A 57,671-nucleotide genomic window follows, 5' to 3' on the forward strand; every position below is an offset into this window, starting at 1 on the left:
ACACAGCTAGAAAGGGGAAAATAAATGAAAAAGGTAATATCTCGTTCTTCTGTTCTATTGTTCTCCACTATTTTTATTTTATCCACATTCTTTACCGGTCAACAGGCTGCTGCTGCTCCATCTAACAAAAAGATGGAACTAGAAAAAGCAGAAATCTTCGGTGAAATCAATGTCAACTCGAAAAAACAAACCACTGTCATTGTTGAATTAAAGGAAAAATCCTTAGTTGAAGCCAAGCAAGAAGGCGAATCACAAACAAAGGCCTCCCTCAAAAAATCTCGAACAAAAGTAAAGAACGCAGCACTCAAAGAGGTAGATAAAGCGAGTGTTCGTCAAGAATATGAAAAAGTTTTCTCTGGTTTCTCTATGAAACTTCCTGCAAACGAAATCCCGAAGCTGCTCGCAGTGGATGGAGTAAAAGCCGTTTATCCGGATGTTACATATAAAACCGATGAAGTGAAAAAAGAAAGCATCCAGCTTCCAAACGAAGATGTCTCCCCGCTTATGGATAAAAGCGCTCCATTTATCGGTGCACCAAAAGCATGGGATGCCGGCTATTCTGGAAAAGGGGTCAAAGTCGCAGTCATTGATACTGGAGTAGACTATACCCACCCTGATTTAAAAGGAAACTTCGGTTTATACAAAGGCTATGATTTTGTTGATAATGATTATTCTCCGCAAGAGACACCTAAAGGAGATCCTAGAGGCGAATCCACAGATCACGGCACACACGTTGCAGGAACGATTGCAGCAAATGGACAAATTAAAGGGGTCGCAAAGGATGCCACGCTTCTTGCATACCGTGTACTTGGACCAGGTGGATCTGGAACAACTGAGAACGTTCTTGCAGGCATCGACCGGGCTGTTACTGACGGAGCAGATGTCATGAACCTCTCTCTTGGAAACAGTGTCAATAACCCTGATTATGCAACGAGCATTGCACTTGATTGGGCCATGTCTGAAGGCGTTGTCGCTGTGACTTCGAATGGAAACAGCGGTCCGAACAGCTGGACAGTCGGTTCTCCCGGCACGTCAAGAGAGGCCATTTCTGTCGGAGCAACTCAGCTTCCGTACAGCCTTTACAATGTGAAATTCCCAAATTATTCTACTGCAAAAGTCATGGGATACTACCAAGAGAGTGATTTAAAAGCGCTTGACCAAAAACAAGTCACACTCGTCCAAGCAGGAATCGGTGACGAAAAGGCGTTTGAAGACATCGATGTGAAAGGAAAGGTGGCCGTGATTGAACGGGGTGCCATTGCTTTTGTGGATAAAGTCGACAATGCAAAAGCCGCTGGTGCAATCGGCGTTGTGATGTATAACAATACCGATGGAGAAATCCCAGTCGACGTACCAGGACTCGCACTTCCTACGATTAAGCTGTCAAAAGCTGAAGGAACAGCGCTTATTAAAGCCATTGAGGCTGGAAACGATACAACGGCTTTCTCCATTCAATTTGTCAAGGAACTTAGTGAGCAAGTCGCTGACTTCTCATCCCGCGGACCGGTTGTGGATACGTGGATGATTAAGCCTGATCTGTCAGCACCTGGCGTCAGCATTGTGAGTACGATCCCAACGCATGATCCTTCTCAGCCTTACGGATATGGATCTAAGCAAGGAACAAGTATGGCATCTCCGCATGTGGCAGGAGTTGCAGCGATCATTAAACAAGCAAAACCATCGTACTCAACTGAACAAATCAAAGCATTGCTGATGAATACAGCAGAAAAACTGTTTGACGCAAATGGCAGCCCATTCCCTCATAACACACAAGGAACAGGCAGCGTTCGAATCATGGAATCACTTCAGGCGTCTTCTATCGTTTCTGATGCGAGCTATTCTTACGGCACTTTCTTAAAGGAAAAAGGCGTTCAAATCAAAACGAAGAAATTTAAGGTAGAAAACCTTTCAAAAGCACCGAAAACGTATACCATTGATTACAAATTCAATGGCAGCGGCATTAGTACAAACGGAACGAAAAAAATCACCGTCAAAGGGAATTCCACTGGATCCTTTACTTCTGCAGTACAGGTGAATTACGGAAAAACCAAAAAAGGGACGTACCAAGGCAGCATAACCCTTCGCGAAAATGGCAGAAAGATCACAGAAATCCCTACTTTATTGATTGTGAAAGAGCCTGATTATCCGCGCGTCACTTCTGTTTCCGTAGAGCCGGACAATCGTGCTGGAAGCTATGTCATTAGCAGCTACCTGCCTGGCGGTGCTGAGAACCTTGCATTCCTTGTCTACTCGACCGATGGAGAGTATTTAGGTGAAGCTGGTGTTTATCAACATGTTGATAAAGGAGAACACCGCGTAAAATGGAATGGCACAATCAATCAAGGCCAGAAGCTTGAAGCTGGTGAGTATATAATGCTTGCGTATGCAAGCTTGAAAGGAAAATCAGATACCGTACAAACGAAGGAAGCTTTCGAAATTTACCCTGAATAAATGTGAATCACAAGAAAAGCCTTGTATGAGTGGATAAGCTCATCAAGGCTTTTCGATCATATATGGAGGAAAGAGAAACTCATGTTGATATTGCTATGGATCGTTTCTTTTTTTACTGCTTTTTTTCTGACGATCACCTTGGTTTATTTTCTAACCTTTTTACATACGAAGCAGCCTCGTCCTTTTCATCAAGCATGCGAGCTGTCTGTTTATACTTCCTGTATCTACCCGCTCAGCCTGCTCGTGTCAGCCGCCTTCTTCCTCACCATGATGGTCCTTTTCCCCTTGTACTGGCTCCGCAGGCGATAAATATACATACGTTATGCATCAAAGGCTTCTTTTAATAAACGATACGATGTGAGCCGGTCTTGCATGTGATGTGTGATGGTCACAGCGATCAATTCATCTGTTCGATAAGCCTTCGCGAGTGCGGTTAGCTGCTCTTTCACAGATGCTGGCGTTCCAACGACCATCCTTTGACGATTAGCAGCCACTCGTTTTTGTTCATATGGACTGTAGGAATACGACTGTGCCTCTTCATATGAAGGAAAGCCTTCAAGATTCAGCCCTTGTTCATTGGCAAGTAAAGATAAATCTAAGCTGACAGCCAGTTTTTCTGCCTGCTCCTCTGTTTCGGCACATAAAACAAAGACTGCCAGACTGAGACGCGGCTTTTCACCGAATACTGAAGGTTCAAATCGGTTGATATATTGCTCCACAGAGTCTTCTCCGCCTTCACCATTAATAAAAAGAGCAAACGTGTAGCCTGCACCTGCTTTCGCCGCAAGCCTTGCACTCCCGCCAGAGGAACCGAGCATCCATACTTCTGGCGCGGTCTCTACCTTCGGAGAAGCAGTCAAATGAGGCAGCGGGTAAAATTCATCCGCTAGATCATGTAAATAGACCTTCAATTCCTCTACCTGCTCAGGATACTGGTCGCCTAGACGCTTTCGCTCACCATGATGAAGGGCAATGGAGGAAATAGGCATACCACCAGGGGCACGTCCAATCCCAAGATCGATTCTGCCAGGAGCCAGCGCTTCGAGAACCCTGAAGTTCTCTGCTACTTTATAGGCACTGTAGTGCGGGAGCATAACGCCGCCTGAGCCAATGCGGATGTGCGATGTAACGGCTGATAAATGGCCGAGAAGCACCTCTGGACTCGATCCTGCAAGCCGGTTTGAAAAATGATGCTCTGATACCCAAAAACGGTGATAGCCCCACTTTTCCGCCTGCTTCGCCAGTTCAACCGTCTGCTTCAGTGCTTCAGTAGGTGTTGCGTCTCCAATCAAAGGAGATTGATCCAGTATACTTAATTTCATTATGCTGCACCTCTTACAGAAATCCCCCTCTCTTAAATGGAAAGGGGGATGTCTTATTTATTTTCGATTAAAGCCCTTCTCTTTCACAAATTCTCCAAGGAAGGCACGCTTTGGCTGACTAAAGCCCCGCAGCATCTGCTCAGACCAAGTATCTTTTCTCTCACCGTTTGTTCGTTCTTCATAATATGCCGAAATACGATCATCGTATTCTTTTAAATAACGATCCACATGCGCTTCATCTTGCTGATATGAATTTTCATGATAGATGAGTTCAACTGGCAGCCGTTCCTTTTGTGACGACTGATTAGCTGGATGGCCAACAGCCAGACCGAATAACGGCAGCACATAAGATGGCGTTTCAAGCACTTCAGAGACTTCTCTCAGCTGATTACGCAGTCCGCCAATATAGCAGATCCCAAGTCCCATTGATTCTGCAGCAACACTGACATTTTGTGCAGCCAATGCCGCATCGATGACGCTAATGAGAAAGGCTTCCGTATTCTCAAGCGCCTCCTGATGATTCTTCCCTGCTCTTTTTGCAATATGATCATGGCGTTTCAAGTCTGCACAGAAGACAAAGAAATGCCCATTCTTCTCAACGTAAGGCTGATTCCCAGCCAGTTCAGCAAGCTTGGCCTTCTTCTCCTGATCTGTCACCCCAATAATACTATACGCCTGTACATAGCTTGATGTCGAAGCAGCCTGTGCACTTTTAATCAGTGTCAGCACCTCTTCTTCTGTCAAACGCTCGTCTGTAAACGAACGGATGGATCGATGATTTAATATGGCTTCTATCGTTTTGTTCAATTCGAAGACCTCCTTCACTTCTTCTATCATAAGGCAAAGACATAGGGCTTTTCAAAAATGAAAACTCGCATAAAAAAAGACAGCCTATACTTAGACTGCCCTTACCCGTTTTATTTAAATAAATAACTTTGATATTTCGTTAATTGAACGCTTGCGTTATAGGCGATCCCGAATCCAATGAGAACGGACAAGACAGAGCTTCCTCCAAAGCTGATAAATAAGAGTGGAATCCCTGTTACAGGCATCACGCCTATGTTCATGCCAATGTTCTGGAACGTATGAATTACAATCAATGCTGTATATCCTACGCAGAAGAATGACGCAAATCGGCTATAAGGATGGATACGGTCAATCAGTACGACAAGCCGGTAAATCAAGAAGAAGAACATGATCACAACAAAGGCACAGCCGATAAAGCCAAAGGCTTCACCTATAATGGAGAAAATCATATCCGTTTGTGCTTCAGGAACGTAGACCTTTAAGTTTTTAATGCCATTCCCAAAAATCTGCCCTGCACCAATGGCCATAATCGCCTGCTCTACTTGATATTTATCAGATCCAGATGCATCCTGCGTCTGTGCTTGGTTGGCTGTTGAAGAACTATCAGGCAGCCAAGCGGTAATCCGGTTGATCTGGTACTGCTGGATGCCTATTGTTTTCGCAAAATCAGGGAATAAGATAATCACAGCTAAAACAGAAGCAACTAAAAGCACAACCACTGAACCGATGAGAGAGATCAGTTTCCAATTGATCCCTGATAAAAACACCATCACCACAACAATAAACATACAAACAGCCGCAGTCCCTGCATCCTGCAAGAAGATCAGTCCAACTGGTACAGCTGCCACCCCGGCAATTTTTAATAGAAGGAAAATATCATCCTCTAATGTCCGCTTTCCTCTAGGTGTAGACTTTCCAATGACAGATGCAAGCATCATAATCAAACCAATTTTCATGAACTCTGAAGGCTGAAGTGTTCCAACCCCTGGTATCACAAACCAGCTTTTTGCACCATTTTTAATTGGAGCAAAATCATGACTTCCAATTTTTGCAGGAGCAACTTTCAAAAAAAGTAACAGCAGTATGCCGCCTATAAAAATATAGAGACTTAGCTTCTCTAATTGCTCCAAATCAAAGTAATTTATGGCTACAATACATATAACTCCGACCATGTAGTAAATAATCTGTCTGGTCCATGCATTAGTTCCATACTGCCCAAATTGACCCGCAGCATAAATCGAAATGACACTGATGGCAAAGAAGGCTAAAAATATAAAAATCAAATCTCCTTGATAGTAAGGAGATGTATTCTGCTTGTTCATGAACTAACCACCCTTATTACAAAACATAAAAGCCCTTATTTATATTAGATTGAAATTTTCACAAAATCAACTCACCTTAAATATGACGGAAGATACATCCGAAAGGTTCCATTCATTTTTCAAAAAATGAAATACTTTTCATCCTAACAATAGGAAAAAATTCCTTCACACTCTTTTCATTCAGATCTCAAGTCCTTTAAAAAGATTATTTTACAGATTTTAAGGGGAAAATTCAATGACCTATGTGGCAAGAAGACAAGTAAACATCAGATTAGCATAAGCTGCAATGAGGATTGAGGAATGAAACCATTTTGTATGGAATAAGGCCCATTTTCCAATTATTACGTTTACTTCAAAGTCAATTGTGGTATAATACTTGTAACAAAATGTTCACAATATCTCCTAAAAACAGACACAATTGCATCCTGACCTCTCATTTGATTTGAACATCAACTTACAAAGGAGTTGGATACGATGGATATGTTCTTTGCGTACCTATGTATAGCAACGGCTACACCCCTGTTTTTATGGCTGGAAAACAGAAAGATTGCATTAGCATCTATTCCACCCATTATGATTATGTGGATTTTCTTCGGTCTTTACATGACAAGCAGTTTATCTCCAGCAGGACATACCTTCATGATCGCATTCTTTGCCATTAACGTGATTTTGGCTCACATTGCAGCGTTCCTCATCTACGGACTTCCATTCATTCGCAAAAGATTCAGCAGCAGATAGATATCGCCCAACTATTGGAAGCGTTATCACCATCATGATAAAAACCACTCACCTTCAAGAGATGAGTGGTTTTTTTATTATTTCTCTGAATGCTCAGACTGCTTTGGCGCAGACGGTGAATAACCGTCTTTACTGTTCTCTCCGTGGCTGTAGTGAGCCGCAAAGATCCAAACAGATCCGATGACGAAGATAATCGCACAGAACAGACCAAACAAAGTATTTCCGACTTGAACAGTTCCGTTCTCGCTCTCTGTCATGTGCATAAACATGAACAGCTGCAAGAATGCTTGAATGAACGCAAAACCAAAGATAATCCATAGTTTTGCGGAACTGCCAATTTCAGCTCCAATCGCAATCCAGAATGCTAAGATTGTCAGCACAATGGACAGGATGAAGCCAACTACGTGTTTCCAAGGGAAGTGTTCGTGCTCTGCTGAGGAATGTGTTTTTCCAGCCATATCACAAAAGCCCCCCTAATCCGATCAAGTAAACAGCTGTGAAGATGAAAATCCATACAACATCAAGGAAATGCCAGTATAGACTTGAGATGAAAATCTTCGCTGCTGTTTGTGGAGTTAATCCACGTTTTTTAATTTGGAACAAGATCCCGGTAATCCAGAAGATACCGATCGATACGTGCAGTCCGTGAGTTCCTAAAAGTACAAAGAATGCAGACCAATACGCACTTGTATGGATGCTCGCACCCTCATGTACATAATGGAAGAACTCAAAAATCTCAAATCCAACGAAGCCTGCACCTAGAAGCAGTGTGAGAATCGTCCAAATGACAACCCCTTTTGTACTTCCACGGCGCATTTCATGAACAGCAATCCCACATGTAAATGAACTAACCAATAGCAGGAATGTCATGATCAATACAAGCTTCATATCAAACAGCTCAGCTGGTAAAACGCCGCCAGCTGTTCTGCCATGTAGAACAAAGTAGGTCGCAAAAAGTGTTGAGAATAACACGATTTCCGCGCCAAGGAATATCCAGAAACCAAGGATGTTTAAACGTCCGGTTTCAGAGCGATATTCAAGCGGTGCATTTGCATAGCTGCTATCATTATGTCCCATTACTTCTGCGCCTCCTTATTCTTTTTCTCTGTTTCAATGACTTCTTCAACAGGAATATAGTAGCCATCGTCATATTCGAATGAACGTAAAATCATCGTTGCGAATACACCGATTAAGCCAATAACGCCAATCCAGTACCATTCAAATACAAGACCGAATGCACCAAGTCCAAAGAATGCAGACATGATCAGCGGTCTGCCTGAATTGTGCGGCATGTGAATTTTCTTGAATTCTTTTTCAGGATGAACGTCCACATTGTTTTGCTTCCAATGATGGAATGCATCTGGTGTTGTCACTTCTGGAAGTGCTGCAAAGTTATAATGCGGCGGAATTGCAGAAGATGTCGCCCAGTCAAGTGTACGTCCTTCTCCCCAGCTGTCTCCAGACACTTCACGTTTTGAATGTCTCCAGCTGTAGTAAATGTTGTAGCAAAGGATGATGAATCCGATACCCATCATAAATGCACCAATTGTTGAAATAAAGTTTAGTGCAGTCCAGCCATCTTCTGGTCCATACGTATAGATACGTCTTGGCATTCCTTGCAGTCCTAGGAAGTACTGCGGGAAGAAACAGATGTTAAATCCGATCATGAATACCCAGAAGAACCATTTGCCGATTCTTTCGTTTAACTTGTAACCAAACATTTTTGGATACCAGAAAACAAGACCAGCAAAACAAGCAAATACAGTACCTGCGATTAATACATAGTGGAAGTGGGATACAAGGAAGTACGTGTTATGGTACTGGTAATCCGCAGCTGCCATCGCAAGCATAACCCCAGTTACACCACCGATTACGAAGTTTGGGATGAAACCAAGTGCCCAAAGCATTGGTGATGTAAAGCTGATACGGCCTCGATACATCGTAAAGAGCCAGTTAAAGATTTTCACACCTGTTGGTACAGAAATCGCCATTGTTGTAATCGAGAAGAATGAGTTAACCGCTGCACTGTTCCCCATTGTAAAGAAGTGGTGAACCCACACAAGGAAACTAAGAACAGAGATTGCCACAATTGATACAACCATCGCTTTGTAACCAAACAACTGCTTTCTTGAGAACGTCGCAAAAATTTCTGAGAAAATACCGAAAGCCGGCAGGATAACAATATATACCTCAGGATGTCCCCAAATCCAGAAAAGGTTCGCCCAAAGCATCGGCATACCGCCTGCTTCGAGTGTAAAGAATGCAGAACCGAATAAACGATCAAATGTCATAAGTGCTAAAGCAACTGTTAGTACAGGGAATGCAAAAACGATGATGACAGACGTAATCAATGTTGTCCATGTAAACATTGGCATACGCATAAGTGTCATACCTTTTGTACGCATTTTTAAGATGGTCACCATGAAGTTAATACCTGTCATAAGTGTACCAATACCTGCAATTTGGAGCCCGAGCAAGTAGTAGTTCTGTCCAGGTCCTGGTGAGAAATCATTTCCGGCGAGCGGCATGTAACTCGTCCAGCCTGCACTTGGTGATCCTCCAATAACGAAGGAAATGTTGAACAGCATTGCTCCGACCATGAATGTCCAGAAGCTAAGGTTGTTCAGATAAGGGAATGCAACGTCACGTGCACCAATTTGAAGAGGAACAACGACGTTGATTAAACCAATTAAAAATGGCATCGCCATGAATAGAATCATGATCGTACCATGCGTTGTAAAGATTTCATTATAGTGGTTTGAATCTAAAAACGTATTATTAGGAAGCGCCAGCTGCGCGCGCATCATCAGTCCGTCTACCCCACCGCGGAAGAACATAATCACAGCAGCAAGGATATACATGATTCCAAGCTTTTTATGATCAACTGATGTCAGCCATTCTTTCCAGAGCCATTTCCACTTTTTAAAGTAGGTTAAAACAAACACGATGGCAATGGAGGTAAGAGCGATAGAAATTTGCGCACCAAGAATTAATGGGTCTCCAGTTACAAAAAACTCATCCCATTTTAAATGCATAACGGCCTCCTCCTTTCCTTAGTCAGTTTATTCATTATCTAGTTTTCTTTTATAGTTCTTCACATTCTCGAAAGGATCTGTTTTGGAATGCGGAGAAACTGATTGGTAACCTAAACGTTTGCGTGCTTGGAGTGCGTATTCAGAATCCTCTCCATGCTTCGCAAAGGATAAATGTGTTGATGAGAATGTCTGCACATCTGCAGCATCAGGAAGCATCAAGTAGTCATACGTTTTCTTCGTTAACTTTGGTGCTTCTTTCTTCGTTTTGTTTACCCATTTATCATAGTCAGACTGCGTCATCGCATTGACTTTGAATTTTTGCTGAGCAAAGCCCTCGCCTGTGAAGTTGGCGTTTCTTCCTTGGTATGTGCCTACTTCATCAGCTTGAAGATATTGTTCCATTTCCATTCCAGCCATCGCATACTTCTCCCCGCCTAGCTGAGGAATCCATAGTGATGCCATTGTATCAGCGGAAGTGATTTTGAATAAAATCGGCTGATCTTTTGGAATGTTTAAGTAGTTCACTGTCTCAATATTTTCCTCTGGATAGCTGAAAATCCATTTCCAATCAACAGCTGTCGCATAAACGACAAGTGGATCTTTATGGCTTGTTGCTTGAGGTGCCTCTTCCAAAGAGTAAATTGTTTTTACAGTTGGAATCGAAAGAGCAGCAACGATTAATATTGGGATCACTGTCCAGACAACTTCTAGAAGCGTATTCCCGTGTATTTCTGGGTTATAAGAGGCGTTTCCAACGTCCTTACGCTCACGGTATTTAACCAAAATGATGGTAAACAGTACAAATACCGCACCAACGATAAAGAGCATGAATCCGATAGATAAAAGGATTAAGTCTTTTTGTTGTGCTGCGACTGGTCCTTTAGGATCTAAAACAGCGATATTGCTGCAACCTCCTAATACAAAAACACTCACGAGCATCGCTAATAAAAGCATAGGTTTAATGGCTCTGAACAAGAAGATCACCATCCTTCCTTAAATAATGTATAAATTGCTGAATAATTGTGAAAAGCCATCTGCCTTCGAAAACTTTTCTTCCCTTTGTAATGCTATCAAAATCTGTTAGAGTTAGCTTCCCTTTTTTCAAAAGTTCATTTATTTTTCAACAGATTTCTTTTAAAATGTCATAAATTCGACATAAATTTATATTATTGCACACACAATAAATTTCTAGGATTTTGAAAAGTTGAGAGTTGAAGGCAAAGGACAAACAATCAAGAACTTTGTCAAATTTAGGTTTACCACAATAAAAAAGTTTGGTCAAATTTCAATTTAACTTAATGAAATTTTATCTAGGTAAACAATTTCAAAATAGGTATCCCCACATTTAACAAAAACCTTACTTATTTTAACGCAAGTTAACAAGAAAAGAAAGTATCGATCCTCTGACTATGCGCGTTAAGAATTGGCAATTATGATGAATATGTGGAATCCCGCTAAATGACTTCCAGCAAAAAACCGGCTCAGCGCCGGCATTCTGCAATTATTCATCTCTTACTAAAATGTCAGGGCGCCTATAGATGTCTTCTTCATGTTCAACATCAATGTATGTCCACTTGCCTGTATAGGTTAAAAAGCGGTTCCCCTCTTTCTCTACGACCATCGTATCCTCTGATTTCAATCCAGGCAATGAAGGATTCCAAGTAAAGACTTGATGCAGCTGAATTTCTTCCTTCGATGAGGGAACTGCAATGATTTCTCTAGATACAAAGCCCGTTTTTCCCCCTTGATGAAGCTTTTTCCAGCTATCAGGGAAGCCCTCTTTTTCATACTGAGCAATACCTGCTTTCAATACATCTCCCAATGTCTTACCAGGGCGCGTGGCAGCATTCATGACCGTGTCAATTCTTGCAAGCCGCTCTTTGTTCTCTTCAAGCTCCTTTGGAAGCTGACCGAAGTAAACAGACCTTGTGACATTCGCCACGAGTCCATGCCGTTCAGCGCAAAGAACAACAAGCGCATGCTTTTGAAGTTTTTTGTCTGTCGGAATTGGATGACGGTATTGATGAATCCGGTCATCTGTTGCTACAAGCAGCACTTCAATCGTCATTCCCTGCGCGATCGCTTTTTGAGCCGCAAGCGAAGCGATTTCGTACTCCGTCTGTCCTGGAACGATTTCTTTACAAACACTCTCTACAATGACCGCTGTTTCATGACAAAGCGTTTCATATTGGCGGAGCTGTGATGCGGAAAGAATGGATCGAACTTGCGACAAATCCGGCTCGATCCATTCGAATCCATCCATTTGAATGTCTGACCCGATCCGTTTGTCTTTTGTGAGTGTTTGAATGTGTGCCGTATCATCCTCAAACCAATCCATCGTCACCACTTGAAAGGGGTGATCGATATACGCCATCTCTTCTTCAATGATCCGCTTTTCTTCCATTTGATTCACTATGAGGACGATGTCGTCTTTTAACACAAGCAGCTTGCACACGCCCTCTGGTGTATTTAACACGATGTGATTTCTTCTCCCTCCTGTCAGCCAGGAGAAGTTATTACGCTTTTGAATCAAGACACCGTCGAGCTGTTTTTCTTCCATTAATGTTCTTACTTGTTCAATCATCTAATCACCTGCCTATATGAGTGTATGAATGAAACGTTTAAAAGCTGTTTTCCCTTGCTCGGTTCTTTTAAACACACCCGCCTGTGAGAGAATACGAGAAAAAATCATACCGATTTCTTTTTGTAAAATAGCTTCTGTATTGTCCTCTGTAAAGGTATTCTCTTCAAGCAGACGCTTTGCCCATGTTTCGTGTTTCTTGATAGCAGGGCGGGCTTTGATTTCTTCAAGGGGGTTTTTGGATAACAGCGCTTCTTTTAATTGACTTAATTCCTCTGCTAATCTACCAGGAAGAACTGCAAGACCCATCACTTCAATTAATCCGATATTCTCTTTTTTAATATGATGGACTTCTTCGTGCGGGTGGAAAATTCCATCCGGGTGCCGCTTGTTTGTACGATTATTGCGCAGCACTAGATCTAATTCATAGTCATCTCCATGGCGGCGTGCAATTGGTGTAATGGTATTATGCGGCGTCTCTCCTGTATGAGCTAGCAGCTCCACTTCTTCATCTGAATACATTTTCCACTCGTTTAAGATAAAGTCTGCTGCGTCTGCAAGCTTCTGCCGGTCGCTGCTTCGAAGGCGGATGACAGACATCGGCCATTTCACAATCCCGGCCCTCACATTCGGAAAGGCATTCAGAGAAAAGACCTCTTCCACCTCCGCTTTCGCCATCGGAAATTCATGCGCACCGCCCTGAAAATGGTCATGACTTAATATACTGCCCCCGACAATCGGAAGGTCGGCGTTCGATCCGATGAAATAGTGCGGGTATATATATATGAAAGAAAGCAATCGTTCAAAGGTCTTTTTGGTGATGCTCATCGGCTCATGTTCGCCTTTGAACACAATGCAGTGCTCGTTGTAATACACATAAGGTGAAAATTGTAGAAACCAAGATTCATCTGTGAGTGTCACAGGAATGATCCGGTGATTCTGTCTCGCTGGATGGTTGATGCGCCCCCCAAACCCAACGTTTTCTTTACAAAGGAGACAAAGAGGATATTGTTTTTGACTAAGCTTTTTGGCTTCAGCGATTGCTTTTGGGTCCTTTTCCGGCTTTGATAGATTGATTGTGATCTCCAGCACGCCATCATCTGTTGGTGTAAACCACTGCACATTTTTGGCGATTCTGCCTGTATGAATATAGTGTGCGTGCTGCTGCATTTCATAGAACCAGCTTGTAGCAGCCTCTGGCCCTTCATGCTGGCGCTTCTCTTCAAACTTTGCGTAGATGACACTTGGAGGCGCCACCAAGCATCCCATGATTTTCGCATCTAGTAAATCGCGATACGTATCCGTCCCCTCAGGGATAAGGCCAGTCTCAACTGCCCAATCCAGCATCGGCATTAAGATGTCTTCAAGCTCCGCCTCCCCTGAGACTGTTCTTGGCTCAGCTTCATCCAGCCCAAGCACCTCAAGCAGCCGATTTCTCGTATACTCGATATCTAGTCGTGTGATCAGCTCTTGATTGATCCCGTATTGAATCAGCTGTTCCAGTTTTTCAAAAATATCAACCGCCATTCTCTCTGTCCCCTCTCTTGCCTGCCTGTTATGCGTTATTTACTTTGGTAGCCGTCTGGATGCTTCTGAAACCAATCCCACGCACTTTGAATGATGGTGTGAAGGTCAGCATATTGAGGTGTCCACCCTAATTCTTGCAGCGCTTTTTCAGAAGAAGCAATCAGCTTTGCTGGATCTCCCGCGCGTCTGTCAGCGACCTGTGCTGGGATCGCATGCCCCGTAACGTTTCTAACAGCATCTACTACCTGCTTCACGGAGAAACCAGTGCCATTCCCTAAGTTGTATGTTGCACTTCCTTTTCCAGCGCGCAGACGATCAACAGCTAAAATGTGCGCGTCTACTAAATCCATGACATGAATGTAATCCCTAATACACGTGCCATCCTCTGTCTCATAATCATCACCGTAAATCATGATCTGATCTCGTTTTCCTAAAGCCACTTGCAGAATGATCGGAATGAGATGTGTTTCAGGCTGATGATCCTCTCCGACAAGTCCTTCTGTATGAGCGCCAGCTACATTAAAGTAGCGAAGCACGACGTATTTCATTCCATATGCCTGCTCAGACCACTTCAGCATTTTTTCAATGGCTAGTTTCGTTTCTCCATAAGGATTGGTTGGATTCGTCTCATCCGTTTCAACGATCGGCACTCGCTTTGGTTCACCATATGTGGCAGCGGTTGAAGAGAAAACGATGTGTTTCACATCAAATTCATTCATCACCTGAAGTAAGGCTGTTGCTCCTCCAACGTTGTTGTCATAGTACTTTAGCGGGTCTGTTACACTCTCGCCGACAAGTGAATCTGCGGCAAAGTGCATCACCGCTTCTATTTGATGCGTTTTGAAAACCTGTCTTAAAAAATCTTGATCTCGTAAATCTCCCTCTTCTAAAACAGCTCCCTCCAAAACGGCTTCTTTGTGGCCGGTCTGCAAATTATCCACTACTACCACTTGTTCACCTTTCGCTAAAAGAGCCGCTACCGCATGGCTGCCAATGTACCCTGCTCCCCCGCACACTAAAATTGTCATTACACTTCCTCCTTCGTGAGTTCTCTTGCGCCGCCTCCAATTCCAGCTGTGTAAAAAGAGGCTTGAATGCCCGTCTTCTCTTGATAAATCGCACCCGTTTCTTTTATAAATGATGCCAGCTGCTTTTCTTTCACAATACTGATCGTACAGCCGCCGAAACCCGCGCCCGTCATACGAGAGCCTATCGTTCCAGGATGGAGCCAAGCGGCTTCTGCCAGTGTATCTAGTTCAAATCCAGTCACTTCATAATCATTCTTTAAAGAGAGATGAGAAGCCTTCATAAGCGCACCTATTTCTTCCATTTTATCATCTTTCAGAAATTTGACTGCTTTTATGGTCCGCTCGTTTTCTGTCACCACGTGTCTTGCACGTTTGCGGCATGTTTCATCCTGAATCAAATGGGCATGTTCGGCAAATTCATCTGCCGTGAGCTCACATAAGTGGGCAAGGTCGATTTCTTCTCGTAAATCGTTTAAAGCTGATTGACACTCTGACCGGCGTTCATTGTATTTGGAGTCTGCCAGTGTCCGCTTTTTGTTTGTATTGGCAATGACAAGCGCCAGTCCCTCTTGCCGAAACGGACTGTATTGAAAATCAAGGGTATCGCAATTAAGCAAAATGGCGTGATCTTCTTTTCCAAGAGCAATTGAAAACTGATCCATGATGCCGCAATTGACGCCAATAAATTCATTTTCTGCACGCTGCGAAAGGAGGGCAAGACGGGCATTTGAAACGCCGAATGAATGCCATTCATTGATGCAGACGGCGGTAACAAGCTCGATGGAGGCAGAGGAAGACAGGCCTGCGCCATTGGGAATATTGCCGCCGTATACAATGTCAAAGCCTTCTTCTATCTTCATCCCTGCTTCAATAAACTGATGGAACACGCCCTTCGGATAATTCGCCCAGCCATCCGACTCTAAGTAAGCGATTTCAAAAAGGTCGAATTCTTTCACACCATCGCCATCAAAGTTCAAGGAATACATTCTCACGCGGCCATCTGACCGCTTTGCACATGCTGCATATGTACCGAGAGTGAGCGCACAAGGGAATACATGACCTCCATTGTAATCTGTATGTTCACCAATCAAGTTCACTCTTCCCGGGGCAAAAAAATAGCGAAGTTCTTCTTCTTTATCCCCAAATTGCTGGTGAAATGCCGTGCGTAACATATCGATCATATCCATTCCCCTCTTCTCATCTGATACTCTTATTTTAGTTGCCTGAACTGCGTAAGTTCAATGGTAAAAAAATCGTTAAAAAATACCCTTTTTTTGCTGTGAATGGTACGATGTGATATGAGGTGTAACATGATTCAAAATAGAAAAAGGTTGTTTTTTGCTGTGAAGGAGGTTTTCCAATTTGAAGAAGGAAGCATTTGCATTTCGTTTTCACCATTCTGATGTTACATTGCCGGCACAAATATGGTCTGTTGGCTGGGAGGTTCAATCATCTTCGTTATACAGCTGGAATGGCGTGGAGCGGAAGGATCAGGGCAAGTGCATCTTTCAGCTCACACTGTCTGGACACGGCATGATTGAAATCGGACAGAAGCGGTTCAAAGTCTTGCCGGGGCAGGCCTTTCTTGTGAAAAGTCCAAGTGCCTATCAATATTATTTTCCAGAGGACAGTGAGCATTGGGAATTTCTCTATTTGACGCTTTATGGGGAAGCCTGTGATCTTTGCTTTGACCAATTTATAGATCAAGGAAAGCAGGTCATGCGTTTTCATCCTCATTCCAAGCCGATCCGCCTGCTGAAGAAAATTTATGATGAAGCCAGTGAAAGACGGATTACCAATCCATTTGAGGGGTCTAGCCTTGCTTATCAATTTGTCATGGAACTGTATTCATATTTGCCAAAGCTTGAGGGACAAATGGAAAAATGGCCTGAGCCCATCGTCCAAGCGGCCTTATTTGCCAGCCATCATTTTCACGAGGAAATTGGCCCAGACGATATGGCAGCTGCGGCACGTTTATCCAAAAGTCATTTTACGAGGGAATTCAAAAAGGCTACTGGCTTCACACCTATTCACTACTTAACCAATATCCGGTTAGAGAAGGCGGAAACATTATTAAAAACAACGAAATACTCAATTGAAGAAATCGCCATACAGTGCGGCTACCGAAATGCGAATTACTTGAATAAAGTCTTTCGAAAGAAAATCGGCATGTCTCCAAAGCAACTGCGGGAAACAAGCGATGCATAATAAAAAGCAGCCGCTTCATCATTGGCTGCTTCTTTTACGATTTTGACAGATCAACATGAATTCTTCCTTGTTTTAAAACAATCGTCATTTGCGTATCAGGGGTCATTAAGTTTTCTAAAATGTCCGTTGCCGTTTGAAGCGCAATGTCCATTCGGTTGATCTTTTCCTTTTCTTGTTCCGAAAACGCTTCTGGATGTGCGGTCATTTCTTTGACTAGCCTCAGCACTTGTTCATGCTGCTTTTCTGTTTGTTGATATATGGCATCATATAAGTCGTCTGGCCTGCTGCTCATTTCACATCACCTATCTTTTTTATGTGTTAAATCGCATCTTCTTTTGTTTTCTTGAAGACGAACCACTTACTGGCGACATAATTGACCACCACAATCACAAAGTTGACGAGAATTTTTGCGACGGTTTCATTGAGCGCCATTTGGCTCACAAATAAAATCATCAGCCCCAGATCTACACCTAGAGACATGAGACGGACACTAAAAAATGAAGAAAGCTCACGCATGAGGCTTTTTGTGTCACGAGCCTTTTGCTTGAAGACATACTTCTTATTGGTGATATAAGCAAAGAGAACAGCAAATACCCATGAAACAACCGTAGCTGTTTTGTAATCCATGGAAAACATCTCAACGAATAAATAGAAGCTGACGATATTGACAATGGTTGTACACACACCCATCACAAGATACATGACAACTTCTTGATACTTTTGAAAAAGGCTATACATGTCTTTCTTCATTCCTTCTTGGTGGTTTCTGTTTCTTTTAGAATACCATCTTGAGAAGAACTTCCCAAACGAACAATATGTATGTCCTGCAAAGATGAAATTTGTTCTACTCGATGGCAAATGTCAACGCAATTGGTTTATATGAGTCAAATGTTTTAGGTCTTTATCATTATTTTAATTTATAATCTTTCAACTGACTTTACAATTGTTTATTATTAGAAGTAAGATTTCAATATTTATGGGTTTTTTAGTCATTTTTTTAGGGACGTGGTAGGTGATAGATTTTACAAAATAGGTTAAATGTCATCATTTTTCGACAAAATTTATTTTGCGCTGTTTTCAACCACACGTACAGTTACTAGACGGTTTGTTCAAGTCATTGGTTGCAGTGAATATGTCTTATTGAACTGGAGGATATTATGGATACGCAAGTGAAAAGAAGAGTTGACGAAGAGTGGGTTTATTTGATTCAGGAAGCGAAAAAAATTGGACTAGGCATCGAAGAAATACAAGCTTTTTTAACATCCAACGGTGATCAGAAGATGATAAACAAACCGTAAATCAACGCCGTTATCCTTTGTCTTTCAGACTGCTTTGGCTATAAGTTCTGACCTGTCAATTGACCTTTTGAAAATCCTTTCATGACGATACGCTACAATAATTGAACACCTCTCCATACCAATCCCTTCCACTCAATGGGGTTCTGTCTTTCTATATTAGGAGGACAGTCCGTTTCCTGTTCTTTATATGATTCCTTTTTAGCCGCCATTCATGAAAATTGTCCTTCTCTCGTTATAAAACCAAGCTGCCCACCCATATATTAAGCATGAAAACAATGAGAAAGCAGAAAGGTGGGTAGAGCGTGAGTTCAGGTTCCCTTTCGTATTATCACCAAAAAAAGGATCAGTATTATCATGGGGTAAACCCGGTCATCGTCAGCCGTATCCGCGCGGAATGGACGTCTTTGTTGGATATCGGATGCGGCACAGGCAAGCTTGGAAAAGTCCTGAAACAAAAGGGCCGGACCATTTATGGCATTGAGTCATTTGAAGATGCAGCAAAAGAGGCGGAACAAGAGCTGGATCATGTTCTCTGCGGAAATATTGAACAACTGGCTCTCCCTTATCAACACGAACAATTTGACTGCATGATTTTCGGAGACGTCCTCGAGCATTTATTGGACCCTTGGGCCGTTTTAAAAAAGGTGAAACCCTTCCTTAAAAAAGAGGGTGCCATCCTGTCATCTATTCCAAATATCGGCCACATTTCAACGGTTTTAGAATTACTAGCCGGCAGATTTACTTATACAGATGCAGGGTTAATGGATCAAACACATTTACGTTTCTTCACCCTTCACGAAATACATGCACTCTTTCATTCAGCGGGTTTTCGCATTCGCGAATTCGAGGCCATTCGCGTACAGCATCCTTCCTATGCAAGCGTGTTGAATGATCTACATGAATTACTCATGAAACACGGCATTCGTTCTGATTTCCACGAGTCTGCTACAGCCTATCAATATGTGGTCGAGGCGGTTCCATTTCATGAGTAATCCGACGATTCTGTTTGTTTTATGTGTGAATGATGAATCGATGTTTCAAGCTTGCTTCCGGCAGCTCGCTTCACTTCCGGCTCCTCATGGATACCATGTGGAGGTCTTACCCATCAGACATGCATCAAGTATGACCTCTGCATACAATGAAGCCATCACTCATCCAGCTCAGTTTAAAATTTATCTTCATCAGGATACCCTGATTGTCAAACAGCATATGCTGCTTGAACTCATCCCGCTTTTTTTACAAAACCCATCACTTGGCATGGTTGGAGTGATTGGAGCAGAAAGCGTGCCTGACAATGGAATTTGGTGGGAGAGTTCTGATTGCAGGGGAAAAGTCATTGAATATCGTCACGACACCTATCAGCTGCTTTCGTTTGAAAGAGGCCGTCAGCAGCCCGAAGCGCAAGATTATATCCAAGCTGCAGCCATTGATGGTCTTTTCATGGCGACGCAGTATGATGTGAAGTGGCGTGAGGATCTCTTTGATGGCTTTCATTTTTATGATGTTTCGCAGTCCTTTGAATTCACTCAGAAGGGCTATGAAGTTGGGATTGCAAGACAAGAAGAGCCTTGGTGTATTCATAAATGCGGAGATCATTTTGATGCGGAAACATATGAAAAAGCGAGACAAACATTTCTTGCAAATTATCGATAGAAAGCACCCTTTTCGGGTGCCCAGAATGTAGAGAAACTCATGTTTTTCTACATTCTTTTTTATTTTCCACGTCATGATGTTAGGTGAGAATGGGTCTTTTGGTGCTTTTAAGATCTTGTGCAGCTTTCAAGAAAAGGACACGGAGCACATGCTTTCGGATCTGATTTGTAGAACCGATAACCTTTCCGGGAAAATAAAGCTGTCGAGATTTTCTCGACAGCCTGACAGACCCTAAAGGTCTGTTTGATTCATCAAGTAGATAATCTAGAATCACGTGTTCCAAAACGAATATCCGGATTTACACTAGAACGGGTTCCATTCCTCACAGCAAAATCGTTATCATGTTGAGATAAAGTTATAAGAGGGAAATCTTGAGTAGTAACGCTACTGCCTGTAGCATTTCTTACTGTCAGATCAGTTGATTCTGGAGAAGTAGCATTTCTTGAATTCACATCAAAATCGACAGATGATAATGAGATCACACCTAGCAATGCTGAAGCACTCAAAAAACCAGTAAGAACCGTTTTAAAATTCATATGAACAGTCGCCCCTTTGGATTTGTTTTCGGGCGTACATCACTTTTTCGTACATTTTTACAGATTCATCCATACGCCCATTCTCATTATAGTACCGAGCCGCTTCGAGCGCTAGGTCTTCTATGTATGGATAACCCCTCTCGTTCTCTAATTTTTCCAACGAGCTCAAGACCTCACTTAGGTTTGCTGTTTTTAAAAATAAATTTTCCAATACCATCAGCAACGATAAAAACAGATCATTTTTACTATTCTTCGCTTCTTCCAAGCCTCTTTTGAAAAATCTTTCTCCCTCAATAAATTCCTTTTGACTCAAATGAAATAAAGATAATTCATAATAAACCAAAAGCAACTCTGTAGCATGAATAGGCTCTCCTTCAAGAATAACCTGATTAAAATAAGCTAGTGCCCTATTAAAATCACCTAATCCTTTATAACAACAACCAATATTAAATAATGACTTCACAATCATTGGCTTATTAGAAATTGCCTTAGATCTTTCTAAAGCTGACAATAAATGAGGAAGCGCCTTTTCTCTGCATTCAAAATCAATGAAATTACCTGCCATAACAGTTAGACAATTAATTTCTCGAATCATATAAAGTGAATTGCTCTTATGTGCCTTATAGGTATCATAAGAAAGACCAACGTAATACATAGACACGTGTGTCTGTTTCATGTGATAAAACACTTCTGATAATTTGTAGTAAAATTCCGCTCTTTCTAACTCATCCCCTACTTGCTCCAGGCGCTTTTCCGCGCGCTTATAGAACACAATAGCTCTAATAAACTTACCATTTTTGAATTCATACATTCCTTGAAAAAAATTAAAATAGTATTCAAGAATGGCTGACATCTTCTTTCCTTGTCCTTCTACAGCTTTCAAGTAATCAGATTTTTCAAGTGGTTCTTTAGAAGGCTGCACATAGTCTGTCATCAATTGGTGACGGAACTCCATCAGCTGAAAATAAAGAACCGCCTGTTCATCTTCTTCCATGACATCTATATCTTTTCTAATCTCTTCCCTTAGCATCTGGGCCTCTTTAACATTGAATCTTTTTATATGCTTATACCATTCATTTATCTTGATCGCTACAACTGGAGACGGTATAGACGCCATCTACAATCCCCCCTAGAAAACCAATTTTTAATAAATGTTAGCACAATAATTCCTAATAAAATCCTATTTTTACATTAATATGTAAAATTTTCGGCATGACGCAAACACTTTGTAAGCAAGTAGGACACAAGACATATCAATCTTTAGATGCTATCGCAGCAGTTAACGCATTTAAATCCCATATAAGCGTTCTTGAAGCATCACACTATGGAAATACCCGAGCATAAATAAAGGTGCTTAGAAACGAATATGAACGCTCTTGGTGGTTTGAAATAGGCGCTATGTTTTTTAAGAAACAAAAAAACAGGCTCTTTAGCCTGTTCTTTATTATCCAGTGATGACCATATTGATGAATGGGACACTCAGTAAAAAGAAAACAACGGCAAAAACAACTTTTTAACCCATCTCTTTTTCTTTATTATTCTTACGTTTTATCATATAAACAGCGAAATAAGAGGCACCAATTAACATCATCAATACTGGTATTACAGTCATCATAAATTCTCCTCCCAAATAAAAGAACCTATATTGCGGTCACCGCAACCCAAAAAGAAACTTTCCATCAAATTACCAATTATCAAGAAATAAATGGTAGCATGAAAATATATCAAAGAAAGTGAGTGATTCTTATAAGTCCATGACTCCTATGCCTCATTATGCAACCATTTTTTTGACTCTCTTATGATTCCCCAAAATAGGAATCTGTATAGAATTACAATCAAGAAAAAAGTATAAACAAACTCAAAGGGAGAGAATGGTTCATAATCAATTATGTATGCATTAATAAACACTATTATCAAAGAAAACAATTCCATCAAAGAATCTATAAATCTGTTTTCTTTGAACACGTCCCTTGTCTTTTTGAAATTAAAGATGTCTTTAATTTCCCCGCTGGAAAGTCCTTTGATCAAACCTAGACCTATAAAATACACCCCAAAAGAAAACTCATAGGACAAATTAAAAATGTGTGTGATTACACAATAAATCAAAGTGAATAAGAATAAATACATTTTATTACTCTCCTTAACCTCTAAGTATTCCACCCCAATAGAAGGAAATATCATGTATGCGTTACCCCAAAAAACAAATAGGAGTGGTACGTATGTTTAAAAAATTTCTAGTAATGTTATGTGTGCTTACTATTACATTTGGTTTCTCTTCTCCAATGATTAGTCATGCCAGTCAAGGTAATAATGAGACCCCTCCAGTCAGTGTAGATAAAAAACAATTGGAATTAGCAGAGAAACTATCTAATTACTTCGAATTAGATAAGGATGGAAATACTCATTTTACAGCTGATAAAGAAACCCTTATGGAAATGGGAATTTCAGAACACGACAGTCAACTAATGACTTCTATGAAATCAGAAGAATTTAGCTTTGAAGAGAATGAGAAAAAAGGTGACATGCAGGCTTATGGTTTTGTAGGTCTACACCTCAAATTAGGACCGAAAGTTAGAAGCATGAACGCCATAGTAGCAGGTGGATTTGCAGCCGGATATATCGGTTGGTACACAAGCAAAATTGCTGCTGCTGGACCATGGGGTGCCGGAGCCGCCGCGGCTATTACTGCTGGAACTTCTGGTGCGGTTGCATGGGCAGTTAAAAACAAATATAAGAAAGTTGATGTAGGCGTAAATATTATGTTTGTCGACTTAGCATATACTGTAAAAATACCTTAAAAATTACTGTTAAGCAACAATAAATAAAAAAAGCAGGCTCCAGTAAGAGCCTGCTTACTTTTAATATAAGACTTCAACACAAAATTTTTGAAATTCCTGAAAATATTTTGGTTCTGCATTAATAGTGGTAAGCGTATAGAAAGTGTTGCAGCGTGCAGACGATCGGTGAGCCCTCTCATTCTTCTCCTCGTAAAACAACCCTTTTTATAAAGCTATTTCAATTGTTCAACAAGTATTGTGCCAACGTCTTTCGAGACATATACCTCTAAATTTTCTCCAGGTGTCAGGTCGTTCATTTTTAATTGTTTCACACTGATCTAAAACAGTATCATATATTTTTTCTACTCGATCTTTGCTTCAAGTCTTCAACTCACGCATAATAAATTCAAACTCAATTTCTCAATTTCAGTTATAGAAAAATCCTCATAGCAGCAGTTATAACACCCCTTTTGACATGGAGGAATATTACCTGTTGATTTTTGATAATCTTCTATTTTTCGTTCGTACTTTCTGTATGTCTGGATAAGCCGAGCAGCTCTTGATTCAGGATGAATGTCACTATGACACTTTTTATATTTCTTCCCGCTACCACAGAAACACGGGTCATTTCTTGAGATTGTCTTAACCATTGCCTTCCCCCTACAACAACAGGATCAACCCATTAATTACCTAAACAATTTTATTATATATTACCAAAAAATGCCGTCTTGCATCTACAAGACGGTCAGTCACCTTTCTAGATTTCACTCTTCCAAAGATGCTATTTCGTCTAATAGAATTTTTGCCCCTTCTCGACTTAACACAATACCTCAAGATAAAGTCATGTTTTGATCAGGCTCAGCACCCTTTTCGGGTGCCTTTTTTATGATATACTGTCATAAACAGCCAGATCGTCTCATATGCATTGGAGTACCTTGTCCCTAATTCGTACAAAGGAGGAAACAATGGCAGACAAAAAAGTTCATTATAAGAAGGTTGCCGCTTCAGAGGATTTCCGAAAACTTCTTGAGGAAAAACGCAGATTTATCGTACCGATGACGATTTTCTTTTTTCTCTTTTACTTTTCACTTCCGGTTGCTACATCCTACTTCACCTTTTTGAACACGCCGGCAATTGGCGCGATCTCATGGGCTTGGTTATTCGCCCTCACACAATTTGTCATGACCTGGGTTTTATGTGGACTTTATGCGAAAAAAGCAGCTAAGTTCGACAATATTGTAAGCGCTTTAAAAACTGAATCAAGAGGTGATGACGAATGAGCATGACCGCTTTTATTTTGTTCGTTGCGATCGTAGGGCTCACATTGGTCATCACATATTTTGCTGCGAAAAAAACTAGCAATGCGAGTGATTTTTACACAGCAGGCGGAGGTCTGACTGGGTTTCAAAACGGCCTTGCCATTGCTGGAGACTATATGTCTGCTGCATCATTTTTAGGGATTGCCGGAATGATCGCGTTAAACGGATTTGACGGCTTTTTCTATAGCATTGGTTTTCTAGTAGCGTACCTTGTCGTTCTTTACGTTGTGGCTGAACCGCTTAGAAATCTGGGGAAATATACGATGGCCGATATGATCGCTGCACGGTTTAAGCGCCCTGCCATTCGAGGGGTTGCCGCCTTTAATACCATTACAGTCTCTACTTTTTATATGATTGCACAGCTTGTTGGGGCAGGTGCATTAATCAAACTGCTTCTTGGCATTGATTACTGGATTGCGGTACTGATCGTGGGTGTCCTGATGACCATTTATGTCGTGTTTGGCGGCATGATTGCGACCAGCTGGGTACAGATCACAAAGGCTGTGCTTCTCATGCTTGGGACGCTCATTATTTCTCTGCTTGTGTTTGCAAAGTTTGATTTTAGTCTGCTGAAGATGTTTGAACAGATGAAAACAGCGACCCCGCTCGGTGGGGCATTTCTTCACCCGGGAAATAAATATGATGTGCCTTTAGAGACACTATCTTTGAACCTTGCCTTAGTGCTTGGGACAGCAGGTTTGCCGCACATTTTGATCCGGTTTTATACGGTCAAAGATGCCATTTCTGCGCGTAAATCTGTTCTATCCGCTACGTGGATCATCGGGATCTTTTATTTAATGACGGTTTTCCTTGGCTTCGGTGCGGCTGCCTTTGTGGGAACAGAAGCGATCACGGCTGCAGATGCAGCAGGAAATATGGCCGCTCCACTGCTCGCCCAAGCTCTTGGAGGAGATTTGTTATTTGCCTTTGTTTCCGCTATTGCCTTTGCGACTATTTTGGCGGTGGTAACGGGTCTCGTCCTATCCGCCGCGTCTGCCTTTGCGCATGATTTTTATAGTCAAATTATCCGCAAAGGAAAAGCGAGTGAGCGGGAGCAGGTGAAGGCGGCACGCTTTGCTTCCATCGGCGTGGCGATCCTCTCTATCGTTCTTGCATTATTTGCCCAGTCCTTAAACGTCGCTTTTCTTGTGTCTCTTGCCTTCGCAGTGGCGGCAAGTGCGAATTTGCCTTTGATTATCTTCACTGTTTTTTGGAAACGATTTAACTCTACAGGTGCCATCGCAGGAAGCTTAACAGGCCTTCTGAGCGCACTGGTCATCGTCTCGCTCAGCCCAAGCGTCTGGGACCCGTCAGGAGCAGCCATCTTCACAGGAGAGCCGCTCATCCCGCTGTCGAACCCTGGGATTATCTCGATTCCACTCGGATTCCTTGCCGCATACTTAGGCACGATATTCTCTTCTGAAAAAGCAGATGAAGACACCTTTACGGAAATTCAAGTAAAGGCACATACAGGCATGCATATGGATACTGATTCATAAGGAAAAGCCGGCTGCTCAGCCGGCTTTTCTTGTGTTCTTCTATTCAATCTCAGTAAGGTATAAATTGGCTTTTTAACTTATTTTTATACTTCTCTAATCTGGCAACCCTTCTAAACGTGATTAGAGAGCAGCATGTAATGAGGATTAACAGAATTTCATGAACTTCCCCTCTGTTATCAACCACACTCTTCATTCCTATTCCTCCCCGTAATGAATCTATTTATAGTGATGTATTCTCTGCAAGATGTCATTCCTATGTTATCATGTTATACACATACTGGAAATTATTTAAAACGACACGAAAGAAGTGGGATGACATATGCAAAGGATTTATTCTGCAAAATTATTATTCGAATCTATCTCATCACCAAGCAGTATACCTGATAAAATCTTTGAAGAACGAATTGTCTTAGTAAAAGCTAAAAACCAACGTCAAGTGAAGGAAATAATCAAACAAGGCTTCCCAGAAGAAACCTATGATAATGCAGAAGGTGGACAAACTAACATAAGTTTAGCAGCCATCCTAGATATCTTTGAGCTTGTAGATCACTTAGAGCAAGAATCACTGCACTTGAGTGAAGTGTACAGCCGCCACCTTATTTTTGATAAAGAAACATCTGTTCAAGAAGCCATTGTGGCATATTCTCTAGATAAATAAAAAGCCGGCTGCTCAGCCGGCTTTTTAGTAGCGCTGGAATAACTCTGGGTTTTTCGGAACGTTTTCTAAATAAACGATCTTCCCTTGGTCGTCCAGCTCTGCGATATCAATTCCTTCTGCTGTATAGACACGGCCATCCGAAAGCTTTCCGCAAACGGCCCAGTTTGTTTCATACTTTCCATCTTCTCTTTTATTCCACCCATCCCACATATGCTTAATGTCATCATGTACGTGGAAAAATGTATTCAAAAATTGTGTGAACGCTTGGATCCCAGGCTTTTTGGCGCCATTTAAGACAATCATGACATCGTCAGAAAACAATGCCAGCAATTCATCCATCTGCTCCTGCCCTTTTCCTGCTTCATCGTATCGACGAAAATACGTATCGAGCACTTCCATGTTCATTCTCCTTTATTTACCTGTCATTTCGAAAATAATCGAACTATATGATTGTACACAATTGTATAGCTCCTGTCTAATTTACCCGGCATAAGAAAAGACATGAATTGATTTAATCCATGTCTCCTTCAGATTAAAGAGATGCTTTTTTTGCTGCAACAAGTGATTTCAGCTCTTCTGCTGCTTTTTTAGGATCGGCGCTCTGGCTAATAGCACTAATGATGCTTATACCGTCTGCCCCAGCTTGTATCACTGGTGCTGCGTTGTCGTATGTGATCCCTCCGATACCTACAATCGGAATTTGAAGGCCATGACGGCGGACTTCAGTGATCAAAGACACACCCTGGACACTGCGTGTATCCTTTTTCGTTTCCGTTGGATAGACTGGGCCCATCCCGACATAATCTGCTCCGTCCTTCATGGCTTGTTTTACTTCATCTAGGTTATGCGTCGATACGCCTAATATTTTATTCCCGATCCTTTCTCTGACGCCTTTTGCATTTGTGTCTTCCTGTCCAACATGAACGCCATCTGCATCTAGATCAATCGCTAGCTGTACATCATCATTCACAATAAAAGGAACATTTGCTTCTTGGCAAAGCGCTTGAATTTGACGAGCCAATTGTTTCTTCTCTTCACCCTGCAAGGCTTTTTCACCCTTTTCACGAAATTGAAACATGGTGATTCCGCCTTGAATGGCCTCTTTCACAACATCAAGCGGCTGCCTCGTTGTATTCGCTGTGCCCAAAATAAAATAAACCGATAATTGCTGTTTGATTTGCTGTTGATCAGCCTTTGTCATGTGAAACTCCCCCTATTTTCCCTAGTGTCAGCACATCATCGCCGGTTGTGTGTGATAGTGCGTTTAAGAATTCCATTTGAAAAGTTCCCGGTCCTTTATCCATTGCGTGCAGAGCTGCCCTTTCAGCGGCGACACCATAAAACATCAATGCAGCTGCCGACGCATGAAGCGGCTGTTCACCCGCTGCACAAAATGCTCCGATGACAGACGTCAGCAAACAGCCAGTTCCCGTCACCTTCGTGAGCCATTCATGTCCATTATGAATAGACAGCACCTCATCTCCATCTGACACCACATCGACTTTTCCTGTGATTACCACTATTGTCTGAAGTGCAATAGACGCTTGTTTGGCTAATGCCGATACATCTCCATTCGCCGCTTTCGCATCAACGCCTTTTGACTCCCAGCCATCCACTCCAAGTAAATGAGCCACTTCAGCAGCATTTCCTCTGACAACGGTGATTTTCACTTTCTCTAACAGCTGTTGAGCAGCATTCGTTCGAAGCGTTGTCGCACCGACGCCGACAGGATCTAACAAAACAGGTACACCTTTTTCATTGGCGGCTTGTCCAGCGAGTATCATCGCTTCCACCGTTTCCTTAGTCAATGTGCCAATATTCAGCACTAGTGCATCCGCTAATTGCGCCATTTCAGCCACTTCTTCTTTGGCGTTTGCCATGACTGGCGAAGCACCTAAAGCAAGCAGTCCATTCGCTGTAAAATTCGTCACAACTTGATTGGTGATATTATGAACGAGTGGATTTTTTTCTCGAACCTTCTCCAATAAATGAGACGCGCAGCTTATTTTCATCCGTATCGTCCTCCCTTTTACTCTGCATCCCACACGTAGGATTTCGTATGCTTTAACCATTCTCTTGCCGCAAACGACAAATAGCGGTCCTTTCGCCAAATGACACCTAAATGCCACGGGATCGACGGGTTTAGGGAAATGACCTTTACCTTTTCGGGATCAAGATCACGGCAGATTCGTTCTGGCAGGAGTCCAATCCCTAAGTTTTCAGCTACCATTTCACTAATGAAATCCCACTGAGACGTTTCATAAATGACATTTGGCCGGAATCCCGCATTCATACATTCATTCAAAATCCGGCTGTGCAGAACAAAATCTTCTCTAAAGAAAATAAAAGACTCTTCCCTTAAATCAGCTAAATGTACCTCCTCACGACCAGCCATCGGATGGGATGGATGCGTCACGAGCTTCATGTTCTCTTTAATTATGGTGTACGTATGAAAAATTTTATCATTTGCAGGCAGAACAATGACACCAATATCAAGCGACCCATCCTCGACCCCTTCCTCTACTTTAATGGAGCCGTGCTCAACCAATTGAAATGTGACATCTGGATATTGCTGGCGGAATTCCCCCATGACATTCGGGAAGAAACTTGACCCAATCATCGGCGGCAGTCCGATTCGAATATGCCCTTTTTTCACATTCATTAAATCATTTAATTCGTTCGTTAAATTCTGAAATGACTGTGCGATTTCACTCGCTTGTGTATACATGGTTTGGCCAGCATCTGTCATTTCAACCTGCCGGCCATTGCGGTAAAATAACTGCACCCCCAGCTCATCCTCCAGGTTTTTGACCATCTTGGAAATGGTCGGCTGCGATACGTAAAGGGACTGCGATGCTTTCGTGAAGCTCTTTAACCTTGCCACTTCTAAGAAATATGTTAAATGTCTGATGTCCACCTGATTCATCCTTCCTATAGACAAAAGGAATAATTACTATTCGATATATGTATTTTACCTATAACTGAACGTGCTGTACACTTTAAAGTAAGCTCATCACTTGGAACGTTGTCATGTTTTTGTGAAATAGTGAACAATTTATATAGAAAAAGGAGTGAACAGAAAATGAAATTGCTCAAAAAGCCGCTGATTGCTGCCCTTCAGATTATGGCCTTGTTTATTTTTGCGAAATTCATGAATGTGCTGGCGGCCTTTTTGCATTTAAGAATCCCAGGCACGATCATAGGCATTCTTGTCATTTTCTTATTACTTCATTTTAAAATCATTCAATTAAAATGGATAGAACTTGGCGCCGTATGGCTGCTCGGAGAACTGCTGCTTTTCTTTATTCCATCAGCAGTTGGTGTCATTGATTATGGAAAACTGCTTTCTCAATCTGGCACAAGTATTGTCCTTGTCGTCTTAATTAGTACGTTTGTGGTCATGCTCTCAACTGGTATCATGACGCAAATGATTGCGAAACGAAAGGAGCGGAAAAAACTATGTTAGTTGGCGGACTATTTCTGATTTTAACAGTTCTTTTATATCTCGGATCAAAAGCGGTGTACAAACGGCATCCGAAGGTCTATGTCTCCCCATTACTTGTGACTCCGCTTGTCCTTGTCGTCTTGCTGTTAATCGTCAACATTCCTTACGATGCTTATAATCAAGGCGGGAAATGGCTCACAAATATGCTGCAGCCTGCGACTGTTGCTTTTGCCATTCCTTTATATAAGTATTTTCATATCCTGAAGAAGCATGCAGTAGAAATTATTTTGAATGTGGCTTGCGGCTCTGTTATTGCGATCTTATCAACGGCATTTATCGCCAAGTTGTTTCATCTGGACACAGGCCTTATTGAGAGCCTTGTCCCAAGATCGGTTACAACACCTGTAGCAATGAGTGTGTCAGAGATGATCGGCGGCATGCCGTCCGTTACGGCCGTGTTTGTCATTTTAACCGCACTGTTTGGATCGATTATCGGTCCAATGGTGATCCGTTACTTCCGCATCGATAATGACATTGCCATGGGCGTCCTGCTTGGAACGGGTGCACACGGGGCAGGAACATCGAAGGCTTTTGAAATGAGCTCCGTCTCAGGAACGATCTCAAGTGTATCGATGATTATTTCAGCCATTATTACATTATGTGCAGCGCCTATCCTTATGTCGTTTGCCTTATAAAAAAAGCCATTTCCCTTATTGGAAAATGGCTTTTTCTTATGCTTGTATGAAGACAACCTTTAAATAGTTCCCTTCAGGATAATTCTTCGTTGTACGGAAATCCTCAGGAAGGGTATATTCTTCAAGTATCCGATAGGTTTGCCCTGCTTCTTTAAAAGCCTGCGCAATAAACCCTTTAAATTTCTTCATGCCAAATGCACTGCTATTCGTTGATGCCACAATGACGCCGTTCTCAGCTGTAATTTGGATGGCTTCTTTTAATAGCTTCTTATAATCCTTCGCCGCACTGAATGTGTGCTTTTTCGTTCGTGCAAAGGAAGGCGGGTCTAAGATGACGAGATCATAGGTCCAGCCTTTTTTCGCTGCAAACGGAAAATATTTAAAGACATCCATGACTTTGATATCCTGCCCGTCCACATCAATACCATTGACTTCAAACTGCTCAGATGTTTTTTTCAAGCTGCGGTTTGCAACATCTACACTTGTCGTACGGCTCGCTCCGCCAAGCGCAGCTGCCACTGAGAAAGCACCTGTGTAAGAAAATGTATTGAGCACAGTCTTTCCTTTTGCATAACGATCTCGGATCGCTTTTCTCACATGACGCTGATCAAGGAAGATACCCGTCATCGCGCCATCATTTAAGTAAACCGCCACGTTCATGCCGTTTTCTTTCACGATGAGAGGAAATTCACCTTTCTCTCCCTTCACAAAATCATCATCTTCTATATACTGTCCAGATGTATCAAATCGTTTCTTTTCATAAATGCCTTTATAGTCTGGATATACGTGCTCAAGTGCAGCCAATACATATTCCTTTAATGTATAGACTCCTTCGCTATACCATTGGATGAGGTAGAATCCGTCATAATGGTCAATCGTGACACCGCCAATTCCATCACCCTCTCCGTTGAACACACGGAAAGCAGTCGTCTGTGCATCACGAAATAAATGCGCTCTGCTTTTCGCTGCCTGCTCAAGCCTAGAGACAAAAAAAGCTTGATCTATTTTTTCGTTCGCATCAAAGGTTAGGACCCAGCCGATACCTTTATTTTGTACACCATAATACCCTTTTCCTAAAAAAGTGCCCCGCTCATCCACCCATTCAATGAGCTCGCCTTCCCGTACACCGTTCACATGCGATACTGCATCTTTGGAAATGAGCGGATATCCCTTTTTCACTTGTTCCGCAAATGTTTGTTTTAATGAGATTTTTTTCATTTGTGTCATCCTTATCCTAAATTGACTCTCTCTATCCTACCATATGAATGTATACGTTACTTCTATTATGATAAGATGAGGAGAAAATTATCAACATGACATAGAGGAGGCACTTCGTTTGACGACATTACGCTTAGATCATACAGGTATTATGGTTTCGAACATTGATCAGTCGATTGATTTTTATGAAAAAGTGGTGGGCATGAAATTAAAGGACCGCATCACTCATACAAATGGAGTGATTGAGCTTGCCTTTCTCGGTTTTAAAGATGAAACCGAAACGGAAATTGAGCTCATCCAAGGCTACAGCAGTGACCTGCCATCTGAAGGGAAGGTCCATCATCTCGCTTTCACAACAGACAATATTCATGCTGAATTCAATCGTATTCAAAAGCTGCAAATTGAATTAATTGATGAAGAAATTACGACATTACCAAATGGATATTGCTACTTCTTTTTCAGAGGACCAGACCAAGAATGGATCGAATTCTTCCAGCGCTAATATTTCCTAGGAAATGGGGCCGCTAAATCTCTCCCATTTATTCATAAAGAAAAGAGTAAGAGCATATACATGCCCTTACTCTTTTTTATAACACCTTACTAAGAAATGATTTTGTACGCTCATGCTGCGGGTTCCCAAAGAGAGCTTCCGGTTTGTCTTCCTCGACAATATATCCGCCATCCATAAAGATGACACGGTCTCCTACCTCTCTTGCAAAGCCCATTTCATGTGTGACCACAATCATTGTCATACCTTCGACAGCTAATTGTTTCATTACAGCTAATACATCCCCTACGACCTCAGGATCAAGAGCTGATGTCGGCTCATCGAATAATAGTACTTTCGGATCCATTGCCAACGCTCTTGCAATGGCTACACGCTGTTTTTGTCCACCAGATAATTGGTTAGGATAGCTTTGAGCTTTGTCTTTTAAGCCGACTTTTTCAAGCAAGTCTAACGCTTTTTCGACTGCTGCCTTCTTCTCGATGCCTTTTACTTTTATCGGTGCAATCGTAATATTTTCTAAAACGGTTTTATGAGGGAATAAATTAAAGTGCTGAAACACCATGCCTACTTCTTGTCGTACTTTATTGATATTCACCTTTGGGTCTGTAATCGTGTGCCCGTGGACAACGACTTCTCCAGCCGTGATATCTTCTAATTTATTGAGGCATCTTAGAAACGTGCTTTTCCCTGATCCAGAAGGACCTATGACACACACGACTTCCTTTTCCTCGATGACTGCATTAATATCCTTTAACACTTCGTGATCGCCAAAGGATTTCTTTAAGTTTTTCACCGTAATCATACTCATTTGATATCAAATCTCCTTTCTGCGTAGCTAGCCAGTAGAGAAAGTAAATAAATGATCACGAAATAAATGACACCGACAATCAGCCAGACATTCAAAGGATCAAATGTAGCCGATGCTTGAACTTGCCCTCGCTGCATAATATCGGCAATTCCGATAATAGATAAGAGAGATGTATCCTTCAAGCTGATGATGGCCTGGTTTGTAATCGCTGGGAGCATGCGGCGGAATGCCTGCGGTAGGACGATAAAGCGCATGTTTTGCCCCCCTGTAAAGCCTAAAGAGCGCGCAGCTTCTGTTTGTCCTTTATCAATAGACTGAATCCCTGCACGAATAATTTCTGAGAAATAAGCCCCTGCATTAATCGCTACTGTAATAATCCCTGCGGGCACTCGATCAAGCGAAATGAATTCAAGTGTATTCAAACCAAAATAAATGAAGAATAGCTGTACGATAAATGGTGTGCCTCGAATGGCATTCACAAAGACGAGTGCGATGAAATTTAAGATTTTAAATGGTGACAGACGGAATAATGCCACAATTAAACCGATGATAAACCCTAAAATGATGGCAACAACAAAGATATATAAAGTGGTTTGCAAACCATCCATTAAATACGGAAATGCATTAATAATAGTATCCATGTTTCTCCCTCCCTAATTCACATACGGCTGACACATAAAGAAAGCGCGCTCGGAGCGCGCCTCGCTTGTGTTATGACTTCAAATATTTATCAATAATTTTGTCATATTCACCGTTTTTCTTTAGGTTCTCAAGGCCTTTATTGATCTTCTTCAATAGGTCTTGGTTTTTCCCCTTCATGACAGAGATACCATACTGGTCTCCATTCAAGCGGTCTCCAACTGTTTTCAATTTTAAATCTTGTTGTGCGATCGCATACGTAATGACAGGATAATCCTCAATTAAGGCATCTGCATTTCCGTTTGATACTTCCTGGAACATAGATGGGCTGTCATTAAATTGAACGACTTCATACCCATATTTATCTGCGTTATCAGCTGCGAACTTTGCACCAGTCGTCCCGTTTTTAACAGCTAGCTTTTTCCCCTTTAAATCATTAATAGATTTGATGCTACTGTCCTTTTTCACAACAACTGTCAGTCCAGCGTCGAAGTAAGGATCTGAGAAATCTACTTTCTTCTTACGCTCATCTGTAATACTCATCCCGCCCATTCCAACATCAAGCTGTCCTGCCTGCATCGCTGGAATGATACCTGAGAAGTCCATGGCTTCAAGCTTCACTTTGAAACCTTGGTCTTTCGCGATTGCATTAATTAAATCAACGTCTATCCCTTCATATTTACCGCCCTTTTCAAATTCAAATGGCGGATAAGTTGTATCTATCCCGATTTTATATGTGCCTTTGCCTTCTCCCGAACCACTGTCCGATTTTGATCCACAGGCTGCCATGACAAGCACAACAATTAGTCCCATGATCAATAACATCGATTTCTTCATAAAACACGACCCCCATTGTCAGTTTTGTCTAAATATTCGCAATAACAATAATACTATACCACGCTAAAGCTATAGTGTGTGATATTTTTTATCAATACCAAAGATCCATACAATTCTAGATCAATAGTCTCTTTAAATTTTACTTTTTTGCGAATAACTCATTTTATTCTAAAAGAAGAGTCATTCACAATTATGATGTGAGATAATCTCACAAAAAACGAGGCAGCGCCTTGATAAATGATGTTTCTCCCTTGCATACGAAAGCAAACTCAACAACTTGCTTCCTCTCTATATTGATATTGTAATATATTTTTCCCAAAACCCTCTTTTTACCCGAAAAAATGTAAGCGTATACACAAGAGCGGTGTCTCCCTATTTCTTTCACTACTGGTTGAATTTACATCAAAAAACATGTTTTACAAACTGCACGAGAGAGCTTAAAATATAAGAAGATACTGGAATATGGGAAGTTGATTCAGAAGAACGGATATTGATAGATGAAGAAAGGAGGATAAGAATTGGCAGAAGCAGGTGTTTTGTCGTCCGTTGATGTAGCGAATATGCTCAATGATTGGTATGTCATGATGAAAAAAAGAGAGATACAAGGTGCCATCCAGTTAAAAGAAGACATTCTTCAAGCGTTTGATCGAATGGAAGAAAATCAAGACGTCTTACTTTACTATCAACTGCTAGAGTACCGTTTTAAAGATCTAATAGAAGATACAGCTTCATTAGATCATAGTCTTTTTGTTGATGAAAATGCCATCCGTACGGATGATATGCTCAGCTATTATTTCTATTTCTTTAAAGGGATGTATGAAATGCGCAGAGGCAATCAGGATACGGCATTTCACCATTTAAAATTGGCCGAGGATAAATTAGATCTCGTGCACGATGACATTGAAAAAGCCGAATTTCATTATAAAACTGGGTGTCTTTACTATAATATTAGGTCCACGCTTCTCTCCATCCACCACTTAAAGATGGCTTCATCTATTTACGACGCAGATCCATGTTATGTGAAAAAATCAATCAGCTGTCAAATGATGCTTGCTTTGAATTATGCGGATCAGTCGAAATATGATGAGGCAGAATCGCTGTTCGAAGAAGTGATTCATTCACTAGAACAGATGGAAGATCCAGATTTACTTGGACATGCCTATTGCAATGCAGCCTTTATTAAAAGTCTAAGAAATGAATACAGTGAAGCTGTGCCGCTCCTAGAAAAGGCTTTAATGATAGAATCATTCGAAACTTCTTCTCCAGGCGGCTATTTACTTGCCATGTACGCCTACACAAAAGCACTATTTAAGCTGAAAAAGCCAGGTTTGTTCCACTATTATGTACAGCTTTCACTTCAAAAAGCAGAAAATTTAAAACAACGAAACATTTCACTTAAATTATCCATTTTAGAAACACTTATGATTCAGCCAGACAACATGATTGAGCAAATCAAGGCTTATTGCGATCAATTAGAAACAATGAATTTCCTTGTTGACCTTGAAGCTATTTGTCAGGATGCAGCAGCTTACTTAACGGATCTTGGGCTTCATGAAGAATCCTCTTATTTTAGAAACAAGGCGTTGTCCTTGAAAACTTGTTAAGAAAATGGAGTGATGTATGATGAAGAAATGGCTCATCACAAGTGCGATTTTAACCCTCTTGATAACAGGTGTTTCTGTTGGTACTTCCATTCAAAAAGACAGCCAATCTGCACAATCTCAAGATATTATTCAAAAGAGAGACCGTGGAACCAATCCTTAATATGAAAAAAAGCAGCTGTGATCAAAACAGCTGCTTTTTGATGTGCTAATCAATTTCTCGTTTAATATTCTGCATTTTTTCATCTAAGTAATGGGCAATATCTGCGGCTTCCTTCAGTTCATCAGTCAGCTGATGAGGAACATCGTTTTGCAGTTTATAATAGATTTTATGCTCTAGACTCGCCCAAAAATCCATCGCAATGGTCCGCACCTGAATCTCAACTTTCACATGCTCCACACGATTTGTTAAGTAGACAGGTATCTCAACAATTAAATGAAGGCTTCTGTAGCCATTTGGTTTTGGATGTTGAATGTAGTCCTTCACTTCAAGGATCTTTAAATCCTCTCTTTGCCTCAATACATCCATAATGTTATAGATATCTTGAATAAAAGAACAGATGATGCGGACACCTGCGATATCATGGATATGCTCCTTGGCACATTGTGTCGTGATGTCGCATCCTTTTCTTGCTAGTTTATTCACGATGCTTTCAAAGGATTTAATTCGTGATTTTGTATGCTCTATTGGGTTGTGTCCATGGATTAAATTATACTCCTGGCTGATAATTGAAAACTTTGTATCCATTTCATCTAACGCAAATTTATATACTAATAGTTCATTTTTCCAATCTTCCATGACATTTTTCAAATCTTCTACATGAGTTGCTGACATATTCATTTTCTTTTTGTCATCTCCTTTTGGGAAACGGCAGTTGCACCGCTTTCCGTTTATTAGACGGAGAGAGGACTCGAATGGTTTTAAAAAATACGCAGTTAGCCTCGTTGTTTGTAATATGTCAGCGCCAGTGCAAGGGCCAGCACAGAGCCTTTCACAATATCCATTGCATAATAAGGGACAGACATCATCACAAGCCCATTTTGTAAAATACCAATGAGTACAGCCCCGATAAAAGTGCCAAATGCGTTTGGCTTACCTGCTCCCATAACGGAAAAGCCGATAAAAGCAGCCGCTACTCCATCCATTAAATATGGTGCACCAGCATTAATTTCTGCTGTCATCACCCTTGATGCAAGTACGATACCGCCGATCGCTGCAAATAACGCAGAAAGCAGATAGGCCGAAATTTTGTATTTGTTCACATGTATGCCAGACAAACGAGCCGCTTCCTTATTCCCACCGATGATGTACATGAATCGGCCGTGCTTTGTGTAGGTCATGAAAACATGCGCAAATAGTACAATGGCAGCCATAATGAGAATGATATATGGCACCTGTCCAATTTTGCTGAAAAAGGCAGGAATCGTTCCCGTTGAGAACGTGCCATCGGGAAGCACCATATTTTCAGAAATGGTCGCCCCTTTCGTATACGTTTGAGCCAGTCCTTGAATGATAAACATCATGGCTAATGTCATGAGCATATCTGGAATTTTCATTTTGACGATCATCCATGCATTTATCAATCCAACAATGATAGAAGCCGCTAGTGCAGAGAGGATTGCAATCAGTGGGTTTTGCGAGAACCATACGAACATAGAAATGACAATCGCATTTGATAGCGTAGCGACTGATCCAACTGATAAATCAAAGCCGTTTACTGCCAATGAGATGGTTAAGCCCACCGCAATGATGGTCACAATTGAGATAGACCGTAGAATATTGATGATATTTCCTGATTGCAAAAACGCTGGATTCGCTGCCGCAAATATTACAATCAACACAACAATGGTTAAGATTGTGCCATATCGATAAAAGAAATCAAACAGATGAAAGGATGGCCGCTGTTTTTTGATTTGCTGCACAGGGGCTGGAATTTGTTGTTCGCTCATGATTGTCCTCCTGTTGAATGATATAAAAGCTCCTCTTCAGTCGTCGGTGCGGTCATTTCCCGGGTAATGCTGCCATCATATAACACGTATACTCGGTCAGCGATACCTGCAATCTCTGACAGCTCACTCGACGCATAAATCACAGATTTTCCGCGGGCAGCAAGCTCTGCAATCAAAGTGAAAATATCTTTTTTCGCTCCAACGTCTACACCTTTGGTTGGTTCATCAAAGAGATACACATCTGCCTCAGCCAGCAGCCATTTTCCGATAGCAACCTTCTGCTGATTTCCACCCGATAGGTGCTTCACCTTTGCTTCAAGCGACGGCGTTTTGACACCAAGTCGTTTGACGATTTCGTCTGCTTCCCGCTTTTCCTTCGAACGATGTAAGAAGCTGAATATCCTTGAAAATGAATGAAGACTTGCAGCCGTTAAGTTCCACCCCACGCTCTCTTCGGTCAGGATCCCTTCTTTTCTCCGCTCTTCAGGCACAAGGGCCATTCCAGCTCTCACAGCTTGATGAGGCGAAGTGATGCGAATGGTTTGACCATGGAGCTGGACGGTCCCCGTCTTTTTTTCTGAGGCACCGAAAAGGGCTTTGCACAATTCTGTTTTACCAGCACCGACAAGTCCTGCGATCCCAAGAATTTCTCCTTTTTTGACATAAAAGTGAATGTTGTTTAATTTATGTTGATCGTTTAGCTCTTTCACTTCAAGCACAATAGGTGCATCTTTCAGTGGCCTGCGAGACGGGAATTGCTCCTCTAATGGTGCGCCTAGCATTTCTTCAATGACCTGCTGCAGATTTGTGTCTTTGACAAGGTGAGCTGCGACATCCGTTCCATTTCGCATCACAGTCAATTCATCACAGATGGTGAAAATTTCAGGCATGCGGTGAGAAATAAACACGATCCCCGTCCCATTCTGTTTCAACCGATCAATCATTGAGAATAATTTGCTTGTTTCTGCATGACTAAGCGGAGCCGTTGGTTCATCTAAGATTAAAATGCTGCATTTAATGGAAACGGCCTTGGCAATGAGCACCATCTGTTTTTCGGCAAGGGTCAGATCGCTGACAAGTCGTTTTGTGGAGATGTCGATGTCCATTTCTTTTAATAGCTGAGCCGCCTTGCGATGCAGCTCTTTCCAGCTGACAAATGTTTTTTTCTCAATTTCATGCATCATCATATTCTCACCAACACTTAAGTAGGGAACAAGAGCCGTATCCACTTCTTGATGGACCGTCTGCACACCATATGAGGATGCATCCTTTGGGGTTTGAATGGATGCCGCCTGGCCATTGATGTAGATGGTCCCGTCGAAGTGGGAATGAGCGCCAGAAAGAACCTTCATTAACGTTGACTTCCCAGCACCATTTGCTCCAATCAGTGCATGGACCGTCCCTTTTTTTAATGTGAAATTCACTTGATCTAACGCTTTGACCCCTGGGAATTCAATTGAAATATTCTTCATACGAACAAGCGGCGCTGTCATAGGTGTCCTCCTTCTCTTGATATCATCTGAAAAACGAAACACCCTCTATGGAAAGAGAGTGCACGTCGCTTATTTTGTATAATGCTTCTTCAAGGTCTTCATCCAATCTTCCTCAAAAGCAGTCGATGAACCAAATCCCTTCACTTCGTCTGCAAGATTGACCATGTTAATGGCTTTTCCTGCTTGTTGAAGCTGCTTTTGCGAGATGAGAGAGGCCTCAAGGTCATAGGAAGACGGTGTTTTCTCACCAGCTATTTTCTTCGCAAGAATCCTCACGTCGACTGCGCCGATGAGCTTCGGATCAACCGCTGCTGTGTACTTCCACGGACTGTCCTTCGCTGTCATTTCTTGAAGATCCGCATTTGATACATCAATCCCATAAATCTTCACTTCTGTTCTTCCTACTTCCTTTAACGCTCTTGCTGCCCCAATGGCAAAGGCATCCCATGTGGCAAAAATAGCGTCCAGCTTGCCCTTTGGATACTTATTCAGCATGGCTGCTACTGCATTTTGCGTTTGAACAGACGTATCAGAGGAGGCAATACCAAAGCGGTCAAGCTCTTTGATCCCTGAATGTTGTTTAAGCGTTTCTTGATAGACCTTATTTCGTCTCACCATTGGCGGGAATCCATCTACCCACAGGTACGCAATATTTGCTTTTCCTTTAAAATCAGACACGAGCGCATCTAATGATTTTTTCGCTAATTGTTCGTCATCTTGAGACGTCACTGTGACCCCTTTGATGTCCTTCAGCTTAGGATTCGAATCAAACGCTACAACTGGAATGCCTTTCGCTGTGATCTTTTTCACATCAGCGACTGTCGCCTCGTCATCCCCGTGAGAGATGATAAAACCGTCATAATTTTCTTCAAGCGCCTGAGAGATGGCATCATGGAACTTCACTGTATCTCCATTTGCGGTGTAGACATCTACCGTAAAGCCGAGTGCTTCACCTTCTGCCTTGGTTCCAGCTAAAAATTGAGCTGTATGATCGTCTCCTCCAATTTTGCGGATGACTTTAATTTTTGCTCCCTGTCCCTTTGCAAATCGCTTCGGTACATTGTCAAAAGAGACTTTTTCGTTCGTATTTGCCTTTGAGCCTGCACTTGATCCAGTGCCGCAGCCTGTTAATAGGATGGTTAATGCCGTTAATAAGACAAGACATGATGTAAAATGCTTACGCTTCATTGCTGTTCCTCCTCAAGTTGTTTTGATTTTTCACATCGGAAAACTAGGTAAAAAAGTGGAAATACGCCTGTAAAACAGGCATTTGATTTGAAAAAAGAGACGAAAAAAAGCCTCTCTTGGAAAGAGAGGCTTGATCACCGTTGCATGAAACATGTATCGGGAAGTCTTCCTCTCTTATCTGTCAAAGCTGTAACAGCTTTGCAGGAATTAGCACCAATTTCTAAAATAGAAACGGTTGCCGGGCGTCATAGGGCCAGTCCCTCTGCCTCTCTTGATAAGAGATCCGTTATGAAATTTGTTTTCGTTGAAATGTCTTCTTTACTTTAATGTGATGTCACATCAATGTCAATGACTTTTTTGAAAATTTCTAAAATATCATCAGCTTCCGATGATTTTCTTCGCAGGTGATGATTTCTTCAGACGGAAATCATATTTTTTCTCATTCACAAATTGCGGGTTCAGATGTGCTGATCCTTTATCTTGACCGCTTTTAGAGAGATACGTTTTGTAGCCTTCCAGCCATTTCCCGTGCCATACCCACTGTGATGCTTTTGCACCTTTGCGGTCATCATAAACGTTCTTCTGGAAGGTATTCTTTTGGTTCACTTGATAAAGATTCACGACTAAGTAATGCGAGGCACTAGCGGTCATGATATTATTCGTGATTCGATTGTTCACTGCTTGATACTGCATCAGCAATTGACCGCCTTCTAAGCCGGCTGTGTCATTTTTGTACAAAGTATTATGTGAGATCGTCGTATTGGTTGTACCGCCACGCTTCTTATCATAGCCGCCAATAGAAATGCCTGTATAGCGGTTCAAATACACTTGATTGTGTTCGATGCGGATGCGGTCCGCCATTTTTCCTTTATGTTCGCTTGTTACTTCAATCCCTAAGTCATTGTGATGTGAGATGTTATGATCGATCACAATGTCTTTTCCGCCATCGACATAAATTCCGCCAGCAGAAATGTCGCTGCCATAGGCCGGGTTCCCTGCACTCGTAATCTCATATACTTTGTTTCTTGAGACGACACCGTTTCTGACTTGATCATACTTTTTAGAGGGTGCCACGTTCTCAAATCCAATTAAATCAATGCCAATATTATCAGTGTGCCGGACCGTATTATGTGTCACACGGAACTTTTTCACGTTCCCATTTAGCACAAGCGCTTCACTGAAGCCCAGCTTTAATTTTTCAACGGTATTTCCTTTGATTTCAATGTCTTCAATCGCTGCTGGAGCTTTTGTCCCATAGACAGCAATTCCATGTGCATTTCCATTTTCATGTTTCGTCTGAATATCATACACTCGGTTATTAAGCAGTTTGACGCCTTTGCCGCTTCCTTTGATGAAAATACCAACTGGTGTCAAATCTTCTTTATTCGTCTTAAGGTGTCCTACAGTCAGGCCTTTGAGGGTGATGTAGCTCTTTTGATCGATCGTGACAAGACCTCCATCGGCTTGATTTCCTTTAAGGGAAGCCCCGCTAATCACAGGTTTTTCTTTTCCATAAGCTTGAAAGACAACGGGTGCTTTCTTTGTTCCTGAATGGCGGACAATCAATTTTTCTTTGTATGTGCCGCCTCTCATGTAAATGGTTGCCCCAGCCTTCGCCATACTTGCCGCTTTTTTCAGCGTACGGAAAGGTTTTTGCTTAGTTCCCGGGTTTTTGTCGCTTCCGTTTACCGCTACGTAATAGGCTGTGCTTTGCTTAGCGCCAGCCTCATCTGTCATCGCTTGACAGCCAAAGCTGATGACGGTCATGAATAAAATGAGTAAAATGCCTGGTATCGCTCGTTTCATCTTGTTGTTTGCTCCTTTCCCTTCTCTCCTTCCTTTATCGGTTAAAAAAAAGAGGATTAAAATATGACGATGTCCCTTGCAATGTACTAGTCAAAAGGTGTATGGTTGAAAGAATATCTTACAGGAAAACCATTCGTTTTTAAATTGTCAGATTAATCAGTTAATAATGCATTTGGATTTTATTTCTTTTTTTAAAAGGGGTGACATGAGCCAAACTGACAGCAGAGAGAAGGAAAGCGCTTTAACAGATTTTTCTTGTCTGAATTACAGAAAACCTATTGCTAATATTTTGTGAAGGTATAGAATAGAATCATAATTATTTCATATTATTAGAATTTTCAAATAATCAAACAGCAAGGAGATTTACAATGCCAAAACAACCCATCCGCGTTGAACTTAGTTCAACAAAAAAACCAAAACCTCAATCTGATCAACTTGAATTCGGAAAAATCTTCACAGATCACATGTTTGTGATGGATTATTCAGTTGATAAAGGCTGGTACGATCCAAGAATTATCCCTTATCAAGCCATTCCAATGGACCCAGCGTCGATGGTCTACCATTATGGTCAATCTGTTTTTGAAGGCTTGAAAGCTTATGTTTCTGAGGATCAAAAAATTCTCTTATTCCGTCCGGAAAAAAACATGGAACGCTTAAACAGATCCAATGACCGCCTGTGTATTCCGCAAATTGATACAGAAACAGTATTAGAGGGCTTAAATGAACTCATTCGTATTGATAAGGATTGGGTACCTGATGCAGAGGGAACTTCCTTGTATATTCGTCCATTCATTATTTCCACTGAGCCGTATTTAGGCGTTGCACCGTCTAGCACGTATAAGCTGCTCATTATCTTATCTCCTGTGGGATCATACTATAAAGAAGGCATTCATCCGGTCAAAATTGCAGTTGAAAATGAGTTTGTCCGTGCCGTTAAGGGTGGAACAGGAAATGCCAAAACAGCTGGAAACTATGCCTCAAGCCTTAAAGCACAGCAAGTTGCTGAAACGAAAGGGTTTTCACAGGTTCTTTGGCTTGATGGGGTCGAGAAAAAATACATTGAAGAAGTCGGCAGCATGAATATCTTCTTTAAAATCAATGGCGAAATCGTGACGCCTGAATTGAACGGCAGCATTTTAGAAGGCATCACACGCAACTCTGTACTTGAACTGTTAAAGCATTGGGGAATTCCAGTAACAGAGCGCAAAATTTCAATTGATGAGTTAATTGAAGCACATCAATCTGGCGAGCTTGAAGAAATTTTCGGAACTGGAACGGCAGCCGTGATCTCTCCTGTCGGGGAATTAATTTATCATGATCAGCCATATGTGATCCAAAATGGTCAAACAGGCGAAGTATCGAAGAAATTGTACGAAGCCATTACTGGCATCCAAAAAGGGACCCAGCCAGACATCTTCGGCTGGACAGTTGAAGTTGACTCAGTCGTCAAGCAAGCATAAGCATATAAAAAGAACCTTTCAATCATGAAGGGTTCTTTTTTGTTTATTTACCTCTCTTTTATCCCTTATAATGGGAAATACACATGAATAAGGGGAGTGATGGTATGTTTTTTACTTATCTACTAGCATTCTTTGGAATCTGCATCGGATCGATGATCGTCGCCACTGGTTTCGACGATTCACCTTTCCTCACCCGGTTTTTATTTAAGGCTCTTGGAATCTCTATCCTTGCCCTTTCCATCTCTTTTGTAAAGGTCCGACGAAAGAAGTTACAGAAACAAAAGCGAAATAGACTTAGTTGACCCGTCTCTTCCCATCAAATCGTGCACCAAAACAAGACCGATACCCCAACAATCGCCCCTGCGTATATCCACTGTTTCCTTTTGATGCTCCGCTTTTTTTCGATCAGTAAAAAGATCTCTGGCAAAAAGATGATCATGATTTCTAGGATAAAGACAAGATAATAAACAAGCGGCATTGGCTGGAAATCAAATTTTCTTGCATCTCCTCCAATCGTTGCAAAATACATCAACAGATTGGTCACGGGAATGGTAAAACAAACGAGCAGGCGGAGAACATAGATCCACACATATTCCTTATGCCGAATGAGGCCAACAAATGAAGCAATAAGGCCATACAAAAACAAGATCACTGTACCATAACTCATGACAGGCTGTACGACAAACCCGTAAAACATTAAACCAATTGCAACCATATTCCAACAGTCCTTTCTTTGAAGCCATACATGCTGTTTTTTCTAATCATACACTTCTTTCTCCAGTTTCCATATGGGGCAATCAAAAAATGACCCCATTTAAGGGGCCATTATGTGTTAGTGTTAAGCATTGACTGATTTGAAGAATTGCGGTAAATGCTCACGATGCGCTTCGAGCATTTCGTCTAAAATTTGCTTTGCAATGTCGTCAGATGGGACGAGCGGGTTGATGGTCATCGCCACAAGAGCCGTCTCGTAATCTCCAGTCACAGCCGCTTCTGCTGCCACACGCTCGAATGATTTGATTTGTTGAACGAGTCCTCTTACAGCTACAGGCAGATCACCTATCGCGATTGGTTTCGGTCCGTCCTTTGTAATGATACAGTTTACTTCAACCGCTGATTCAGCCGGAATGCTGGCAATCGCCCCTCTGTTCACTGTATTGACTGGTTGAATGTCGTGCTTATCATTATAGATAGAGCTGATTAAGTTACAGGCCGCATCGCTGTAATAGGCCCCGCCTCTTTTTTCGAGCTGCGGTGGTTTAATCGACAAATCAGGATCTTTATAAAGCTCAAATAATTCCTGCTCGACCTGCTGCACAACCTCTGCTCGTGTTCCTTTCTCTTGAGCCGCCTTTTGCTCTTCTTCCAGCATATCTTTCGTTTTATAGTAATAGCGGTGATACGGACATGGGATGACCCCTAATCCTTTCACAAAAGAAGGCTCCCAGTTTTTCGCTTCAATGTTTTTCATGGACCACTGGCTGTTTGGATTTCCTAGTTCATCAAGCACTTGATCCATAATGCTGACCCCGTCTAAATATACGTCTAATCCATAGACCATGTGATTGAGACCGGCAAACTGTACCTCGATGCGTTCAACGTCCACATCAAGCGCTTTGGCAATCCCCATTTTGATCCCAATCGGCACATTGCATAGACCGACCACTTTTTTTAGATTCGTGTAGCGTAAAACAGCTTCTGTGACCATGCCCGCTGGATTTGTAAAGTTCACAAGCCATGCGTCTGGGCAAAGCTCTTCCATATCCTTCACAATGTCTAGAATGACTGGGATGGTCCGAAGGCCTTTAAATAAACCGCCTGGTCCGTTCGTTTCCTGACCGATGACGCCGTATTTAAGCGGTATTCTCTCATCCTTTGCCCGTGCTTCCAGCAGTCCTACACGAAATTGTGTCGTCACAAAATCTGCGTCCTTCAAGGCCTCCCGGCGATCAAGAGTCAGGTGTACCTCAATCGGCAGACCTGCTTTTTCAACCATACGTTTCGCCAGAGCGCCTACGATGTTTAATTTTTCCTGACCCGCTTCAATATCCACAAGCCATAATTCTTTTACAGGCAATTCTTGATATCGTTTAATAAACCCTTCGACGAGCTCAGGCGTATAGCTCGATCCACCGCCTATTGTGACAATTTTGATTCCTTCTTTCATGAATTGACACCTCCGAGTTGCTTCATTTTTTCATGGAGCTCGATGATTTCTGCTGCGAGCTCCTTGACGGTCATTGCGTTCATGAGATGATCCTGCGCATGAATCATTAAGAGACTAATTTCCGTCTTTTCGCCCCTGATTTCTCCTTGGATCAGCTCTGTCTGTGCGTGATGCGCCTCATTTAACGCGTCTTGTGCGTCCTGCAATTTTTGCTTCGCCTCATCAAAGTTTCCTTGTTTTGCACATGTAATGGCCTCCATCGCGGAGCTTCTGCCATTTCCGCCGTGCAGGATGAGTTGAAACACAATTTGTTCCATTTCCATCGGCCGCATCCCCCTTGTTCCCTCTATTACATGCTGACGACATTTTCATCAGTTGATGCTTTTGTTTCTAATTCACTTTCTTCTTTCAATTTCTGCTTATCCCACATTCTAAAGAATGGGTAGTATAGAGCAAATGACAGCGCAAGGTTAATCAGCTGCATGACAGCACCAGAGATTTTGCCTCCTGTGGCGAGATAGCCTGAAATGATTGGCGGCATGGTCCATGGGACAGCGATCCCGGCTGGTTTTGCCACAAGCCCTGTGCTCATTCCGATATATGTGGTGATGATCATCATGATTGGCGTAAGGATAAACGGAATGAGGAGCATTGGGTTCATGACAATCGGCATTCCAAAAATGATTGGTTCGTTGATGTTAAAGATGGCTGGCCCAATGGCAAGGCGGCCAAGCTGTTTCATTTGTTTACTTCTGGCACGTAAGATCATGGTCAGCACCAAAGCAAGCGTTGCTCCGCTTCCGCCGACGTTGATGAAGATTTCAAAGAACTGCGCTGTGAAAATATTCGGCAGTACTTCTCCTGCTTGGAATGCAAGACGGTTCTCATCCATTGCACCGAGCCAAATTGGCCCCATGACGCCGCCGACAATGGTTGCTCCGTGAATACCACATGCCCAGAGGAGCATTTGCACACCCATCGCAACAATACTGCCGCCTAAGCTGCCACCAAGAATCGATAGCGGTGTGCCAATTAAGACCGTGATGATATTATGAATACTCTCAAAAGGTGTCATCTCAATCACAAGTCTAGCGACCCAGATCAGGGTGATGACCACAAAACCTGGAATAAGTGCAATAAACGATTTACTGACTGCTGGCGGTACACCATCAGGCATTTTGATAACAATGTTCCGCTGTACAATGAAGCGGTAAATTTCGGTTGAAAGCATGGCAATAATCATGGCAACGAATAAACCTTTACTGCCCATCAGTGTGACAGGAATTCCCCCGCCAACTAGGATAGCTTCTGTTGAGCCTTCAGGTGTGAAAGGTACTTGATATGGTGTAGCCAAAAGGAAAGCCGCAACAGCGATCGCACCAGATGATAGCGCATCAACGGCATACTTTTCAGCAAGCCTGTAAGCAATCCCGAAGGTCGCAACAAGTGCCATAATGTCAAAGGTTGCATTAACAGGATAGGATAGTTTCGTGGCCCATTCTGCTCCGAAGATACTTGCCATAAAATCGCTGTATCCTGGAATCGGAAGGTTGGCTAAAATGAGAAACAGTGAACCGACAATAATGAGAGGCATCGTTAAAACAATTCCGTCACGCAATGCTTGTAAATGTCTTTGAGCGGCAATCTTCCCTGCAAACGGCATGACCTTCTCTTCTAGAAATCGGTTGAATCCATTCATCCCCTCCGCCCCCTTTATCCGTTCACTAACTGTTCAGCAGATTTTAAAACCTCAGCGCCATTACAAACGCCATAATGCACAGTATTAATCACGTCTACTGGGATTCCTTTTTCTTCTCCGAGCTTTTTCATTTGTGGTAATAAATATCGAACCTGAGGTCCTAATAAAAGCACATCGGCTTGATCAATATGATTTTTCGCAGAATCTCCTGATACTGCCCAAATACGATATTCTTTTCCTTGTTCTTGTGCGCTTTTCTCCATTTTTGTGACAAGTAAGCTTGTGGACATACCTGCTGCGCAAACCAATAAGATGTTCATGTGTAAACGCCCCCTTTTCAAAGTGTGAAGCTATTCTTTACACTTTCATCATATTATGAAACCGCTTTCATAAACACCCATACTTTTTCCTTTAGGAAGCGGAAAAAGTTAATATCACACAGTTAGTTCTTGTACGAAGGAACCTTTTTATACATGATATCAAGCATGTCTTCAAATGTATCACAGGCGATCAGATGCTGAATGAATTTCACATTATGCACAAGCTCTCCCAGCAGGCGGTACATGCCTTTTAAATCTTTGGCATTCTCTTTTTCGACACAAAGCAGGCAGACAAATTGAACTTTTTTCTCTCCCCAAATGATTGGTTTTTCTAATGTACATATCGCCCAAAACGTCTCATCTGTCAGCGGCGTCATCGGGTGCGGAATCGCTGTATAATGTCCGAAAGAGGTTGGAGCAGCCTCTTCTCTTTCCATGACAGATGGTGTGAGTTCAGCTGGCGCTAAGCCCAAATCGATGACTTTTTGCGTTAAAAAGGTGATGACCTCTTCCTTTGTGTGAAAAGCTCGTTTTGTAAAAACCAATTCCTTTTTCATATATTGAGAGGCCAATGTCACCCTTGTTTCACTCGTCAGAGCTTCTTCAATTTTTAAAAAATCACCGCCTCCCAATATGGTGTTCACTTGAATGACTGGAACCGGTAAATCCATATGAATTGGGATCGTTGTAATAATCAAATCCAGGGCATGCAAAGAGACATGCGGCAGCGAATATAGCTCTGCTGTTCCTAAAATGGTCAGCTTTGATCCAAATTGTGACCGCAAACGATCCTGCAGCAGCCTTGCACTCCCTGCACCAGACGCACAGACAATAAGACACCGCTTCGGCGGGATCTCCATTTTCCTCCGCTCTAAAGCCGCACCAAAGTGAAGCGCCATATATCCGATTTCGTTCTCATGAATACTCAGCTCTTCCTCTTCTTCAAGGACCCTGCTGGCGATAATCCCCGCTTCAAAAGCAAGGGGATACCCCGCTTTTATTTCATCAAGCATCGGATTTCTTAAGTTCATTCCATATTTACATCGGTTGATGGCAGGCTTTAAGTGCAGACTGAGTCCAATCATTAGTTCCGTATCACCGGCTAAATCAAGCTGCAGTTTTTGATCAATGGCCTTCAGCATGAGCTGTACAAGCCGGCTCGTTTCATCATCTACAATTTGTTTTTGACCGTTCGAGGAAAAGGACTGTACCATTTTGGCTGTTCCTAGCAAATGAATGGTGATATAGACAATTTCCTCTTGTGGAAATGAGACATCCAGCAACCCTTCAAGACGCTCCACCATTTTTTTAGCGACCTTATATTCCTTTGCCCGCGGAATTTCGCTGATTTCCTCTGGAAGAACAGATACATAGTTTCCGTGTCTAATTCGTTTGCAGGCAATGGCGACATGAACGATTAAATTATTCATGCAAATGTCTGATAGATTCATACCTTCCTCATTGATATAATTGATCATTGTTTTCTGAATCAATTCGAGTTCATGCTTTGGCAAAATAGTAACAGCTGTGTTCAGCATCGTTTGATAAGAACGACGTTCATTGAATAAATATTCTGACATACAATAACGGATTTTCATCTCTGATCCCTTGATTCGGCAGCCTTTGCTAGGCTTCGCTTCCAGCTTCAGATCAAAGGGCTCCAGCTTACGTTTGACCGATTTCACATCGTTGCTCATCGTTGATTTACTAATAAACAGCTGCTCCTGTAAATCCTCCAGCTTCACATAGGATTCTGCCAAAAGAAGCCTTTTTAAAATAAACCGAACACGCTCCTCTGGCAGCACAGCAAGCGGCTCTTCCTGCTCGACCTCCTCCTTCATAAAACGGCGAAAGGCATTCTCATCGTTGATCAGCAGCTCATAACCAGCTCCTCTAACAGCTGTTACAGCCGCTAGGTAAGGGGCAAGGCGGTCGTTCAGTTCCTTTATGTCTGTACGAATGGTGCGGCTTGTCACTTGTAAACTGGCAGAAAGTGCAGCGCTGGTGAGCGGGGTCTCAGCTGCCATGAGCTGACTTAAGATGTGCGCCAGTCTTTTACTCAGCATCAGATCGGCCTCCTTATGTAGGGATGGAGAATCTGCCTTGTCTGGACAGGTTGTATCCGCTTGCAGTTCTCTTCATTACTCATATTCTACTGAAAAGAAATAAAAATTGCCAACTCATTTATATGACAAATGCCCCTATTTATACAACTAACCATATCTAATGTCCTATGAATCTTTTTGAAAGATACTTGCGAAAACCACGAAAAAAAGGCGTACACCTTCGTGTATCCGCCTTCTTTATGAAGAGATCAGCTCGGTAAAGACAACCAATCTTTTTTCATGCGTACCTGCTGCATGATCAAAGGTCCCTGTACAAGTGATTAAATTGAGATTCCGTGTAAAGGCGTATCCAAAAAACGCATTGGGCTTCTCTTCACGCGGATAGCTTCTTACTTTTATGACTTCAAAGCTTCGCTTTTTTCCTGATGAGGACGTGACGACCACCTTGTCTCCCTTTTTTAGCTCCTTTAATCGATAAAAAACCGATGGCCCCCATTTATTATCTACATGGCCATTCATGACGGCATTCCCTTTATCTCCCGGCTTTGGACCATCTTCAAACCAAGCGGTGTTGTCTGTATCCTGAGGAACACCCATACTGCCATCATTTGATAAAGATGTTTTCTCCACTTTTGCTTTGACATCAATAGCGGGAATGGCGATTTCAGCTGGTACAATGCCAGACGGCTCGTCTTTTAATGTATCGTGTGAGTGGTTCTGTTTCTCAGCTTGATGTGTAGTCATTTCCTTAGAAGCGGATATGTTTTTTGAGGATGACGATTCATCCATTGACGGTGATGAACAGCCTGTGATGATGAGAAGCGAAAGAATACTGAGCAGCCAATTCTTCATCTAAGCCGGCCTCCTTTTGAAGAAAGGAACGGCACGATTGTGCACGTTCCCATCTGTCTTTATGAGTTAGAATTTGATGCCTTACGGCGAATGAGGAAAAATGCACTGCCTGCTAGAATTAAACTTGCGATCATACCCGCAAATGCTTCATAGGACATGCCTAAAGGACCGGCTGTGCCTCCCATACCTGTTTTCGGCATTTCATTAGGCATATTGGATTTGAACAGCTCAGGATGCTGATCAACAATCGCTGCTGCGACATCCTGACCAACCATGAACATATGACCATAAGCCTCTCTCACTGTCGGATAAAGCTGATCATATTCGCCATTATGGTAAGACGTATATGTTTTGATCAGCTCATCAATATGTGTTTTCAAACCAGCCTCTAAATCAGCTGCCTTTAAACGTCCATCTGTCGCTTGATCTAGGAATTTCGCTTGCTTCATTCGATACGCATCTAAATCTTTGACAGCCTTTTCTTTTGCTTGTTGATTCCCTGATGCATCCGCTTTGACATAATCAACTAAATAGCCGATATGGCTTGACCAAATGTCTTTGAATTGTTTGCCTGCATCCTTACCATAAACAGATGCAATCGCAGCAGATAAATCATTTGTGTTTTCATTTAAAGCCGCTGCTGCCTGTTTAAAGTCCTTACTGCCATCATTTCCTTTTTGCATGGCAACTACCGCGAGTGCCAAATGCTCTGAGAACAAGTAGTTTAAATCTTCACGAAGATCCGCTGCTGGTGTATCCACTGACTTTTGATCAAATTTCCCAGGAAATTGATCTGTGATGGCCCATGACACGCCTTTTCCTACCTCAAACATATGATGAATGGATTTTCTAACCGTTTCATAGGTCGTATCAAAATCCTTTTCAGTATAGCTGTCAAACGCTTTAAGCAGTTCATTCACATGCATCTTCAAGCCTTCTTCAAGCTCACTTGCTTTCAGTCTGCCGTCTGTTGCTTGATCGAGCATATCGGCTTGTTTCATTCGATATTGATCAAGCTGCTTCATCGCTTTCTTTTTACCTGCATTATCTTTTTTCGCTGCGGCTTGTACATAGTCAACAAAGTAGCCGATATGACTTGACCAAATGTCCTTGAATTGTTTGCCTGCTTTTTTTCCATATACAGAGGCAATTGCATCTGATAAGTCATTCGTGTTGTCATTTAAAGCCGCCGCTGCTTGATCGAAGTCTTTACTGCCGTCAATTCCTTTTTGCATTGTGATCACTGCTAAATAGGCATGCTCTGAAAACAGCTGATCTAGTGCTGCTCGAAGATCTGCGGCTTTATTTGACACCTCTTGTGACGAAGACGTCTTCTTCGCCTCCCCATGCATATGTCCTTCGTGTGCACTTGCGATATGAGCCGCTGGGAATAATAACGCTGCGCTCAGTGGAATGGTTAACATTGCTTTCTTCATGTTCATCTTTTATTTCCTCCTCTTTCCGTTTGTTATGTACTTAACGGAAAGAGGGAGAAAATAGATCATTCGATTCTATTATTTTTTTCTTGCAACACAGGCTCTGTATGTTTGCATAAAAAAAAAGCCGGATTATCCGGCTGATACGTTACGACGTTTAGATGCTTTTCGCTCTTTATATATTTTTCTCACCACTGGATAAATCACAGGTGCCCATTTGACAATTTGTTTCAGCCATTTTTTCATTTCTCCCGCGCCTCCTTATTGTCATTCTTAAAGGACGATTCCCCATCTTGTCATGAAATAAACAGGTGCGGGAGAGCAGGAGTTAAATCACGCCTTGTGCGATCATGGCATCTGCCACCTTACGAAATCCTGCAATATTTGCTCCAACCATGATGTTTCCTGAGTGTCCATATTCGTCTGCTGTCTCTGTACACTGACGATAAATAGACTGCATCATTTGTTTCAGCTGAGCATCTACTTCTTCAAATGTCCAAGATATTCTTGCACTGTTTTGTGCCATTTCCAATGCTGATACACCTACACCGCCAGCATTCGCCGCTTTTGCCGGCGCAAACAAAATACGATTCTCTTCAAATACTTTGATCGCCTTAAGAGTGGATGGCATATTGGCTCCTTCTCCTACAGCGATGACACCATTTGCCACAAGCTGCTGTGCATGCGCCTCCGATATTTCATTTTGTGTTGCACATGGCAGCGCAATATCACAAGGAACGGACCAAATTTGTTCGCAATCTTCAATTAATTCAGCATGCGGGTGAATGTCTATGTATGCCCCAATCCGCTGATTCTCGACTTCCTTGAGCTGTTTGATCGTCTCAAGTGAAATCCCTTGAGGATCATAAATCGCTCCGCTTGAATCACTGCAAGCCACAACCTTACCGCCTAATTCGATTACCTTTTCCATTGCATAGATAGACACATTTCCTGAGCCCGACACAACAACAGAACGTCCTTCAAATTGGAGCCCATGTGCTTTCAGCATTTCCTCCATGAAGTACACCAGTCCGTAGCCTGTCGCCTCTTTTCTCGCTAAGCTGCCTCCGAATCCAGGGCTTTTCCCCGTGAGTACCCCCGCTTCATAAGCACCGCGCATTTTCTTGTACTGTCCGAACATATAGCCAATTTCGCGTGCTCCTACACCAATATCACCTGCTGGCACATCTTGATCAGGTCCAATATATCGGCCGAGTTCACTCATAAAGCTTTGAACGAAACGCATGATTTCTCCATCAGACTTCCCTTTAGGATCAAAATCCGATCCGCCTTTCCCTCCGCCAATCGGCATACCAGTCAGTGCGTTTTTAAAGATTTGTTCAAACCCTAAAAACTTGATAATGCTTGCATTGACGGTTGGATGGAAACGAATGCCTCCTTTATAAGGACCGATGGCACTATTGAATTGAACCCTAAACCCTCGATTGACTTGTACTTTGCCCTTATCGTCTACCCATGGCACTCGAAATACCACAAGCCGCTCAGGCTCAATGAGCCGTTCTAAAATGCCTTGTTTTTCATACTCTGGATGCTTCGCAAAAACTGGGACGAGTGATTCCAGAATTTCTTTTACGGCTTGCTGGAACTCCTCCTCGCCGGGATTTCGTTTTTCCACCTCTTCTAACACACGGTGGATGTAGCTTTGTGCTGTTTGTGCTGCTCGATCTAAGGTCAACATGTCGCATCTGCCTCCTTGTAGATATCTCCACACATTTAATTGTTAGATTTTCTAACGCATATTGAGATTAATTTAACACCAATTGTAAAATCTGATCAATATTGATAACAGATGAAAATGATGCCGAATTGAGATAGATCAAGCAGCCGCAGCGATTGTTTTTAAAAATAAGCGCTCAAGGAATGACTAATGTGCTAGAAACGAACGAGCGGATATTTCTCGTCCCGTTTTCTTTGACAAATACATGAATCATGATGAATTTCTAGCTGGTTTTCCATTGAAAAAAGGGTCAAAAGTTTGATCGGATGCACTCAATCTTTTCGGGGCGGCTTCCCGCCTCTTTTTCGATCAGGTAACACGACACAAAGCCAATATAAAATAGAAGACGATGGAAAGTTAATGAGACCGACAATGCCCCAAAACCACTTGTAACGCCCTCTTTTCTTTGCATCTATAAATAAAAGAAAGCCCTGTGCAAACAATAACGGCAAGACGCACAATAAGATGATCATTTCCGACTGACTCATACGGAGGACCCTCCTTTGATATGTTGATATTCCTTGTAGCCAACAACAAAGCAGATGGGGACGCTCACTATTTGGAGAAGAATGAAGATGATAGGCAAATGGGTAATGGCAGCTGCAAAGAGTGCTAGAATGGTCAAACTGATCAAAACGTATGCCAGCACTTCTTGTTTAAAACGCCTTTTCTCTTTTTCCTTCGCCTGTTTCAGCATCATCATGACAGCCTGCTCACTTGGCTTTTCCACTTCAATTTGTTCGTCTAGCTGCTGCAGCTCTTCTTTTAAACGTTCGGTCAAACGATCTTCCTTCATAAATCCCACTCCTTTCGAATTTTCTTTAATCCATGATGAACCCTCGATTTCACAGTGCCTTCTCTCATTCCAAGCATTGAAGCCATTTCTGGGTAGGTAAATCCATAATAATAGTGCAGAATAATCGGTGCTCTCTCCTCAGCCTTTAATTCATTTAAAGCATCCCACATGTCATGCCATGTGTTCCCCTTTTGCTGAACGTCCCATTTAAAGCGGCGTATGGCTTCCTGATTTGCTTTTCCTTCTCTCATTTGTTCACGTTTTCTTTTCTTCTGGTGATCTAAAAATTGCCTAGATGCAATCGAAATAAGCCAGGTTGAAAATAAGGCATCTCCTCTAAATGAAGAAAGTTTCATATACGCTTTCAGCATCGTTTCTTGCATGATTTCCTCTGCCAGCTCTTGTTGAAGGGTCAGCTTCAACATATATCGGTAAAGAAAGGAATAATGATGCCGATAAAGGGCTGTAAACGCGGCATCATCTCCCTGTTTTGCCCGCTGAATCAATAATGTCTCTTCTGTCTGCTCCAAGCACGCCCCTCCTTCCTTTTCTTCTCTTACTCATAAGACGACACGGATGACAATATCGTTTAAATTAGACCTTATTTTTTAGCATTCCTTCTATGATTCTTGTTTTATATCCAATTTTTTCTTATGTAATGATTATGGCATTCCTTCTTCTCTAACAAAATGATGCGTTTATAATCATCTTGATTTTCTACCAAACGGAGAGCCTCCTCTCCATAATCAAGATGTCATCCTCATACCTATCGACAATGGTCCTTATCTCATGAAGATGAAAATGAAATAATCATTGGCTTAGCTTCCTAGAAAATCATGGAATACGCTGCGCCTATCCTTAGCCGATGATACCTTTTTGCATGCTATGCTCATCCTACATTCCGAAAGAAGCAATGCTTGTGAAGGAAGGAGGAGTGGTTGAATCACAGCTTATTTTGGAAACGTTTTCATTAAAATAAAATAGAATGGAGATGTTGAGTTTGAAAAGAAAAATTCCAATGTTAGCCGGTGTATTAGCTGTTGGTCTCGTCACTTCATTATTTGCACCAAACGGGGAGGCAAAGGCAGCAGCCAAATATCCAGAAAGCCCTTCTATTATGGCCAACTTTAATCAACAAGGCTTCTCCACATTAAATGGCGGCACAACAGGCGGTGAAGGCGGTAAAACCGTCACAGTCAAAACTGGAAATGAACTATTGGCTGCCCTCAAAAATAAAGGAACAAACGAAAAATTAAAAATTGTTGTAGACGGGACCATTACCCCTTCTAATACATCAGCCAATAAAATCGATGTGAAAGATACAAATAATGTCTCGATCGTCGGTAAAGGGACGAACGGCGAATTGAATGGAATTGGCATTAAAGTATGGCGTGCCAATAACATCATCATCCGCAACTTGAAAATCCACCACAGCAAAATCGGTGACAAGGATGCCATCGGGATCGAAGGCGGTTCTAAAAACATATGGGTCGATCATAATGAATTGTACAACACATTGAATTCCGGGAAGGATGATTACGATGGTTTATTTGATGTAAAAAATGACTCTGACTACATTACCTTCTCGTGGAACTATGTACATGACAGCTGGAAAACAATGCTCATGGGCAGCTCCGATAACGATAACTACAATCGAAAAATTACGTTCCACAACAACCGCTTTGAAAACCTAAACTCTCGTGTACCGTCTATGCGCTTCGGGGAAGGACATGTCTATAACAACTATTATAAAAACATCCTCACAACAGCGATTAACTCACGTATGGGCGCGAAAATGAGAATTGAACACAACGTATTTGAAAACACCACAAATGCCATTGGAAGCTGGGACAGCCGTCAAGTTGGTACATGGCATGTCATCAACAACTCGTATATTAACAGCACAGGCAGTCTGCCAACGTCTTCAACAGGTACGTATAACCCTCCTTATAACTACTCTTTGCTTAACGTGAACAATGTGAAATCAGAAGTGATATCAAATGCAGGTGTTGGTAAAGTAAACCCTTAAACCACAAAACGTTCGGGCAGAGATTTCCTGTCCGAACGTTTTTGTCATTTCATCCATTTATATTGTAGAAAACGGGCGATCCATTTCATACAGCTTTTGATAACGCTTGTTTTCTTTTAGTAACTCCTGATGCTGACCCTGCATCTCAATGCGTCCGTCTT

Annotated in this window: 59 protein-coding genes and 1 riboswitch (1 of these 60 only partly in view); of the genes, 17 read left to right on the top strand and 42 right to left on the bottom strand. The window is 42.0% G+C overall.

The features are described 5' to 3' along the window. Positions 1-24: 24 nt before the first annotated feature. Entirely contained in the window at positions 25-2,451 is a 2,427-nt protein-coding gene (locus MHB69_RS18005) for a S8 family serine peptidase (protein WP_342495827.1), read from the top strand. Positions 2,452-2,771: 320 nt separating this feature from the next. Here the strand turns inward: MHB69_RS18005 and MHB69_RS18010 are convergent, their stop codons facing one another. The 3 genes from MHB69_RS18010 to MHB69_RS18020 all read right to left on the bottom strand — a co-directional run bounded on the left by MHB69_RS18010 (position 2,772) and on the right by MHB69_RS18020 (position 5,902). Next, a complete protein-coding gene (locus MHB69_RS18010; protein ID WP_342495828.1) occupies positions 2,772-3,773 on the bottom strand; it encodes an LLM class flavin-dependent oxidoreductase in 1,002 nt (333 codons plus the stop codon). 57 nt (positions 3,774-3,830) lie between these two features. Next, positions 3,831-4,580 (bottom strand): oxygen-insensitive NADPH nitroreductase, encoded by a 750-nt coding sequence (gene nfsA / locus MHB69_RS18015; protein WP_342495829.1) that lies wholly within the window; start codon positions 4,578-4,580, stop codon positions 3,831-3,833. A gap of 110 nt (positions 4,581-4,690) precedes the next feature. Then, entirely contained in the window at positions 4,691-5,902 is a 1,212-nt protein-coding gene (locus MHB69_RS18020) for an FtsW/RodA/SpoVE family cell cycle protein (protein ID WP_342495830.1), read from the bottom strand. A 474-nt stretch (positions 5,903-6,376) separates the two neighbouring features. On the opposite strand from MHB69_RS18020, the gene MHB69_RS18025 reads away from it, so the two are divergent. Continuing rightward, positions 6,377-6,640, top strand: a complete 264-nt coding sequence (locus MHB69_RS18025; RefSeq protein WP_008345491.1) for a spore morphogenesis/germination protein YwcE — start codon at positions 6,377-6,379, stop codon at positions 6,638-6,640. A gap of 77 nt (positions 6,641-6,717) precedes the next feature. Here the strand turns inward: MHB69_RS18025 and qoxD are convergent, their stop codons facing one another. The 8 genes from qoxD to MHB69_RS18065 form a co-directional block, all read right to left on the bottom strand. Beyond that, entirely contained in the window at positions 6,718-7,098 is a 381-nt protein-coding gene (gene qoxD, locus MHB69_RS18030; protein ID WP_007497818.1) for a cytochrome aa3 quinol oxidase subunit IV, read from the bottom strand. A gap of 1 nt (position 7,099) precedes the next feature. Further along, a complete protein-coding gene (gene qoxC, locus MHB69_RS18035) occupies positions 7,100-7,717 on the bottom strand; it encodes a cytochrome aa3 quinol oxidase subunit III (RefSeq protein WP_039182371.1) in 618 nt (205 codons plus the stop codon). Continuing rightward, the gene (gene qoxB / locus MHB69_RS18040; RefSeq protein ID WP_024423835.1) at positions 7,717-9,675 is read right to left on the bottom strand and encodes a cytochrome aa3 quinol oxidase subunit I; all 1,959 of its coding nucleotides are present in this window, start codon (positions 9,673-9,675) and stop codon (positions 7,717-7,719) included. Before qoxB ends, qoxC begins: the two co-directional genes overlap by 1 nt. A gap of 27 nt (positions 9,676-9,702) precedes the next feature. Further along, complete coding sequence (qoxA, locus tag MHB69_RS18045) at positions 9,703-10,659, bottom strand: cytochrome aa3 quinol oxidase subunit II (RefSeq protein WP_108909040.1); 957 nt, start codon at positions 10,657-10,659, stop codon at positions 9,703-9,705. A 517-nt stretch (positions 10,660-11,176) separates the two neighbouring features. Continuing rightward, positions 11,177-12,259: a M24 family metallopeptidase gene (locus MHB69_RS18050; protein WP_342489676.1), complete on the bottom strand. Its 1,083-nt coding sequence runs from the start codon at positions 12,257-12,259 to the stop codon at positions 11,177-11,179. A gap of 12 nt (positions 12,260-12,271) precedes the next feature. Continuing rightward, positions 12,272-13,783 carry a UDP-glucose--hexose-1-phosphate uridylyltransferase gene (galT, locus tag MHB69_RS18055; protein ID WP_342495831.1) on the bottom strand — a complete coding sequence of 504 codons (1,512 nt, stop codon included), beginning with the start codon at positions 13,781-13,783 and terminating at the stop codon, positions 12,272-12,274. A gap of 35 nt (positions 13,784-13,818) precedes the next feature. Next, positions 13,819-14,811: a UDP-glucose 4-epimerase GalE gene (gene galE, locus MHB69_RS18060; RefSeq protein WP_075621514.1), complete on the bottom strand. Its 993-nt coding sequence runs from the start codon at positions 14,809-14,811 to the stop codon at positions 13,819-13,821. Beyond that, positions 14,811-15,998, bottom strand: coding sequence for a galactokinase (locus MHB69_RS18065; protein ID WP_098677119.1), 1,188 nt, complete (start codon positions 15,996-15,998; stop codon positions 14,811-14,813). Before MHB69_RS18065 ends, galE begins: the two co-directional genes overlap by 1 nt. Positions 15,999-16,173: 175 nt before the next feature. Between MHB69_RS18065 and MHB69_RS18070 the strand changes: the two genes are divergently transcribed. Then, entirely contained in the window at positions 16,174-17,019 is an 846-nt protein-coding gene (locus MHB69_RS18070; RefSeq protein ID WP_024423841.1) for an AraC family transcriptional regulator, read from the top strand. 34 nt (positions 17,020-17,053) lie between these two features. On the opposite strand, the gene MHB69_RS18075 is transcribed toward MHB69_RS18070, so the two are convergent. Both MHB69_RS18075 and MHB69_RS18080 read right to left on the bottom strand, forming a co-directional pair. Next, entirely contained in the window at positions 17,054-17,311 is a 258-nt protein-coding gene (locus MHB69_RS18075) for a hypothetical protein (protein WP_034281308.1), read from the bottom strand. A 26-nt stretch (positions 17,312-17,337) separates the two neighbouring features. Then, positions 17,338-17,721, bottom strand: coding sequence for a GtrA family protein (locus tag MHB69_RS18080; protein ID WP_012011676.1), 384 nt, complete (start codon positions 17,719-17,721; stop codon positions 17,338-17,340). Positions 17,722-18,176: 455 nt separating this feature from the next. On the opposite strand from MHB69_RS18080, the gene MHB69_RS18085 reads away from it, so the two are divergent. The 3 genes from MHB69_RS18085 (at position 18,177) to MHB69_RS18095 (ending at position 19,970) form a co-directional block, all read left to right on the top strand. Further along, on the top strand, positions 18,177-18,317 hold the full coding sequence (locus MHB69_RS18085) for an anti-repressor SinI family protein (RefSeq protein WP_008345506.1): 141 nt from the start codon (positions 18,177-18,179) through the stop codon (positions 18,315-18,317). 302 nt (positions 18,318-18,619) lie between these two features. Further along, a complete protein-coding gene (locus MHB69_RS18090; protein ID WP_098677118.1) occupies positions 18,620-19,309 on the top strand; it encodes a class I SAM-dependent methyltransferase in 690 nt (229 codons plus the stop codon). Further along, positions 19,302-19,970 carry a glycosyltransferase family protein gene (locus MHB69_RS18095; protein WP_340890963.1) on the top strand — a complete coding sequence of 223 codons (669 nt, stop codon included), beginning with the start codon at positions 19,302-19,304 and terminating at the stop codon, positions 19,968-19,970. Before MHB69_RS18090 ends, MHB69_RS18095 begins: the two co-directional genes overlap by 8 nt. Positions 19,971-20,221: 251 nt before the next feature. Here the strand turns inward: MHB69_RS18095 and MHB69_RS18100 are convergent, their stop codons facing one another. Further along, positions 20,222-20,506, bottom strand: a complete 285-nt coding sequence (locus MHB69_RS18100) for a hypothetical protein (RefSeq protein WP_041115399.1) — start codon at positions 20,504-20,506, stop codon at positions 20,222-20,224. Then, positions 20,496-21,623, bottom strand: a complete 1,128-nt coding sequence (locus tag MHB69_RS18105; RefSeq protein WP_342495832.1) for a Rap family tetratricopeptide repeat protein — start codon at positions 21,621-21,623, stop codon at positions 20,496-20,498. The genes MHB69_RS18100 and MHB69_RS18105 overlap by 11 nt, the downstream gene beginning before the upstream one ends. Positions 21,624-22,725: 1,102 nt before the next feature. Between MHB69_RS18105 and MHB69_RS18110 the strand changes: the two genes are divergently transcribed. The 4 genes from MHB69_RS18110 to MHB69_RS18125 all read left to right on the top strand — a co-directional run bounded on the left by MHB69_RS18110 (position 22,726) and on the right by MHB69_RS18125 (position 26,759). Then, a complete protein-coding gene (locus MHB69_RS18110) occupies positions 22,726-23,304 on the top strand; it encodes a hypothetical protein (RefSeq protein ID WP_131631247.1) in 579 nt (192 codons plus the stop codon). 944 nt (positions 23,305-24,248) lie between these two features. Beyond that, positions 24,249-24,563 (top strand): DUF485 domain-containing protein, encoded by a 315-nt coding sequence (locus MHB69_RS18115; RefSeq protein WP_061110238.1) that lies wholly within the window; start codon positions 24,249-24,251, stop codon positions 24,561-24,563. Then, positions 24,560-26,101: a cation acetate symporter gene (locus MHB69_RS18120; RefSeq protein WP_034281316.1), complete on the top strand. Its 1,542-nt coding sequence runs from the start codon at positions 24,560-24,562 to the stop codon at positions 26,099-26,101. Before MHB69_RS18115 ends, MHB69_RS18120 begins: the two co-directional genes overlap by 4 nt. Before the next feature lie 319 nt (positions 26,102-26,420). Then, positions 26,421-26,759, top strand: coding sequence for a DUF4288 domain-containing protein (locus MHB69_RS18125; RefSeq protein WP_335370648.1), 339 nt, complete (start codon positions 26,421-26,423; stop codon positions 26,757-26,759). A gap of 24 nt (positions 26,760-26,783) precedes the next feature. Here MHB69_RS18125 and MHB69_RS18130 read toward each other — a convergent pair whose 3' ends face one another. The 4 genes from MHB69_RS18130 to MHB69_RS18145 all read right to left on the bottom strand — a co-directional run bounded on the left by MHB69_RS18130 (position 26,784) and on the right by MHB69_RS18145 (position 29,676). Beyond that, complete coding sequence (locus tag MHB69_RS18130) at positions 26,784-27,158, bottom strand: nuclear transport factor 2 family protein (protein WP_098677116.1); 375 nt, start codon at positions 27,156-27,158, stop codon at positions 26,784-26,786. A gap of 133 nt (positions 27,159-27,291) precedes the next feature. After that, the gene (gene thiE, locus MHB69_RS18135) at positions 27,292-27,960 is read right to left on the bottom strand and encodes a thiamine phosphate synthase (RefSeq protein ID WP_098677115.1); all 669 of its coding nucleotides are present in this window, start codon (positions 27,958-27,960) and stop codon (positions 27,292-27,294) included. Then, positions 27,947-28,771, bottom strand: coding sequence for a hydroxyethylthiazole kinase (gene thiM, locus MHB69_RS18140; protein ID WP_098677114.1), 825 nt, complete (start codon positions 28,769-28,771; stop codon positions 27,947-27,949). Before thiM ends, thiE begins: the two co-directional genes overlap by 14 nt. Positions 28,772-28,788: 17 nt before the next feature. Further along, entirely contained in the window at positions 28,789-29,676 is an 888-nt protein-coding gene (locus MHB69_RS18145; protein ID WP_024426436.1) for a LysR family transcriptional regulator, read from the bottom strand. A 165-nt stretch (positions 29,677-29,841) separates the two neighbouring features. Here MHB69_RS18145 and MHB69_RS18150 point away from each other — a divergent pair, with 165 nt between their 5' ends. Continuing rightward, positions 29,842-30,225 carry a CidA/LrgA family holin-like protein gene (locus tag MHB69_RS18150; RefSeq protein ID WP_034621912.1) on the top strand — a complete coding sequence of 128 codons (384 nt, stop codon included), beginning with the start codon at positions 29,842-29,844 and terminating at the stop codon, positions 30,223-30,225. After that, positions 30,219-30,899, top strand: a complete 681-nt coding sequence (locus MHB69_RS18155; RefSeq protein WP_024423852.1) for a CidB/LrgB family autolysis modulator — start codon at positions 30,219-30,221, stop codon at positions 30,897-30,899. The genes MHB69_RS18150 and MHB69_RS18155 overlap by 7 nt, the downstream gene beginning before the upstream one ends. Positions 30,900-30,935: 36 nt before the next feature. On the opposite strand, the gene MHB69_RS18160 is transcribed toward MHB69_RS18155, so the two are convergent. Further along, a complete protein-coding gene (locus tag MHB69_RS18160; protein WP_214755325.1) occupies positions 30,936-32,117 on the bottom strand; it encodes a class I SAM-dependent rRNA methyltransferase in 1,182 nt (393 codons plus the stop codon). Positions 32,118-32,235: 118 nt separating this feature from the next. On the opposite strand from MHB69_RS18160, the gene MHB69_RS18165 reads away from it, so the two are divergent. Further along, on the top strand, positions 32,236-32,619 hold the full coding sequence (locus MHB69_RS18165) for a VOC family protein (RefSeq protein WP_024423854.1): 384 nt from the start codon (positions 32,236-32,238) through the stop codon (positions 32,617-32,619). Between the two features lie 85 nt (positions 32,620-32,704). On the opposite strand, the gene MHB69_RS18170 is transcribed toward MHB69_RS18165, so the two are convergent. The 3 genes from MHB69_RS18170 to MHB69_RS18180 all read right to left on the bottom strand — a co-directional run bounded on the left by MHB69_RS18170 (position 32,705) and on the right by MHB69_RS18180 (position 34,909). Beyond that, positions 32,705-33,433, bottom strand: coding sequence for an amino acid ABC transporter ATP-binding protein (locus MHB69_RS18170; protein WP_034281322.1), 729 nt, complete (start codon positions 33,431-33,433; stop codon positions 32,705-32,707). After that, a complete protein-coding gene (locus MHB69_RS18175) occupies positions 33,430-34,074 on the bottom strand; it encodes an amino acid ABC transporter permease (protein WP_024423856.1) in 645 nt (214 codons plus the stop codon). The genes MHB69_RS18170 and MHB69_RS18175 overlap by 4 nt, the downstream gene beginning before the upstream one ends. A 70-nt stretch (positions 34,075-34,144) precedes the next feature. After that, positions 34,145-34,909: a transporter substrate-binding domain-containing protein gene (locus MHB69_RS18180; RefSeq protein WP_061110243.1), complete on the bottom strand. Its 765-nt coding sequence runs from the start codon at positions 34,907-34,909 to the stop codon at positions 34,145-34,147. 518 nt (positions 34,910-35,427) lie between these two features. Here MHB69_RS18180 and MHB69_RS18185 point away from each other — a divergent pair. Both MHB69_RS18185 and MHB69_RS18190 read left to right on the top strand, forming a co-directional pair. Beyond that, positions 35,428-36,513, top strand: a complete 1,086-nt coding sequence (locus MHB69_RS18185) for a Rap family tetratricopeptide repeat protein (protein ID WP_046312813.1) — start codon at positions 35,428-35,430, stop codon at positions 36,511-36,513. 19 nt (positions 36,514-36,532) lie between these two features. Then, positions 36,533-36,673 carry a hypothetical protein gene (locus tag MHB69_RS18190; RefSeq protein ID WP_162860197.1) on the top strand — a complete coding sequence of 47 codons (141 nt, stop codon included), beginning with the start codon at positions 36,533-36,535 and terminating at the stop codon, positions 36,671-36,673. Positions 36,674-36,718: 45 nt separating this feature from the next. Here MHB69_RS18190 and MHB69_RS18195 read toward each other — a convergent pair whose 3' ends face one another. The 5 genes from MHB69_RS18195 to MHB69_RS18215 all read right to left on the bottom strand — a co-directional run bounded on the left by MHB69_RS18195 (position 36,719) and on the right by MHB69_RS18215 (position 42,947). Beyond that, the gene (locus MHB69_RS18195; protein ID WP_025093809.1) at positions 36,719-37,351 is read right to left on the bottom strand and encodes a GTP pyrophosphokinase family protein; all 633 of its coding nucleotides are present in this window, start codon (positions 37,349-37,351) and stop codon (positions 36,719-36,721) included. Between the two features lie 95 nt (positions 37,352-37,446). After that, entirely contained in the window at positions 37,447-38,460 is a 1,014-nt protein-coding gene (locus tag MHB69_RS18200) for an ABC transporter permease (RefSeq protein WP_144496445.1), read from the bottom strand. After that, positions 38,457-39,953 carry a sugar ABC transporter ATP-binding protein gene (locus MHB69_RS18205; protein ID WP_144496446.1) on the bottom strand — a complete coding sequence of 499 codons (1,497 nt, stop codon included), beginning with the start codon at positions 39,951-39,953 and terminating at the stop codon, positions 38,457-38,459. Before MHB69_RS18205 ends, MHB69_RS18200 begins: the two co-directional genes overlap by 4 nt. A 69-nt stretch (positions 39,954-40,022) precedes the next feature. After that, positions 40,023-41,141: a sugar ABC transporter substrate-binding protein gene (locus MHB69_RS18210; protein WP_144496447.1), complete on the bottom strand. Its 1,119-nt coding sequence runs from the start codon at positions 41,139-41,141 to the stop codon at positions 40,023-40,025. A 171-nt stretch (positions 41,142-41,312) separates the two neighbouring features. Beyond that, positions 41,313-41,422: riboswitch (SAM riboswitch) on the bottom strand. A gap of 97 nt (positions 41,423-41,519) precedes the next feature. Beyond that, complete coding sequence (locus tag MHB69_RS18215) at positions 41,520-42,947, bottom strand: right-handed parallel beta-helix repeat-containing protein (RefSeq protein ID WP_046312807.1); 1,428 nt, start codon at positions 42,945-42,947, stop codon at positions 41,520-41,522. Positions 42,948-43,315: 368 nt separating this feature from the next. On the opposite strand from MHB69_RS18215, the gene MHB69_RS18220 reads away from it, so the two are divergent. Beyond that, a complete protein-coding gene (locus MHB69_RS18220) occupies positions 43,316-44,407 on the top strand; it encodes a branched-chain amino acid aminotransferase (RefSeq protein ID WP_024426445.1) in 1,092 nt (363 codons plus the stop codon). A gap of 316 nt (positions 44,408-44,723) precedes the next feature. Here MHB69_RS18220 and MHB69_RS18225 read toward each other — a convergent pair whose 3' ends face one another. The 13 genes from MHB69_RS18225 to sigY all read right to left on the bottom strand — a co-directional run bounded on the left by MHB69_RS18225 (position 44,724) and on the right by sigY (position 56,011). After that, positions 44,724-45,122 (bottom strand): hypothetical protein, encoded by a 399-nt coding sequence (locus tag MHB69_RS18225; protein ID WP_034281330.1) that lies wholly within the window; start codon positions 45,120-45,122, stop codon positions 44,724-44,726. Positions 45,123-45,245: 123 nt separating this feature from the next. Then, on the bottom strand, positions 45,246-46,574 hold the full coding sequence (locus tag MHB69_RS18230; RefSeq protein WP_041118210.1) for a 6-phospho-beta-glucosidase: 1,329 nt from the start codon (positions 46,572-46,574) through the stop codon (positions 45,246-45,248). Continuing rightward, positions 46,571-46,897 carry a PTS lactose/cellobiose transporter subunit IIA gene (locus MHB69_RS18235; protein ID WP_025093804.1) on the bottom strand — a complete coding sequence of 109 codons (327 nt, stop codon included), beginning with the start codon at positions 46,895-46,897 and terminating at the stop codon, positions 46,571-46,573. Before MHB69_RS18235 ends, MHB69_RS18230 begins: the two co-directional genes overlap by 4 nt. Positions 46,898-46,923: 26 nt before the next feature. Continuing rightward, the gene (celB, locus tag MHB69_RS18240; RefSeq protein ID WP_024423868.1) at positions 46,924-48,273 is read right to left on the bottom strand and encodes a PTS cellobiose transporter subunit IIC; all 1,350 of its coding nucleotides are present in this window, start codon (positions 48,271-48,273) and stop codon (positions 46,924-46,926) included. 14 nt (positions 48,274-48,287) lie between these two features. Next, entirely contained in the window at positions 48,288-48,593 is a 306-nt protein-coding gene (locus tag MHB69_RS18245; RefSeq protein ID WP_024423869.1) for a PTS sugar transporter subunit IIB, read from the bottom strand. Positions 48,594-48,715: 122 nt separating this feature from the next. Next, entirely contained in the window at positions 48,716-50,659 is a 1,944-nt protein-coding gene (locus MHB69_RS18250; protein WP_144496448.1) for a BglG family transcription antiterminator, read from the bottom strand. 237 nt (positions 50,660-50,896) lie between these two features. After that, complete coding sequence (locus MHB69_RS18255; protein WP_061110250.1) at positions 50,897-51,511, bottom strand: class F sortase; 615 nt, start codon at positions 51,509-51,511, stop codon at positions 50,897-50,899. Positions 51,512-51,570: 59 nt separating this feature from the next. After that, positions 51,571-52,953: a hypothetical protein gene (locus MHB69_RS18260; protein ID WP_061110251.1), complete on the bottom strand. Its 1,383-nt coding sequence runs from the start codon at positions 52,951-52,953 to the stop codon at positions 51,571-51,573. 126 nt (positions 52,954-53,079) lie between these two features. After that, complete coding sequence (locus MHB69_RS18265; protein WP_223250414.1) at positions 53,080-53,193, bottom strand: hypothetical protein; 114 nt, start codon at positions 53,191-53,193, stop codon at positions 53,080-53,082. Positions 53,194-53,275: 82 nt separating this feature from the next. Further along, positions 53,276-54,646 (bottom strand): NADP-specific glutamate dehydrogenase, encoded by a 1,371-nt coding sequence (gdhA, locus tag MHB69_RS18270; RefSeq protein WP_144496449.1) that lies wholly within the window; start codon positions 54,644-54,646, stop codon positions 53,276-53,278. Between the two features lie 311 nt (positions 54,647-54,957). After that, positions 54,958-55,173 carry a hypothetical protein gene (locus tag MHB69_RS18275; protein ID WP_046312798.1) on the bottom strand — a complete coding sequence of 72 codons (216 nt, stop codon included), beginning with the start codon at positions 55,171-55,173 and terminating at the stop codon, positions 54,958-54,960. Continuing rightward, positions 55,170-55,481: a YxlC family protein gene (locus MHB69_RS18280; RefSeq protein WP_034281336.1), complete on the bottom strand. Its 312-nt coding sequence runs from the start codon at positions 55,479-55,481 to the stop codon at positions 55,170-55,172. Before MHB69_RS18280 ends, MHB69_RS18275 begins: the two co-directional genes overlap by 4 nt. Continuing rightward, positions 55,478-56,011 carry an RNA polymerase sigma factor SigY gene (sigY, locus tag MHB69_RS18285; RefSeq protein WP_041118218.1) on the bottom strand — a complete coding sequence of 178 codons (534 nt, stop codon included), beginning with the start codon at positions 56,009-56,011 and terminating at the stop codon, positions 55,478-55,480. The genes MHB69_RS18280 and sigY overlap by 4 nt, the downstream gene beginning before the upstream one ends. Before the next feature lie 461 nt (positions 56,012-56,472). Here sigY and MHB69_RS18290 point away from each other — a divergent pair, with 461 nt between their 5' ends. Continuing rightward, positions 56,473-57,510, top strand: coding sequence for a pectate lyase (locus MHB69_RS18290; RefSeq protein WP_034281462.1), 1,038 nt, complete (start codon positions 56,473-56,475; stop codon positions 57,508-57,510). Between the two features lie 57 nt (positions 57,511-57,567). Here the strand turns inward: MHB69_RS18290 and cydC are convergent, their stop codons facing one another. Next, a protein-coding gene (cydC, locus tag MHB69_RS18295; protein WP_061110253.1) for a thiol reductant ABC exporter subunit CydC crosses the window boundary here: on the bottom strand, positions 57,568-57,671 show its 3' end. 1,630 nt of this gene lie beyond the right edge of the window; 104 of the gene's 1,734 nt are visible here — the last part of the coding sequence; the start codon falls outside the window, past its right edge; the stop codon is at positions 57,568-57,570.

It is taken from the genome of Bacillus sp. FSL K6-0994, assembly GCF_038630815.1.
Lineage (GTDB): Bacteria > Bacillota > Bacilli > Bacillales > Bacillaceae > Bacillus > Bacillus safensis.

Excerpts from the sequence above, each read along its gene's own strand:
- MHB69_RS18170 (WP_034281322.1), bottom strand. The coding sequence starts at position 33,433 with ATGAGTATGATTACGGTGAAAAACTTAAAGAAATCCTTTGGCGATCAC.
- qoxD (WP_007497818.1), bottom strand. The coding sequence starts at position 7,098 with ATGGCTGGAAAAACACATTCCTCAGCAGAGCACGAACACTTCCCTTGG.
- MHB69_RS18020 (WP_342495830.1), bottom strand. The coding sequence starts at position 5,902 with ATGAACAAGCAGAATACATCTCCTTACTATCAAGGAGATTTGATTTTT.
- MHB69_RS18220 (WP_024426445.1), top strand. The coding sequence starts at position 43,316 with ATGCCAAAACAACCCATCCGCGTTGAACTTAGTTCAACAAAAAAACCA.
- MHB69_RS18075 (WP_034281308.1), bottom strand. The coding sequence starts at position 17,311 with ATGAGCAGCAGGCCAGACGACTTATATGATGCCATATATCAACAAACA.
- MHB69_RS18050 (WP_342489676.1), bottom strand. The coding sequence starts at position 12,259 with ATGATTGAACAAGTAAGAACATTAATGGAAGAAAAACAGCTCGACGGT.
- MHB69_RS18105 (WP_342495832.1), bottom strand. The coding sequence starts at position 21,623 with ATGGCGTCTATACCGTCTCCAGTTGTAGCGATCAAGATAAATGAATGG.
- MHB69_RS18245 (WP_024423869.1), bottom strand. The coding sequence starts at position 48,593 with ATGAACATCTTATTGGTTTGCGCAGCAGGTATGTCCACAAGCTTACTT.
- MHB69_RS18130 (WP_098677116.1), bottom strand. The coding sequence starts at position 27,158 with ATGGAAGTGCTCGATACGTATTTTCGTCGATACGATGAAGCAGGAAAA.
- MHB69_RS18235 (WP_025093804.1), bottom strand. The coding sequence starts at position 46,897 with ATGGAAATGGAACAAATTGTGTTTCAACTCATCCTGCACGGCGGAAAT.
- MHB69_RS18230 (WP_041118210.1), bottom strand. The coding sequence starts at position 46,574 with ATGAAAGAAGGAATCAAAATTGTCACAATAGGCGGTGGATCGAGCTAT.
- MHB69_RS18065 (WP_098677119.1), bottom strand. The coding sequence starts at position 15,998 with ATGGATATGATCGATATGTTACGCACGGCATTTCACCAGCAATTTGGG.
- MHB69_RS18225 (WP_034281330.1), bottom strand. The coding sequence starts at position 45,122 with ATGGTTGCAATTGGTTTAATGTTTTACGGGTTTGTCGTACAGCCTGTC.
- MHB69_RS18205 (WP_144496446.1), bottom strand. The coding sequence starts at position 39,953 with ATGACAGCGCCGCTTGTTCGTATGAAGAATATTTCAATTGAATTCCCA.
- MHB69_RS18175 (WP_024423856.1), bottom strand. The coding sequence starts at position 34,074 with ATGGATACTATTATTAATGCATTTCCGTATTTAATGGATGGTTTGCAA.
- MHB69_RS18280 (WP_034281336.1), bottom strand. The coding sequence starts at position 55,481 with ATGAAGGAAGATCGTTTGACCGAACGTTTAAAAGAAGAGCTGCAGCAG.
- MHB69_RS18080 (WP_012011676.1), bottom strand. The coding sequence starts at position 17,721 with ATGTATCTTGTGATGGGTGTGTGTACAACCATTGTCAATATCGTCAGC.
- MHB69_RS18100 (WP_041115399.1), bottom strand. The coding sequence starts at position 20,506 with ATGAATTTTAAAACGGTTCTTACTGGTTTTTTGAGTGCTTCAGCATTG.
- MHB69_RS18255 (WP_061110250.1), bottom strand. The coding sequence starts at position 51,511 with ATGAAGAATTGGCTGCTCAGTATTCTTTCGCTTCTCATCATCACAGGC.
- MHB69_RS18115 (WP_061110238.1), top strand. The coding sequence starts at position 24,249 with ATGGCAGACAAAAAAGTTCATTATAAGAAGGTTGCCGCTTCAGAGGAT.
- galT (WP_342495831.1), bottom strand. The coding sequence starts at position 13,783 with ATGGCGGTTGATATTTTTGAAAAACTGGAACAGCTGATTCAATACGGG.
- MHB69_RS18275 (WP_046312798.1), bottom strand. The coding sequence starts at position 55,173 with ATGAGTCAGTCGGAAATGATCATCTTATTGTGCGTCTTGCCGTTATTG.
- MHB69_RS18155 (WP_024423852.1), top strand. The coding sequence starts at position 30,219 with ATGTTAGTTGGCGGACTATTTCTGATTTTAACAGTTCTTTTATATCTC.
- thiE (WP_098677115.1), bottom strand. The coding sequence starts at position 27,960 with ATGACAAAGGCTGATCAACAGCAAATCAAACAGCAATTATCGGTTTAT.
- MHB69_RS18290 (WP_034281462.1), top strand. The coding sequence starts at position 56,473 with ATGTTGAGTTTGAAAAGAAAAATTCCAATGTTAGCCGGTGTATTAGCT.
- MHB69_RS18250 (WP_144496448.1), bottom strand. The coding sequence starts at position 50,659 with ATGCTGAGTAAAAGACTGGCGCACATCTTAAGTCAGCTCATGGCAGCT.
- MHB69_RS18210 (WP_144496447.1), bottom strand. The coding sequence starts at position 41,141 with ATGAAGCGTAAGCATTTTACATCATGTCTTGTCTTATTAACGGCATTA.
- MHB69_RS18195 (WP_025093809.1), bottom strand. The coding sequence starts at position 37,351 with ATGAATATGTCAGCAACTCATGTAGAAGATTTGAAAAATGTCATGGAA.
- MHB69_RS18160 (WP_214755325.1), bottom strand. The coding sequence starts at position 32,117 with ATGAAAAAAATCTCATTAAAACAAACATTTGCGGAACAAGTGAAAAAG.
- celB (WP_024423868.1), bottom strand. The coding sequence starts at position 48,273 with ATGAATGGATTCAACCGATTTCTAGAAGAGAAGGTCATGCCGTTTGCA.
- MHB69_RS18180 (WP_061110243.1), bottom strand. The coding sequence starts at position 34,909 with ATGAAGAAATCGATGTTATTGATCATGGGACTAATTGTTGTGCTTGTC.
- MHB69_RS18260 (WP_061110251.1), bottom strand. The coding sequence starts at position 52,953 with ATGAACATGAAGAAAGCAATGTTAACCATTCCACTGAGCGCAGCGTTA.
- galE (WP_075621514.1), bottom strand. The coding sequence starts at position 14,811 with ATGACAATTTTAGTGTGCGGGGGAGCAGGGTACATTGGCAGCCATGCG.
- MHB69_RS18190 (WP_162860197.1), top strand. The coding sequence starts at position 36,533 with ATGAAGAAATGGCTCATCACAAGTGCGATTTTAACCCTCTTGATAACA.
- MHB69_RS18265 (WP_223250414.1), bottom strand. The coding sequence starts at position 53,193 with ATGAAAAAATGGCTGAAACAAATTGTCAAATGGGCACCTGTGATTTAT.
- MHB69_RS18150 (WP_034621912.1), top strand. The coding sequence starts at position 29,842 with ATGAAATTGCTCAAAAAGCCGCTGATTGCTGCCCTTCAGATTATGGCC.
- MHB69_RS18125 (WP_335370648.1), top strand. The coding sequence starts at position 26,421 with ATGCAAAGGATTTATTCTGCAAAATTATTATTCGAATCTATCTCATCA.
- MHB69_RS18110 (WP_131631247.1), top strand. The coding sequence starts at position 22,726 with ATGTTTAAAAAATTTCTAGTAATGTTATGTGTGCTTACTATTACATTT.
- gdhA (WP_144496449.1), bottom strand. The coding sequence starts at position 54,646 with ATGTTGACCTTAGATCGAGCAGCACAAACAGCACAAAGCTACATCCAC.
- MHB69_RS18120 (WP_034281316.1), top strand. The coding sequence starts at position 24,560 with ATGAGCATGACCGCTTTTATTTTGTTCGTTGCGATCGTAGGGCTCACA.
- MHB69_RS18005 (WP_342495827.1), top strand. The coding sequence starts at position 25 with ATGAAAAAGGTAATATCTCGTTCTTCTGTTCTATTGTTCTCCACTATT.
- MHB69_RS18095 (WP_340890963.1), top strand. The coding sequence starts at position 19,302 with ATGAGTAATCCGACGATTCTGTTTGTTTTATGTGTGAATGATGAATCG.
- qoxC (WP_039182371.1), bottom strand. The coding sequence starts at position 7,717 with ATGGGACATAATGATAGCAGCTATGCAAATGCACCGCTTGAATATCGC.
- MHB69_RS18215 (WP_046312807.1), bottom strand. The coding sequence starts at position 42,947 with ATGAAACGAGCGATACCAGGCATTTTACTCATTTTATTCATGACCGTC.
- thiM (WP_098677114.1), bottom strand. The coding sequence starts at position 28,771 with ATGAAAATAAGCTGCGCGTCTCATTTATTGGAGAAGGTTCGAGAAAAA.
- MHB69_RS18010 (WP_342495828.1), bottom strand. The coding sequence starts at position 3,773 with ATGAAATTAAGTATACTGGATCAATCTCCTTTGATTGGAGACGCAACA.
- qoxB (WP_024423835.1), bottom strand. The coding sequence starts at position 9,675 with ATGCATTTAAAATGGGATGAGTTTTTTGTAACTGGAGACCCATTAATT.
- MHB69_RS18200 (WP_144496445.1), bottom strand. The coding sequence starts at position 38,460 with ATGAGCGAACAACAAATTCCAGCCCCTGTGCAGCAAATCAAAAAACAG.
- MHB69_RS18085 (WP_008345506.1), top strand. The coding sequence starts at position 18,177 with ATGGATACGCAAGTGAAAAGAAGAGTTGACGAAGAGTGGGTTTATTTG.
- MHB69_RS18025 (WP_008345491.1), top strand. The coding sequence starts at position 6,377 with ATGGATATGTTCTTTGCGTACCTATGTATAGCAACGGCTACACCCCTG.